The sequence below is a fragment of the Stenotrophomonas sp. NPDC077420 genome, from assembly GCF_044543385.1.
In the GTDB taxonomy this organism is placed as follows: Bacteria; Pseudomonadota; Gammaproteobacteria; order Xanthomonadales; family Xanthomonadaceae; genus Stenotrophomonas.
This window is the reverse complement of the sequence record NZ_JBITVZ010000002.1, coordinates 283,594-341,264: the sequence shown is the minus strand read 5'-3', so window position 1 is coordinate 341,264 and position 57,671 is coordinate 283,594. Positions and strand designations below refer to the sequence as shown.

Here is a 57,671-nt window from a genome sequence, read left to right as displayed (position 1 = left end):
CGTGGCCACCCGCGATGCCGAGATCCAGGAGCTGCGCAACCGCGTGGCCGAACTGGAAAAGCTCAAGCAGCAGCAGGCGTCGTTGATTGCGATGAAGGACACCGACCTGGCGGCTGCCCAGCAGCGCCTGGCCGACGCACCGGCCGCACGCGAAAGCGGTGGCGGCGGTTGGGCCTGGTTGGGAGGCGCGGTGCTGCTGCTGGTAGTGGCTGGCTGGGCCGTCTCGCGCCGCCGCAAGCCGTCGCCGCTGCCACCGCTGCGCCGCGAGGGCCTGGATGCGGCCAGCCTGGCCGCGGCGGTTCCGACCGCCGATTACGTGGACGAACTGGCCGCACAGCGCGACCTCGACGCCGACGCGGTGGATCTGCGCGATGCGCCGGATTACGTGCTGGCCGGCGATGTCGAGGTCGAGCCGGTACGCCGCGAGCCGGTGTTCAGCCTGGAGCCCGAGCCGGGCCGTGCGGCCGTTGACGACACCGCCGGGCCGCTTGCCGGCGTACCCGCTGCCGAGCCCGTGGACGAGGACCCGCTGCCGCCGCACGCACGCGAAGCGGCCGCGCAACCGTCCTACCGGGGGGTGTTCGAGTTCCCGGACGAGGCCATTGCGGCCGATGCCGTGGAACCGGTGCCGGCCGCTGAAGCGGGTGCTGCACCGGTCGGTGCACCCGGCCGCGAGCGCCTGGAACTGGCCATCGCCTACCTGGACCTGGGCGACGCCGACACCGCGCGCACCCTGCTGCTGGAAGTGGCCCAGGGCGGCGACATGCACAGCCAGCTGCAGGCCCGCGAACTGCTGGCGCGGCTCAGCTGAGCATGCGCTACGCACTGGGCATCGAGTACGACGGCAGCGAATACAAGGGCTGGCAGCAGCTCGGCGAGAGTGGCTGTCCCAGCGTGCAGGCCAGCCTGCAGGACGCGTTGTCGTCGGTGGCCGACGCGCCGATCCAGGTGGTCTGCGCCGGGCGGACCGACGCCGGCGTGCACGGCGAATGCCAGGTGGTGCACTTCGACACCGACGTGGTGCGCGATCCGCGCAGCTGGACCCTGGGCACCACCACCCGGGCGCCGCGGTCGATCGCGGTGCGCTGGTGCGTGCCCGTGGCCGACGACTTCCACGCGCGGTTCTCCGCGCGTGCGCGCCGCTACCGCTACCGCCTGCTCAACCGCGCCATCCGCCCGGCGCTGTACCGGCAGAGCCTGAGCTGGGAGCGGCGCCCGCTGGATGCCGCGCGGATGCACGAAGCAGGGCAGGCCCTGCTGGGCGAGAACGACTTCAGTGCCTTCCGCAGCGTGCAGTGCGAGGCCCTGCATGCCCGCCGCGAGTTGCAGGCGATCAGCGTGACCCGCCAGGGTGAGGTGATCGAGGTCTGTGTTCAGGCCAATGCATTCCTTCATCACATGGTGCGCAATATCGTCGGTTCATTGATCCTGATCGGCAGTGGGGAAAAGCCGGTGTCGTGGATGGCCGAACTGCTGGCCGGCCAAGACCGCACCGTGGCCGGGCCCACCGCGCCGCCGCAGGGATTGGTATTTGTTGGCCCGTTGTATCCCGACAACTGGCACCTTCCTGCCGAGGTCACCCTATGAGCCGCTCTTTCTACCGCACCCGCATCAAGTTCTGCGGCATGACCCGCGCGGGCGACGTGCGCCTGGCCGGCGAACTGGGCGTGGATGCGGTGGGCTTCATCTTCGCCAGGGAAAGCAGGCGCCGCGTGGCCCCGGCCGAAGCCCGCGCCATGCGCCAGGCGATCGCGCCGATGGTGGACGTGGTGGCGCTGTTCCGCGACAACAGCAAGGAAGAGGTGCGCGAGGTGCTGCGCACCGTGCGCCCGACCCTGTTGCAGTTCCACGGCGACGAAGACGAATCCTTCTGCCGCAGTTTCAACATGCCGTACCTGAAGGCGGTGGCGATGGGCGGCCGTGAAGAGGTCAACGCCCGCCAGCTGCAGCTGCGCTACCCCAGCGCGGCCGGCTTCCTGTTCGACAGCCACGCCCCGGGCGGCGGTGGCGGTACCGGCGTGGCCTTCGACTGGACCCGCCTGCCGACCGGCCTGCACCGCCCGTTCCTGCTGGCCGGTGGCATCACCCCGGACAATGTGTTCGACGCCATCGTCGCCACCCTGCCGTGGGGCGTGGACGTGTCCAGCGGGATCGAATCCGAACCGGGCATCAAGGACGGCTACAAAATGCGCAAATTCGTCGAAGAAGTCCGCCGCGCCGACTGCCACGAAGCCGATTGAGCCCAACAATCTCGATCGGCGGTAGCTCCCGAGCGTTGGTCGGGAGACACATTTACCGCAGCGTTTCCGCCAACCAATCCCCCAGGGCCTGCACCCGCGCATCCGGCGCGTCCTCTGGCGTGGCCAGCACCCAGAATCCCCCTGTCGCCCCAAACCCCCATGGCGCCAGCAGCCGGCCTGCGGCCAGCTCGTCGGCCACCAGCGGCTCCGGTGCGATCGCCACGCCCAGCCCGGCGACTGCCGCTTCCAGCAGGTAATACAGGTGCTCGAATCCCGTGCCCAGCACCAGCAGGGCAGGGTCCAGGCCGTGTGCCTGGGCCCACTCCGGCCACGCCTGCGGGCGCGAGGTGGTGTGCAGCAACGGTTCGCCCAGCAGTGCCGACGGTGGCTGGCGGCGCAGGCGCGCCGCCGCCGGGTGGTGGGGGCTGACCACCACCCCGACCCGTTCCGGTGCCAGTTCCCGCACCTGCCAACCGCGCGGCCACGGCGGCTGCGCCAGCAGCAGCAGCGCGTCCAGTGCCCGCTGTTGGTCGGTGAAGCTGCCGTCCTGCGCCGACCAGTGCAGGGCCAGGTGTGGAAGATCGGCCTGCAGCGCAGGCAGGCGTGGAATCATCCAGCGCGCCAGGATGCTGCCACTGCAGCCCAGCACCAGCGCTTCGGGCCGCTGCCGGCGCTGCAGCGTGGCGACCGCTTCGCGGATCTGGCCGAAGGCCCCGGCGCAGGCTGCCTGCAGCGCCTTGCCGGCGGCGGTCAGGCGCAGGCCGCGGCCAGCGCGTTCGAACAGTGTCACGCCCAGGTGGTCTTCGAGCAGCCGCAATTGGCGACTGATCGCGCCGTGGGTCACATGGAGCTCCCCGGCGGCACGGCCCACGCCGCCCAGCCGGGCGGTGGCCTCGAAACTGCGCAGGGCGTTCAGGGGCGGCAGGTGGGGGTCGCTCATGTGAGTTTTCCTGACGGGTCAGGGCAGATAATATCGATATTCGGTTCCGGACATGTGCGGTAAATTGTCAGCCTGTCTCCCCCTGGCTGTCGCGTCATGTCCGCATCCCCGATCACCGATTTCCACGCCTATCCCGACGCCAACGGTCATTTCGGTCGCTACGGCGGCAGTTTCGTCGCCGAAACGCTGATCGGGCCGCTGCAGGAACTGGCTGCCGCCTATGACCAGGCGCGCCGCGATCCAGCTTTCATTGCCGCCTACGACAAGGACCTGACCCACTATGTCGGTCGGCCCAGTCCGATCTATCACGCCGAACGGCTCAGCCAGCAGGTCGGCGGCGCGCAGATCCTGCTCAAGCGCGAAGACCTGAACCACACCGGCGCGCACAAGATCAACAACACCATCGGCCAGGCCCTGCTGGCGGCGCGGATGGGCAAGAAGCGCATCATCGCCGAGACCGGCGCCGGCCAGCATGGCGTGGCCAGTGCCACCGTCGCCGCGCGGCTGGGCCTGGAGTGCGTGGTGTACATGGGCGCCACCGACATCGAGCGCCAGAAGATCAACGTCTACCGCATGAAGCTGCTGGGCGCCACGGTGGTGCCGGTAACCTCCGGGTCGGCCACGCTCAAGGACGCGCTCAATGAAGCCATGCGCGACTGGGTCACCAACGTGCGCGATACCTTCTACATCATCGGTACCGTGGCCGGTCCGGACCCGTACCCGCGCATGGTGCGCGATTTCAATGCGATCGTCGGGCGCGAAGCGCGCGCGCAGATGCTTACCGACTACGGTCGCCTGCCCGATGCGATCACCGCCTGCGTGGGGGGCGGCAGCAATGCGATCGGCCTGTTCCATGCCTTCCTCAACGACCGCGACGTCCGCATCGTGGGCGCCGAAGCCGCTGGCGATGGCATTGAAACCGGCCGCCATGCCGCCTCCATTGCCGCGGGTCGGCCGGGCGTGCTGCATGGCAACCGCACCTACGTGATCTGCGACGACGATGGCCAGATCATCGAAACGCACTCGGTATCGGCGGGCCTGGATTACCCCGGCGTAGGCCCCGAACACGCGTTCCTGGCCGATAGTGGCCGCGCCGAATACGTGGGCATCACCGACGAGGAAGCGTTGGCTGCCTTCCACCAGCTTGCGCACAGCGAAGGCATCCTGGCAGCGCTGGAATCCAGCCATGCGGTGGCCCAGGCGATCAAGCTCGCGCGCGATCTGCCGCGCGACAAGCTGGTGCTGTGCAACCTGTCCGGTCGCGGCGACAAGGACGTGCACACCATCGCGGCGCGCGAGGGTCTGGTCCTGTGAATTCCGCGCTGCGCCAGGGAAGTGCGCTGCTGATGATGGTCGGGATGGCCGCCTGCACGCCGCCGGACCCGCCCGTGCTGCCGCCTGCGGCGGGGCCGGCAGCGGTCGCGCCGGCCCGGGAGGCGGCCGACCGTGACGACGCCCATGCGCAGCGGCCGCTCGAGGCGGACGCCGCCGGGGAAGAGGCGCCTGCGGTGGTGTCGGTCGCGCTCGATCACGCCGGCGACGTGCTGGTGGGGCAGCGCTTCAGCGCAGCCGATGTCACCGAGGCCTGGCATTCAGCCGGGCTGGCCGATGGCCTGGGCAGCGGCGCCTGCGACTATTACGAGCGCGGCAGCCTGCCCGAAGGCGTGTCGATGATGGTCGAGGACGACCACGTGCAGCGTTTCGACCTGGACCCGATTGACGGCTCGTACGACGCCATCGCCCAGCCGGGCCCGTTCGGGATCCGCCTGGGCATGTCCCGTGCGCAGGCGCTGGCCCTGTTGCCGCCGGGCAGCACGAGCAGGCCGCACGCCTACGACCCGGAGGTCGGCGAGTACGTGACCTGGCAGGATCCCGGCTCGGATCTGGCGATCCGGCTGGAGATCTTTGGCGGCGAGATAACGAAGCTTTACTGGGGCGCCAGCGGCGCCGTCGAACTGATTGAAGGATGTGCCTGAGATGCCTGTTGCCCGTATTGATGCCTGTTTCGCCCGCCTGCGCGCCAGCCGCCGCAAGGCACTGATTCCCTTCATCACTGCCGGTGACCCGGGCCTGGACGCCACCGTGCCGGTCATGCATGCGCTGGCCGCCGCCGGCGCGGACGTGATCGAACTGGGCGTTCCGTTCTCCGACCCGATGGCCGATGGCCCGACCATCCAGCGCAGCTCCGAGCGTGCGCTGGCCAGGGGCGCCGGCCTGCGCTACGTGCTGGACACGGTCACCGCCTTCCGCACCCGTGATACCACCACCCCGGTGGTGCTGATGGGCTACCTGAATCCGGTGGAGATCCATGGCACCGCGCGGTTCGCCGACGCCGCCATTGCCGCCGGCGTGGACGGCGTGCTGCTGGTCGACCTGCCGCCGGAAGAGGCCGGGGAGACCCTGGCGATCTTCAACGCGGCCGGGCTGGCACTGATCCTGCTGGCCTCGCCGACCACGGCCGACACGCGGCTGGACCTGCTGGCGTCGATGGCGCGCGGGTACCTGTATTACGTGAGCTTCGCCGGTGTCACCGGCGCCTCCGAGCGCCTGGACAGCGGCGCCGCCAGCGCGCGCCTGCGCGACCTGCGCGGCCGTTCGCAGGTACCGGTGGTGGCCGGGTTCGGCATCAAGGACGCGCAGAGCGCCGCGGCGATGGCCCAGGAAGCCGACGGCGTGGTGGTGGGCAGCGCCCTGGTGGCGGCGTTGGGGGACGCGGCCGACGCCGCCGACGCTGTGCGGGTTGCGGGGCGCTTCCTGCAGCCGCTGCGCGAGGCGTTGGATCGCGGCTGACGGCGTGTGCCGACCAACGGTCGGCACCTACCGGTGTGGTGCGCCGACCAACGGTCGGCACCTACCGGTGTGATGTGCCGACCCACGGTCGGCACCTACCGGTGTGATGTGCCACCCACGGTTGGCACATACCGGTGTGATGTGCCGACCAACGGTCGGCACCTACCGGTGTGATGGGCCGACCAACGGTCGGCACCTACCGGTGTGATGTGTTGACCCACGGTTGGCACATACCGGTGTGATGTGCCACCCACGGTTGGCACGTACCGGTGTGATGTGCCGACCAACGGTCGGCACCTACCGGTGTGATGGGCTGGTCCACGGTTGGCGCTGACCGGGTCGCGGCCGCGTTCCGGTAGCGCCCGACCGTTGGTCGGGCGGCGGCGCACCGCGCCGGCCGTTCGCGGAACCGCCGAACGTACGGGACAGCATGGTTTTCACGCCGCGTTTACCGCAGCAGCAGGGGGTCCCGACCACCGAACCGGTGAGCTAGACTGTCGTCCCTTGCGGCCTACGGGCCGCCCTGAACGGAAGTGTCATCCCGCATGAGTTGGCTCACCAAGTTGATGCCGTCGGGCATCCGCACCGACAACGTCCCCAGCAAGAAGCGCAGCGTCCCCGAGGGCCTGTGGGAAAAGTGCAGCAGCTGCGGCAGCGCGCTTTACGGTCCTGAGCTGGAAGAGAATCTGGAAGTCTGCCCCAAGTGTGGCCACCACATGGCCATCCGCGCTCGCGCGCGCCTGGCGTCGCTGTTCGACCTCGACAGCACCACCGAGATCGCCGCACGCCTGGGTCCGACCGACCTGCTCAAGTTCAAGGACCAGAAGAAGTACAGCGAACGCATCAAGGCCTCGCAGAAGAACACCGGCGAGTACGACGCGCTGATTGCGATGCAGGGCCTGCTCAAGGGTCGGCCGCTGGTCGCCTCGGCGTTCGATTTCGCCTTCATGGGCGGGTCGATGGGCTCGGTGGTGGGCGAACGCTTCTCGCTGGCCGCCGAAAAGGCGCTGGAGATCGGTGCCCCCTACGTGTGCTTCTCCGCCAGCGGCGGTGCACGCATGCAGGAAGGCCTGTTCTCGTTGATGCAGATGGCCAAGACCTCGGCCGCACTCGGTCGCCTGCGCGACGCCGGGCTGCCCTACATCTCGGTGCTGACCCATCCGACCACCGGCGGCGTATCGGCCTCGTTCGCGATGCTGGGCGACATCAACATCGCCGAACCGCAGGCGCTGATCGGCTTTGCCGGCCCGCGCGTGATCGAACAGACCGTGCGCGAGAAGCTGCCGGAAGGCTTCCAGCGCTCGGAGTTCCTGCTTGAGCACGGTGCCATCGACCAGATCTGCGACCGCCGCGAGCTGCGCGATCGCCTGGCCGAGCTGCTGGCCCTGCTGGGCCGCCAGGCCGCCCCGGACGCCGCTGCCTGATGGCCGCGCGCAGGTATTTCGGCACCGACGGCATCCGCGGTCGGGTCGGGCAGGGCGTGATTTCGGCCGATTTCGTGCTGCGCCTGGGCAATGCGCTGGGGCGCGTGCTGACCGAGCGCGGCAACCACGCCCCGGGCCAGCGCCCGGTCGTGGTGATCGGCAAGGACACGCGGATCTCCGGCTACATGTTCGAAGCGGCGCTGGAGGCCGGGCTGGTGGCGGCCGGTGCCGACGTGCAACTGCTCGGGCCGATGCCCACGCCGGCGGTGGCGTTCCTGACCCGCACGCTCGGCGCCGACGCCGGCATCGTGATCAGTGCCTCGCACAACCCGCACTACGACAACGGCATCAAGTTCTTCTCCGCCGACGGCGAGAAGCTCGACGATGCAACCGAACTGGCGCTGGAAGCGGCGCTGGACACCGACTTCACCACGGTCGATTCCGATCGCCTGGGCAAGGCGGCGCGTGCGCGCGATGCGGTGGGCCGCTACATCGAGTTCTGCAAGGCCAGCGTGCCGCGCGGATTCGACCTGCGCGGGCTGAAGATCGTGCTCGATTGCGCGCATGGCGCCACCTACCACATCGCGCCACTGCTGTTCCGCGAGCTGGGTGCGGATGTGGTGGCCATTGGTGCCGAGCCCAATGGCGTGAACATCAATGACGGTGTCGGTTCGATGCACATCGACAATCTCGCTGCGAAGGTGGGCGAGGTGAAGGCGGACCTGGGCATTGCCTTCGACGGCGATGGCGACCGCGTGCTGATGGCCGACGACCAGGGCAATCCGGTCGACGGCGACGACCTGCTGTATGTGCTGGCGGCGGCGTGGCAGACGTCCGGCCGCCTGCGTGGACCGGTGGTCGGCACGCTGATGACCAATTTCGGGCTGGAACAGGCACTGGAGCGCCTTGGCCTGCCGTTCGTGCGCAGCAACGTCGGCGACCGCTATGTCCACCAGGCCCTGGTGGAGGGCGGCGGCGTGCTCGGTGGCGAGGCCTCGGGCCATCTGCTGTGCCTGGACCGGGCAACCACGGGCGATGCCATCGTCAGTGCGCTGCAGGTACTGGAAGTGCTGCGGCGCGATGGCGTGTCGCTGCGCACGGCGCTTGCCGACGTGACCAAGGTGCCGCAGAAAACCGTCAACGTGCGCCTGGGCGACGCGTCTGCCAAGGCCATCGTCCAGTCCGCGGGCGTGCAGGCGGCACTGGCCGATGCGCAGCAGGCGGTGAAGGGGCGCGGCCGCGCGTTCCTGCGCCCCTCCGGCACCGAGCCGGTGGTACGCGTCACGGTCGAAGCCGATACCGCCGAGCTGATGCAGGGCACCCTGGACAGCCTGTCCGCCGCGGTGAAGGCGGCCGCAGCGGCCTGATGAAGAGGAACCCGGCGTCGGCCGGGTTTTCTTTTTACGGCCCCGGCACCATGTTTTTCTGCCGGGCCTTGAAGCGGTTGAAGACCGGCGCGATCAACGGGTGGTAGCTCCAGGCGATGCGCTTGCGCAGCCAGCTGGCGGGGCGGTTGCGGATCGCGAAACGATAGATGTGCTCCGGATCGCCCCCCACCACGTTGCGCCCGAACGGATGCGTGGTGTGCAGGTAGCGGAATCCGTGCGCGCGCGCGATCGGCAGGTAATCTTCGTCGAAATCGCCATACGGCCAGCACAGCGTGTCCGACACCTCGCCGAGTTGTTCCTGCAGCACGCGGCGTGCGGTCTCCAGGTCGCCGTCGATGCCTGCGCATTTCTGCTCACGGCTGATGTCCTGCTTCATCCAGCGCGTGTGGGTATGGGTGTGGCAGTGCACCTCGAACGTGCCGGCGGCGATCATCGCGCGCGCTTCGCTCCAGCGCATCATCACCTCGTCGTGGCGGTTTTCGCGCAGGATCGCCGCTTCGCAGCCGCGATGATCCGGCGTCGCCGGAAGTGCCGCGCCGGGCTGGCCGGCGTGCGGGCGCAGCGGGCCGTCCCCCATCCAGCCGGTAACCACGAAGACCACCGCATGCATGCCGTACTTCTGCAGGATCGGGTGCGCGTACACCCAGTTGTCCAGGTAGCCGTCATCGAAGGTGATCACGATGGACTTGCGCGGCACCGGCTTGCCGGCCAGGAAATCGGCGTACTGCGCCAGCGTCAGCGACGTCCAGCCGTTGCGCGCCAGCCAGGCGATCTGGCTCTCGAAGTTTTCCGGCGACACCGTGATCATCCCCGGCGAGGGCGACACGTGGTGGTGCATCAGCACCGGCACGGTTCTAGCGTTGGCCATGGCCCAGTTCCTTCAACCACTGGTGGTAATAATACTCGGTGGCCTCGGTGTGGCCGGCCGGGGCGAAACGGTGCGCGGTGCGCATCCAGTCCCACCCGGCCTGGCCCATCTGCCGACGGCGCTCGGGCTGTTCGATCAGCGTCTGCAGCGCGCCGGTCAGGGCAGCCTGGTCGCCCAGCGGAGCCAGCAGCGCATTGCTACCCTCGACCAGCATCTCCGGCACGCCACCGACGCGGGTGGCCACGATCGGCACGCCCACGTAGGCCGCTTCCAGGAACACCGTGCCGGCGGCTTCCTTGTGGCTGGCCAGTGCGAAGATGTCGAACGCCGTCATCAGTCGGCAGGCGCCCAGCCGGTAGCCGAGCAGGTGGACCTGCGCTGCAATGCCGAGTTCCTCGCGCAGCGCGGTCAGGCGCTCCATCACCGGCTTGCCGTCGCCGACGATCACCAGCTGCAGGTTCGGATGCTGGCGGCAGAGCGGCGCGATGGCCCGCAGCAGGTCGGCATGGCCCTTGGCTTCGCGCAGCACCGCCACGCAGCCGACCAGGATATGGTCCTCGCCGAAGCCCAGCTCGCGGCGTACCTCGGCGCGGGTGTCCTGCAGGCACTGCCAGGCATCGTCGTCGGTCGCCTGCGTCCACTGCGGCGGCACCGCGATTGGCGGCACGATGCCGATGTGGGCGTCGGCGATGCCGCGATGGACCAGCAACTGCTTGACGAAGCTGCTGACGGTGAGCACGCGGTGTGGCAGGCCGGTGTAGGTGAGCAGGGAATTGACCGGGCTCATCAGGTGGCGGGAGCGCACCACCAGCGGCGCGCCCCCCAGCCGCGCGCCCGCGGCGGCGATCAGGGCATCGCGTCGGCTGGTGGTGTTGACCACGTCGTAGGTATGCCGCCGGACCAGGCGCGAAACCGACCAGATCCCGCGCAGCAGCCGCAGCAGCCCGCCCATCTTCAACGCGTGCACGGTGAACCCGGCCTCGCGGGCGATCTCGCCCAGCCGCGCGCCGGGCTGGCACAGCAGCGACACGTCGTGTCCGCGCTCGCGCATGGCCAGCATGTGGCGGTAGATATAGATCTCCTGCCCACCAAATCCCTTGGCGGCTTCGGTATGCAGGATCTTGAGGGGCTTGTTCATCGTGAACGTTCCGGGGGTCTCAGACAGTCAACGTCATGGCTTGCGGAAGTGGGTCAATGCGTTCCATGCGGTGCGCACCGCGGCCGGGTCCGGCGACTGCCCGGCCACGGGCAGGTAGTGCGCGTCCAGCGTGGTGGCGTTGCCGAACTTGTCGAACACGAACGTGCGGTCGCCCTGGCGGATGCCGCGCTGCGACCAGCTCTCCACCAGCAGGGGTCGGGCGGGGCGGGCGTCGTCGAACAGGTCCTGGCCGGTGCTGAAATCGCTCAGCGGGTTCTCGCAGCCCAGGCCATGCCGCATCAGGGTCGGTACCCAGTCTTCATGGCTGCTGGCGCTGGCATGCGCGGTCGGCGCCCGGCCCGACCACTGCAGTACGAACGGCACCTGCAGCTGGTAGTCGGAGAAGTTGCCGTTGTGTCCCCAGTAATTCAGGCCCAGGTCGTTGAATTCCTCGGCGTGGTCACCGGTCACCAGCACGATGGTGTTGTCGGCCTGGCCGCTGTCGCGCAGGGTCGCCAGCAGCTGGCCCACCAGCGAGTCGGCGTAGTGCACGGCGGTGCGGTAGCGGTTGCGCTCCGGCGTTGCGTCGTGGTCCTCGTCAAAGGCCAGGAAATTCACGTTGTCGGCCATCGGCGTGGCCAGCGCCGGGTAATCCTGCGGCAGGTGGTAGGGCGCATGCGTGCTGTCCAGGAATGCCATCCCGAACCAGGGGCGGTCGGCGGTGGCGCGGATGTCCGCACCCAGCGCCTCGACGATGTGGCGGTCGCGCGCGGCGACCGGCAGCTCCGACGGTGCGGTGTGCAGTTGCGCGCGGACCTGGGCGAACACGGTGCGGTCGAACTCCGGGCTGTACAGCGGGGCGCTGCCGTACAGATGCAGGTCGTAGCCCTGCCGCTGCAGCACCTCGAACAGGACCGACCCGCGCTGTTCGGCGAGCATGCTTGACCAGTAACCGCCGGGCAGGCCATACAGCAGGCCGAACACCCCATAGCGGGTGGCGTTGCCGCTGCTGTAATGACGCTCGAAGCGCTCGGACTGCTGGGCCATGCGCCAGGTGTTGGGCATGGTGGTCGCATCCAGTGCGTCATGCCGGAGCGATTCCAGCACCACCACCAATACGTTGGGGCGGGTATGGCTCTGGCAGCGCAGCGGTCGCAGCGGGTACTGCAGCTGGCTGTGGCGGGGGTCGGGCAGGTTGGCCTGGGGCAGGCTGCGCACGCCCAGGCGATGCATGTGTCGCTTGGCGGTGATCGGCTGCGCCCAGGGCAGATAGGCCCACTGGCCGGTGACGGCGCGCTCGCCCAGGGCGTCGTAGTACGCGGTCGCGGCCTGGCCGGTTGCCATCAGCAGCAGTCCGGCGCTCCAGGCCAGCAGCACGGGCCGGCGCCGGGCGCGCTCGGGCAGCAGCTTCCAGCATGCCCACGCCAGCAGGCCCTGCGCGGCCGCGACTGCGGCCAGGATGCCGAGCGACTGCAGCCAGCTCTGCCACGACAGCGCCACCTGGTCCTGCAGGGCGCCCCCGAACACCATGTTCACCACCATGGCATTGAGGTGGAAGCGGTACAGGGCGAACACCTTGGCATCCACCAACAGCAGGCACAGCCACAGGCCCTGCAGCACTACCGCGCTTACCACCAGCGGGCGCGGCGAGCGCGGCCACAGGCCCAGGGCAAGCGGCAGCAGCGATACCAGCGCACCGAAGGCAAGGAAATGGCCCGGCAGCGCGATGGCCAGGTAGCCCAGTCCCAGCGCACCGCCGGGGTTGTCCTGCATGGGGGTGTTGCCCAGCGCGATGGCGACGGCAACGCAGGCGTTGACGGCGGTGAACAGGCTGAGCCAGGCCAGTCGCGTCCAGCGCGTCGGCACCGACAGCGGGGTAGGGGAGTGCGTTACGTCCATGCAGGGTCAGGCGCGAAAAGGGTGAATCGGAAGACGGGCGGCGGCGGCGTCCTATGCCTCCCCGTCGCGATCTGGCGGCGGGATGCGCGCATTGTATCGAGATGTATCAATGTATCGGCGGCGCGTATTGCCCGATCTGGCACAATGTTCAGCCGGGCCACAGCCAATGGACCCGCATCCCCACCTTGAACACGCCAGGAACCGCAGTGAGCCAGATCCCCACCCTCGACATCACCCGCTTTGACAGTGACCGCGATGCCTTCGTCGCCGAGCTGGGGGCGGCCTACCGCGAATGGGGTTTCGCGGGCATCCGCAACCACGGCATTCCGCAGGCGGACATCGACGGGGCTTACGAGGTCTTCAAGGCCTTCTTCGCGCTGCCGGAGCAGACCAAGCTGCAGTACCACCTGCCGGGCACCGGCGGTGCGCGCGGCTATACCCCGTTCGGGGTGGAAACGGCGAAGGGGTCCAAGCACTTCGACCTGAAGGAGTTCTGGCACATCGGCCGTGAGATCCCGGACGACTCGACGTACCGTGACGTGATGGCCCCCAACCTGTGGCCGACCGAGGTTCCGGGTTTCAAGGAGAAGGGCTACGGCCTGTACCAGGCGCTGGACACGCTGGGCTCGCGCGTGCTGTCGGCCCTGGCGCTGCACATCGGCCTGCCGATCGACTTCTTCGCCGACAAGACCAACAACGGCAACTCGATCCTGCGCCCGATCCACTACCCGCCGATCACCGCTGACGACATCCCGAACGTGCGCGCGGGCGCCCACGGCGACATCAACTTCATCACGCTGCTGGTCGGCGCGAGCGCGGCCGGGCTGGAGGTGCAGTCGCACGAGGGCAAGTGGGTGCCGTTCACCTCGGACGCGGACACCATCGTGGTCAACATCGGCGACATGCTGCAGCGCCTGACCAACCACGTGTACCCGTCGACCATCCACCGCGTGGTCAACCCCCCGGGCGAGCAGGCGCGCCAGCCGCGCTACTCGGTGCCGTTCTTCCTGCACCCGAACCCGGACTTCCTGATCGACGTGCTGCCGACCTGCATCACCCCGGAAAACCCGAGCCGCTACCCGGAGCCGATCACCGCGCATGGCTTCCTGGAAGAGCGACTGCGCGAGATCAAGCTGAAGTGATTGTTGAAGGCCACCGCGAGGTGGCCTTTTTTATTGGTGCCCTCGCCCCCGAAGGTGGGTCGATGCCGGACGGAAACAGCGCCACGACCAACGGTCGTGGCCTACCAATGGGTGATCGATCATTCCGGTAGGTGCCGACCGTTGGTCGGTACGCCTTACCGCTCCAATGCGTGCGCCCCGGCCCCGCAACCCATACGAGCCGGTAACCTTGATCTGCTCTGGCTCTGGCTCTGGCTCTGGCTCTGGCTCTGGCTCTCGCAATATCCAATTGAAATGTAAGCGTTTTCGGGAAACGCGGATTCGTTACATCCGGTATCATTGCCGGCTGATACCCAAAGGAGCCCGCCCATGCGCCGCAAGATCGTCGCCGGTAACTGGAAGCTGCACGGCAGCCGCCAATTCGCGACCGACCTGGTCAGCGACATCGTCGCCAGCCTGCCGAAGGAGGGGGTGGAGGTCGTCATCCTGCCGCCGCTGCCGTACCTGGGCGAGCTGGTCGACGCCTTTGAAGGTCGTGCTGTCGCTTTTGGCTCGCAGGACGTCAGCTCCAATGAAAAGGGCGCCTATACCGGCGAAGTCTGCGCCGCAATGCTGGCCGACGTCGGCGCACGCTATGGCCTGGTCGGCCACTCCGAGCGCCGCCAGTACCACAATGAAAGCAGCGAACTGGTCGCCCGCAAGTTCGCCGCCGCCGTGCACGCCGGCCTGGTCCCGGTGCTGTGCGTCGGTGAAACCCTCGAGCAGCGCGAAGCCGGCCAGACCGAGGACGTCATTGCCGGGCAGCTGGCCCCCGTGCTGGAACTGGTCGGCGCGGCCGGCTTCCAGCATGCCGTGGTTGCCTACGAGCCGGTCTGGGCCATCGGCACCGGCCGGACCGCCAGCAAGGAACAGGCCCAGCAGGTCCATGCCTTCATCCGTGGCGAAGTGGCCAAGCGGGATGCTAGAATCGCCGATTCGTTGCCGATCCTGTACGGCGGCAGCGTGAAGCCCGACAATGCCGGGGAGCTGTTCGCGCAGCCCGATGTCGATGGTGGGCTGGTGGGCGGCGCCTCGCTGGTGGCCGCGGATTTCCTGGCCATCGCCCATGCGGCGGTCGGGCACTAACAAGAATGGTTGCCGGCCCCGGGTCGGCACGCAATGTCCGAGGACGGATTCGAAATGCTGATGTTGATCCTCAATGTGGTCTATGTGCTGGTGGCGGTTGCCATGATCGCGCTCATCCTGATGCAGCGTGGTTCCGGCGCGGCCGCAGGCTCGGGCTTCGGCGCTGGCGCCTCGGGCACGGTGTTCGGCGCGCGTGGTGCGTCCAACTTCCTGTCCAAGTCGACCAAGTGGCTGGCCGTGGTGTTCTTCGGCATCAGTCTGTTCATGGCCTGGTATGCCACCCATGGCGCACGCCCGATGGCCCAGCAGGATCTCGGTGTGATGTCGGCCCCGGCGGCGGCCACCGCCCCGGCCGTCCCCGCCGGCGAGCTTCCGGCCGTGCCGAAGGCCCCGGAAGCCGCTGCGCCGCAGCCGGTTCCGCCGGCGGCTGTGCCGGCTCAGGCGGAAACGCCGAAATCGGGTGAAGAAAAGCCTTCGGAAGGCTCCCAGACTCGCTGAAGACGGTTACAATATGCGGCGCGTTGGGGGAATCCGGTAGGAACTCCCCTCGGCGCGATACGTAAGCCCAGGTGGCGGAATTGGTAGACGCACTACCTTGAGGTGGTAGCGACTTAGGTCGTAGGGGTTCGAGTCCCCTCTTGGGCACCATTTTGTTTGTAAGCGGGTTCGTCTGGCGCGCAAAGCGCCAGTAACGTTTTCCGTCCACTCCCCCATGCCAAGACGCCTGCAGGCGTGGCGGCAGAGGCAAGAGAGAATCGCTGTGCTGGCCGAATATTTGCCGTCCCTGCTGTTTCTGATGGTTGCCACCGGTATCGGCGTTGCGCTGATGGCGATTGGCCGATTCCTCGCTCCCCGACGACCAGACCTTAAAAAGCTCTCGCCGTACGAATGCGGCTTCGAGGCTTTCGAAGATGCGCGCATGAAGTTCGACGTGCGCTACTACCTGATCGCCATCCAGTTCATCGTATTTGACTTGGAAATCATCTTCATCGTGCCGTGGACCCAGGTCTTCATGGAGCTGGGCGCACGTTCGCTGGTCACGATGGGCCTGTTCGTGGGCATGCTTTTCCTCGGTTTCATTTACGTCTGGAAGAAGGGAGCGCTGGAATGGGAGTAATTCAGACTCTCGATGGCCTGATGAACAACCCGGTCCCGGAAGGGCGGGTCGACGACATCCTGCGCCCCGAAGGCGACAACCCGCTGCTCGAGAAGGGCTACGTGACCACCAGCGTCGACGCGCTGTTGAACTGGGCACGGACCGGCTCGATGTGGCCGATGACCTTCGGCCTGGCCTGCTGCGCGGTCGAAATGATGCATGCCGGCGCCGCGCGCCTGGACCTTGACCGCTACGGCGTGGTGTTCCGCCCGTCGCCGCGTCAGTCCGACGTGATGATCGTGGCCGGCACCCTGGTCAACAAGATGGCCCCGGCCCTGCGCAAGGTCTACGACCAGATGCCGGACCCGAAGTGGGTCATCTCCATGGGCAGCTGCGCCAACGGTGGCGGCTACTACCACTACTCCTATGCAGTGGTGCGTGGCTGCGACCGCGTGGTCCCGGTGGACGTGTACGTCCCCGGTTGTCCGCCTACCGCCGAAGCGTTGGTGTACGGGATCCTGCAGCTGCAGAAGAAGATCTGGCGTACGCAGACCATCGCCCGCTGACCTCCATCCTGACAAGAGCGCGCCAAGCCCCCATGGCAGAGCAAGCATCCTTCATCGACCGACTCTCCGCACGTTTCGCTGGTGCGCAGGTCTTCGTGGTCGAACCCCGCGGCGAAGTGACGCTGGAAGTGCCCGCTGCCGACTGGCATGCCACTGCGCTGGCGCTGCGCGACGAACTCGGTTTCGAGCAGGCGGTCGACCTGTGCGGCCTGGACTACCTCGGCTACGGCAGTGATGAGTGGGACACCGCCGATGTCTCCTCGCACGGCTTCAGCCGTGGCGTCGAAGGCACGTCGGTCGGCCGTTTCGCCTGGGGCGAGTTCCCCACCCGCGAAACCCCCGAAGGCACCCAGCCGCAGCCGGTGCCGCTGCAGCGTTTCGCCGTGGTCGCCCAGCTGCGTTCCTACCAGCACAACCTCACCATGCGCATCCGCTGCTTCGCGCCGAACGAGGAACTGCCGGTGGTCGCCTCGCTGACCAGCGTGTGGCCGGGCCTGAACTGGTTCGAACGCGAAGCGTTCGACCTGTTCGGCGTGATCTTCGAAGGTCACCCGGACCTGCGCCGCATCCTGACCGACTACGGCTTCGTGGGGCATCCGTTCCGCAAGGACTTCCCGCTGATCGGCAACGTCGAAGTGCGCTACGACGAAGAAAAGAAGCGCGTGATCTATGAACCGGTGACCTCGGTGGAACCCCGCGTCGGCGTGCCGCGCGTGATCCGCGACGATGCCCGTTTCCAGACCGCTGCCGGTGAAACCGCGCAGTCGGAGGCAAGCAAGTGAGTGAGTTCAACCAGGCCCACCAGGCATTTGCGAGCAACCCGGCCGAACTGCGCCAGGAAATCCGCAACTACACCATGAACTTCGGTCCCCAGCATCCGGCCGCGCACGGTGTGCTGCGCCTGATCCTGGAAATGGACGGCGAAACCATCATGCGCGCCGACCCGCACGTCGGCCTGCTGCATCGTGGCACCGAAAAGCTGGCCGAATCCAAGCCGTTCAACCAGTCCATCGGGTACATGGACCGCCTGGATTACGTGTCCATGATGTGCAACGAGCACGCCTATGTGCGCGCCATCGAAACCCTGATGGGAATCGAAGCGCCCGAGCGTGCCCAGTACATCCGCACCATGTTCGACGAAATCACCCGCATCCTGAACCACCTGATGTGGCTGGGGTCCAACGCGCTCGACCTGGGCGCGATGGCGGTGATGCTGTACGCCTTCCGCGAGCGCGAAGAGCTGATGGACTGCTACGAAGCGGTCAGCGGTGCGCGCATGCACGCGGCGTACTACCGTCCGGGCGGCGTCTACCGCGACCTGCCGGACCAGATGCCGAAGTACAAGGAATCGCGCTGGCACAAGGGCAAGGCCCTCAAGAACCTCAACGCCTCGCGCGAAGGGTCGCTGCTGGACTTCCTGGAAAACTTCACCGTCGAGTTCCCCAAGCGCGTCGACGAATACGAAACCCTGCTCACCGACAACCGTATCTGGAAGCAGCGTACGGTCGGCATCGGCGTGGTCAGCCCGGAACTGGCACATGCCTGGGGCATGACCGGCGTGATGCTGCGCGGCTCGGGCATTGCCTGGGACCTGCGCAAGAAGCAGCCGTACGCGAAGTACGACGCCGTTGATTTCGACATCCCGCTGGGCAAGGAAGGCGACTGCTACGACCGTTACCTGGTCCGCGTGGCCGAGATGCGCGAATCCAACCGCATCATCAAGCAGTGCGTGGACTGGCTGCGTGCCAACCCCGGCCCGGTGATGGTCAAGAACTTCAAGGTCGCGCCGCCCAGCCGCGAGGACATGAAGGACGACATGGAAGCGCTGATCCATCACTTCAAGCTGTTCAGTGAAGGCTACTGCGTCCCGGCCGGCGAAACCTATGCCGCGGTCGAAGCGCCCAAGGGCGAGTTCGGCTGCTACCTGATGTCCGATGGGGCCAACAAGCCGTTCCGCGTGCACCTGCGCGCGCCGGGCTTCGCCCATCTGTCCTCGATCGACTCGGTCGTACGCGGGCACATGCTCGCCGACGTGGTGGCCATGATCGGCACCTACGACCTCGTGTTCGGTGAGGTGGACCGGTAATGGCCCGCGCATGCACGATGCCAGACACCTGCCGGCTGCTGCCGGCGCTGCAGGTTCTGGTTCCCCACGATTTGGTATCTGCTGAGGTCGGCCGATGAAGGCGACAGGTAATTTCGAGGCGGCGCGCGACGTCGACCCGATGGTGGTGTTGAGCGACAAGACGCGCGCGCACATCGAACACTGGCTGTCCAAGTTCCCGCCGGACCGCAAGCGTTCGGCGGTGCTGCAGGGCCTGCATGCCGCCCAGGAACAGAACGGTGGCTGGCTGACCGACGAACTGATCGCCGGCGTGGCCAAGTACCTCGACCTGCCGCCGGTGTGGGCCTACGAAGTGGCCAGTTTCTACTCGATGTTCGAGCTGGAAAAGGTCGGCCGCCACAACGTCGCCTTCTGCACCAACATCAGCTGCTGGTTGAACGGCGCCGAAGACCTGGTCGCGCATGCCGAGAAGAAGCTCGGCTGCAGGACCGGCCAGTCCACCGCCGATGGCCGCATCTACCTCAAGCGTGAAGAAGAATGCCTGGCCGGTTGCGCCGGTGCGCCGATGATGGTCATCAACGGCCATTACCACGAGCGCCTGACCGTCGAGAAAGTCGACGAGCTGCTGGACGGGTTGGAGTAAGACATGGCACATCATCACGCACCCCAGGGCCCGGTCGGTCCCGCACCGCTGCCGCACCAGGTGGTCTACACCACCTTGCACTACGACACCCCGTGGTCGTACGAGAACTACCTCAAGACCGGTGGCTATGCCGCCCTGCGCAAGATCCTCGAAGAGAAGATCTCGCCGGAGCAGGTCATCGAGATGGTCAAGCAGTCGAACCTGCGTGGCCGCGGTGGCGCCGGCTTCCCGACCGGCCTGAAGTGGTCCTTCATGCCCAAGGGCACCATGCAGAAGTACATCCTGTGCAACTCGGACGAATCCGAGCCGGGTACCTGCAAGGACCGCGACATCCTGCGCTACAACCCGCATTCGGTGGTGGAAGGCATGGCGATCGCCTGCTACGCCACTGGCAGCACCGTGGGCTACAACTACCTGCGCGGTGAGTTCCACCACGAGCCGTTCGAGAACTTCGAGCAGGCCCTGGCCGACGCATATGCGAACGGCTGGCTGGGCAAGGACATCCTCGGCAGCGGCGTGGACATCGACATCTACGGGGCGCTGGGCGCCGGCGCCTACATCTGCGGCGAAGAAACCGCGCTGATGGAATCGCTGGAAGGCAAGAAAGGCCAGCCGCGCTACAAGCCGCCGTTCCCGGCCAACTTCGGCCTGTATGGCAAGCCGTCGACGATCAACAACACCGAGACCTATGCCTCGGTGCCGGCGATCATCCGCAACGGCCCGGAATGGTTCCAGTCCCTGAGCCTGACCAAGAACGGCGGCCCGAAGATCTTCTCGGTCTCCGGCTGCGTGCAGAAGGGCGGCAACTTCGAAGTGCCGCTGGGCACCACCTTCGACGAACTGCTGGAAATGGCCGGTGGCCTCAAGCCGGGCCGCACCCTCAAGGGCGCGGTGCCGGGCGGCGTCTCGATGCCGGTGCTCAAGGCCGACGAGCTCAAGGGCCTGCAGATGGACTACGACACCCTGCGTGCCCTGGGCACCGGCCTGGGGTCGGGTGCCATCGTGGTGCTGGACGACAGCGTCTGCTGCGTCAAGTTCGCCTGCCGCATCAGCCAGTTCTTCCACAAGGAATCCTGTGGCCAGTGCACCCCGTGCCGTGAAGGCACCGGCTGGATGCACCGCGTGCTCGAGCGCATCGTCGCCGGCAAGGCGACCATGGAAGACCTGCACCAGTTGAAGGCCGTGGCTGGCCAGATCGAAGGCCACACCATCTGTGCGTTCGGTGAAGCGGCGGCATGGCCCATCCAGGGCTTCCTGCGCCAGTTCTGGGACGAATTCGAGTACTACATCGTCAACGGTCATTCGATGGTTGACGGCAAGAAGGTGGAGGCAGCCGCCGCATGAGCGCGCAACCCAACAATCCTGGTGGCACCCCGGCGATCGTGCCGGAAGGGCATGTGACCGTCGAGATCGACGGCCAGTCCCTGGTCGTGCCCAAGGGCTCGATGATCATCCAGGCCGCCGACAAGGCCGGCATCCCGATCCCGCGCTTCTGCTACCACGAGAAGCTGCCGATCGCGGCCAACTGCCGCATGTGCCTGGTTGACGTCGAAAAGTCGCCGAAGCCGGCGCCGGCCTGCGCCACCCCGGTGATGGATGGCATGAAGGTCGCCACCCGCAGCGAAAAGGCGCTCAAGTTCCAGCGTTCGGTGATGGAGTTCCTGCTCATCAACCACCCGCTGGACTGCCCGATCTGCGACCAGGGCGGCGAGTGCGAACTGCAGGACGTCTCGCTCGGCTACGGCCGCTCGGTGAGCCGTTTCAACGAGCGCAAGCGCGTGGTGCCCGACGAGGACATCGGTCCGCTGGTCGCCACCGAAATGACCCGCTGCATCCAGTGCACCCGCTGCGTCCGCTTCACTGCCGACGTTGCCGGTACCTACGAACTGGGTGGCATGTACCGTGGTGAGAACCTGCAGATCGGCACCTACGACGGCAAGCCGCTGACCACCGAACTGTCCGGCAACGTCGTCGACGTCTGCCCGGTCGGCGCGCTGACCAACAAGGTGTTCCAGTTCCGCGCCCGTCCGTGGGAACTGACCGCGCGCGAGTCGCTGGGTTACCACGACGCCATGGGCTCGAACCTGTTCCTGCACGTGCGCCGCGGCGAAGTGCTGCGTTCGGTGCCGCGCGACAACGAACTGGTCAACGAATGCTGGCTGTCCGACCGCGACCGTTATTCGCACCAGGGCCTGTACAGCGCCGACCGCGCGGTCAAGCCGCTGCGCAAGGTCAATGGCGAATGGCAGGAAGTGAGCTGGGCTGAAGGCCTGGCCGCTGCCCGCGAGATCCTGTCGGCCAACAAGGGCGACGACCTCGGCGTGCTGGTGCACCCGTCGGCCTCGAACGAGGAGGGCGCGCTGCTGGCCCGTCTCGCCAGCGGCCTGGGTACCGGCAACATCGACCACCGCATCCACAACCGCGACTTCTCCGACGCCGCCACTGCCGAGATCTTCGGCCTGTCGCTGGCCGAGATCGAAGGCGCCGACAGCATCGTCGTGCTCGGCAGCAACATCCGCCACGAGCTGCCGCTGCTGCACGCCCGCCTGCGCAAGGCGCAGACCACGCGCAACGCGAAGATCCACGCGATCAACCCGGTCGACTTCGATTTCGCCTTCAAGCTGGCCGGCAAGCAGATCGTGGCCCCGTCGAAGTTCGTCGAGGCCCTGGGCAACGCCGACCTGCGCCAGGCCGTGACCGGCAGCGCTGTGCTCATCGTCGGTGGCATCGCCGAAAACCACCCGCAGGCTGCCGCGATCCGCGCTGCCGCGCGTGACTTCGCCGCCGCCACCGGCGCCAGGCTGTGCCGCATTCCGCAGGGCGCCAATGCCGTGGGCCTGTCCCGCGCCGGCGTGCTGCCGGCCGGCAAGGACGTCAACGCCATGCTGGCCCAGCCGCGCAAGGCTTATGCCCTGTACGGCATCGAGCCGGGCCTGGATTTCGCCGATACCGCCGCCGCCCGCAAGGCGTTGGCCGGTGCGCAGGTCGTGGCGTTCAGCCAGTTCGCCTGCGCCTCGACCCGCGATGTGGCCGATGTGATCCTGCCGATTGGCGCGCTGCCGGAAATCGACGCCACCCTGACCAACCTCGATGGTCGCGAGCAGTCGGCGCGTGCCGGCGGCAAGCTGCCGGGCGAAGCCCGTGAAGGCTGGCGCGTGCTGCGTGCGCTGGGTGGCGAGCTGGCATTGGCCGGGTTCGACTTCACCGACCTGGCCGGCCTGCGCGCCAGCCTGGCCCCGGTGACCGTCACCGTGTCCGCCTCGGCGGCAGCGCCGGTGGCGGGCGACGGCCTGGAAGTGGCGTCCACCGCTGCGATCTACCGCACCGACGCGGTGGTCCGTCGCGCCCAGGCGCTGCAGTCGCACCCGCTCAACACCGCGCCGCGCATCGTGCTCAATGCCGATGACGCCGCCCGCATGCAGTTGGTCGAAGGGCAGATGGCCAAGGTCGGCACCGATGCCGGTCGCGCCACGCTGCCGGTGGTGGTCGACGCCCGCGTCGCCGCGGGCTCGGTCTGGATTGAATCGGGCCACGGTGCAACCGCACCGCTGGGTGCCGCACGCGTAACGGTGGTGGCTGCATGAACGAATTGCTGTTGAACGCGGTCGACCCGCTCCACCAATGGCTCCTGGGCCTGGGTGAGATCGGCGCGCTGCTGTGGATCGTGCTGAAGATCCTGGTGATCGCCATGCCGGTGATCATCGCGGTGGCGTTCTTCGTGGTCTGGGAACGCAAGCTGATCGGCTGGATGCACGTCCGCCACGGCCCGATGTACGTGGGCATGGGCATCTTCCAGGCCTTCGCCGACGTCTTCAAGCTGCTGTTCAAGGAGATCATCCAGCCGGCGAGCTCGCACAAGGCGATGTTCGTGCTGGCGCCGCTGATCACCCTGGCACCGGCCTTCGCGGCCTGGTCGGTGGTGCCCTTCGACGCGCAGGTGGTGCTGTCCAACGCCAACGCGGGCCTGCTGTACCTGCTGGCGATGACCTCGCTGGGCGTGTACGGCATCATCCTGGCCGGTTGGGCGTCCAACTCCAAGTACGCCTTCCTGGGGGCGATGCGCGCCTCGGCACAGATGATCAGCTACGAAATCGCGATGGGCTTTGCCCTGGTCGGCGTGATGATCGCCGCCGGCAGCCTGAACCTGAGCAGCATCGTGATGGCGCAGGCCGGCAACTCCGGCTTCTTCGACTGGTTCCTGATCCCGCTGTTCCCACTGTTCATCGTGTACTGGGTGTCCGGCGTGGCCGAAACCAACCGCGCGCCGTTCGACGTGGTGGAAGGCGAATCGGAAATCGTCGCCGGCCACATGGTCGAGTACTCCGGTGGTGCGTTCGCGCTGTTCTTCCTGGCCGAATACGCCAACATGATCCTGATCAGCTTCCTGATCTCGATCTTCTTCCTCGGCGGCTGGCTGAGCCCGTTCCAGGGCTGGATCACGGCGGACATCTCGCCGTGGATCGACTGGATCTGGAAGGGGGGTGCCCCGTGGCTGCTGCTGAAGGTGTTCTTCTTCGCCAGCGCCTACATCTGGTTCCGTGCCAGCTTCCCGCGCTTCCGTTACGACCAGATCATGCGTCTGGGCTGGAAGGTCTTCATCCCGCTCACCATCGCGTGGATTGCTGTGACGGCGTTGATGGTGTTCTACGGCGTGATCCAGAAGGGCGTCTAAGTGATGAATCGAATTACCCATTACTTCAAAAGCCTGCTGCTGCTCGAGCTGCTCGGGGGGCTGTGGCTGACCCTGAAGTACACGTTCAAGCCGAAGTACACGCTGATGTACCCGATGGAGAAGTTCCCGCAGTCGCCGCGTTTCCGCGGCCTGCACGCGCTGCGCCGTTATCCCAACGGCGAAGAACGCTGCATCGCCTGCAAGCTGTGCGAAGCGGTGTGCCCGGCGCTGGCGATCACCATCGATTCGGCCAAGCGTGAAGACGGCACCCGCCGTACCACCCGCTACGACATCGACCTGTTCAAGTGCATCTTCTGCGGCTTCTGCGAGGAAAGCTGCCCGGTGGACTCGATCGTCGAAACCCACATCCTCGAGTACCACTTCGAGAACCGTGGCGAGAACATCGTTACCAAGCCGCAGCTGCTGGCCCTCGGTGATCGGCTTGAAGCCGAGATCGCCGAGCGTCGCGCCGCCGACGCCGCTTTCCGCTGAGGTCCATGATGGATTGGGTAAATATCTTCTTCTGGGTCTTCTCCATCGTGGCGGGCATTTCCGCTGCGGCGGTGATCAGCGTGCGCAATCCGGTCTACGCCGTGCTGTGCCTGATCCTGACCTTCTTCTCCGTGGCCTGCATCTGGATCCTGGTCGGGGCTGAGTTCCTCGGCGTGGCGCTGGTGCTGGTCTACGTCGGCGCGGTGATGGTGCTGTTCCTGTTCGTGGTGATGATGCTGGACATCGACGCCACCAACCTGCGCGAAGGCTGGGTGCGTTACCTGCCGCTGGGCCTGGTGGTCGCGGTCACCATGCTGGTGCAGATGCTGATCCTGATCGGCGTGAAGGGCAGGGCGGTCAACCCGCTGCCGGCCGACAACGCCGCCGCGCTGGCTGCCGACAGCTCCAACATCACCTGGCTTGCGCGCAGCCTGTTCACCGAATACCTGCTGCCGTTCGAATTCGCCGCCGTCATCCTGACCGTGGCCGTGGTGGCCGCGGTGATGCTGACCCTGCGCCGTCGCACCGGCCTGAAGACCCAGAACCCGTCCGAGCAGACCATGGTCAAGGGCCATGACCGCCTGCGCGTGGTCAAGATGGATGCCGAGAAGCCGGTGATCCATACCCGTACCCCGCCGTCCAGCAACGAGGAGGCCGCCCCGTGATCACCCTTGGTCATATCCTGGCCCTTGGCGCGCTGCTGTTCTGCATCAGCCTCGCCGGCATCTTCCTCAACCGCAAGAACATCATCGTGCTGTTGATGTCCATCGAACTGATGCTGTTGTCGGTGAACATCAATTTCGTCGGGTTCTCGCGTGAGATGGGCGACACGGCCGGCCAGCTGTTCGTGTTCTTCATCCTGACCGTGGCCGCGGCCGAGGCCGCGATCGGCCTCGCGATCCTGGTAACCCTGTTCCGTACCCGCCGCACCATCAATGTCGGCGAAGTCGATTCGCTGAAGGGCTGATCCGTAGATGGAAATTACTCTCTCCAAGAGTCTGTTGATCGCCGTGGTGCTTGCGCCACTGCTCGGCAGCATCATCGCCGGCCTGTTCGGTCGCCAGGTCGGGCGCCTCGGCGCCCAGACCGTCACCATCCTCGGCGTCGCCGTCAGCTGCGTGCTGTCCAGCTATGTGTTCTACCAGCTGCTGTGGGGCGGTGCGCAGCCGTTCAACGAAAACGTCTACACCTTCTTCGAAGTGGGCCGCTACGCGGCGCACGTCGGCTTCATGATCGACAAGCTCACCGCCATGATGATGGTGGTGGTGACCTTCGTGTCGTTCCTGGTCCACGTGTACACCATCGGCTACATGCAGGATGACCCGGGCTACCAGCGGTTCTTCAGCTACATCTCGCTGTTCACCTTCTCGATGCTCACCCTGGTGATGAGCAACAACTTCCTGCAGCTGTTCTTCGGCTGGGAAGCGGTGGGCCTGGTGTCGTACCTGCTGATCGGTTTCTGGTTCAAGCGCCCGACCGCGATCTTCGCCAACATGAAGGCGTTCCTGGTCAACCGTGTCGGTGACTTCGGCTTCATCCTGGGCATCGCCGGCGTGCTGTGGGTGTTCGGCACCCTGGACTACGCCACGGTCTTCGCCAACGCCACCATCCTGGCCCATCCGGAAGCGCAGCTGCAGGTGTGGTCGGGATCGATCAGCCTGTTCGGCCAGAGCTTCCAGCTGCTGAGCGAGCCGGTGATCTGGTCGATCGCCACCATCATCTGCATCTGCCTGTTCATCGGCGCGATGGGCAAGTCGGCCCAGGTGCCGCTGCACGTGTGGCTGCCGGACTCGATGGAAGGCCCGACCCCGATCTCGGCGCTGATCCATGCCGCGACCATGGTCACCGCGGGCATCTTCATGGTCACGCGCATGTCGCCGCTGTTCGAGCTGTCGCAGACCGCGCTGAATTTCGTGCTGTTCATCGGTGCCACCACCGCGTTCTTCACCGGCCTGATCGGCATCGTGCAGAACGACATCAAGCGCGTAGTGGCGTACTCCACGCTGTCGCAGCTGGGTTACATGACCGTGGCGCTGGGCGTGTCGGCCTATTCGGCGGCCGTGTTCCACCTGATGACCCACGCCTTCTTCAAGGCGCTGCTGTTCCTCGGCGCGGGCTCGGTGATCATCGCCATGCACCACGAGCAGGACATGCGCAGGATGGGCGGCCTGCGCAAGTACATGCCGATCACCTTCATCACCATGTGGATCGGTACCCTGGCCCTGGTCGGTACGCCGTTCTTCTCCGGCTTCTACTCCAAGGACACCATCATCGAGGCGGCGCAGCACCATGCGCACGTGTCCTCGAGCTGGGTGGCGACCTATGGCTACTGGGCCGTGCTGGGTGGCGTGATCGTCACCAGTTTCTACAGCTTCCGCCTGCTGTTCCTGACCTTCCATGGCAAGGAACGTTTCCGCGACGCGCACCACGATGACGCCCATGGCCACGGCCACGACGACCATCACGGCGACGCGCACGCGGCCGACGCCCACCACGGTGAGGCGCACCATGATGACCACGGCCATGGCCACGGTCCGCATGAGCCGCACGAAACCCCGTGGGTGGTGACCCTGCCGCTGATCCTGCTGGCGATCCCGTCGATCGTGATCGGTTTCTTCAGCATCGGTCCGATGCTGTACGGCACCGACTGGGCCGGTCACCATGCCGAGCACGGCATCCCGGGCCAGGTGCATTCGTTCTTCACCGGCGTGGTGGATTTCTACGACCCGGCGCGCGACACCCTCGGTGCCCTGGCCGAAGAATTCCACGGTCCGGTGGCGTTCGCGCTGCACGGCATGATGGCCCCGGCCTTCTTCCTGACCGTGGCCGGCTTCCTGCTGGCGGTGCTGTTCTACCTGTGGAAGCCGGAACTGGCGACCCGCGCGCGCAAGACCTTTGCGCCGCTGGTGTCGGTGCTGGAGAACAAGTACGGCTTCGACAAGCTGTGGATCGGCGGCTTCGCCGGTGGCGGCGTCAAGCTGGGCAAGGTTTCGCGCGCGATCGACACGAACATCGTCGATGGTGTGGTGGTCAACGGTTCGGCACGCCTGATCGATCTGGCCGCCAACCTGCTGCGTCGCACCCAATCCGGTTTCCTCTATCACTACGCCTTCGCGATGATCATCGGCCTGATTGCCCTCCTGGGCGTCCTGATGCATTACCTGCGTTGATGACCTGTACGGAATAAGAAGACGTGTCGAACTGGCCTCTACTCAGTGTTCTCATCTGGCTGCCGATCCTCGGCGGTGCCTTGATCCTTGCCATCCGTGATGCGCAGACCGCCCGCTGGGCGTCGCTGGGCGTGGCGGTGCTCACCTTCGTGGCGAGCCTGTCGCTGCTCAGCGGCTACGACGTGGCCAACGACGCGCTGCAGTTCGTCGAAACCCGCGCCTGGATCCCGGCCTACGACATCGGCTACAACCTCGGCGTGGACGGCATCGCCATCGCGCTGATCCTGCTGACCACCCTGGTCTCGGTGCTGGCGCTGATCGGTGCCTGGAGCGCCATCGACAAGCGGGTCAACCAGTACGTGGCCGCCTTCCTGATCCTGGAAGGCGTCACCGTGGGCATCTTCGCTGCGACCGACGCGATGCTGTTCTACGTGTTCTTCGAAGCGATGCTGATCCCGATGTTCCTGATCATCGGTGTCTGGGGCGGTCCGCGTCGCATCTACGCCGCGCTGAAGTTCTTCCTGTACACCTTCCTCGGCTCGGTGCTGATGCTGGTGGCGCTGATCTACCTGTACCTGAAGGGCGGCAGCTTCCAGCTGGCCGACCTGTACCAGCTGCAGCTGACCGCGCAGGAGCAGACCTGGATCTTCTTCGCGTTCCTGATCGCGTTCGCGGTCAAGGTGCCGATGTTCCCGGTCCACACCTGGCTGCCGGACGCGCACGTGGAAGCGCCGACCGCCGGTTCGGTGATCCTGGCCGCCATCGCGCTGAAGATCGGTGGTTACGGATTCCTGCGCTTCAACCTGCCGATCGTCCCGGATGCCTCGCAGGAATGGGCCTGGCTGGTGATCGCGCTGTCGCTGATCGCGGTGATCTACGTCGGCCTGGTCGCCCTGGTCCAGGACGACATGAAGAAGCTGATCGCCTATTCGTCGATCGCGCACATGGGGTTTGTCACCCTGGGCACCTTCATTGCCCTGTGGCTGGTGCGTGATGCCGGCAATGCCGATGCCGCCCGCCTGGGCCTGCAGGGCGCGATGGTGCAGATGGTGTCGCACGGCTTCGTGTCCGGCGCGATGTTCTCCTGCGTGGGCGTGCTGTACGACCGCATGCACAGCCGCCGCATCGCCGATTACGGCGGCGTGGTCAACGTGATGCCGTGGTTCGCCACCTTCGCCATGCTGTTCTTCATGGCCAACGCGGGCCTGCCGGGCACCAGCGGTTTCGTGGGCGAGTTCATGGTCATCATGGCCAGCTTCCAGCGTAATCCGTGGCTGGCCCTGGCGGCCGCGACCACCCTGGTGATCACCGCGGCCTACACGCTGTGGCTGTACAAGCGCGTGTTCTTCGGCGAAGTGGCCAATGCCCACGTGGCCGAACTGAAGGACATCAACGGCCGTGAGTGGCTGGTGCTGGGCGTGTTTGCCATCGGTACGCTGGCGCTGGGTCTGTATCCCAAGCCGCTGACCGACCTGATGGAGCCCTCGATCGCAAAGCTGGCGATGCAGATCGCATCCAGCAAGCTGCTGTAATTCCAGGATTTGATGATGACCACCTCGCCGCTGTTGCCATTGACTGCCGCTGACCTGCCGCCGCTCGCTCCGGAGCTGGTGCTGATCGGCAGTGCGTTCGCCCTGATGATCCTGGACCTGTTCATCAGCAAGCAGAACAAGATCTGGACCCACCTGTTCTCGGTTGCCGCGCTGGCAGTCGTGCTGTTCATGCTCGCCACCGGCGTGGGCGGGCAGGGTGAGGTCTTCCACGGCATGTTCGTCCGCGACACCGCCGCCGACGTGATGAAGGTCGTGGTCGTGCTGTGCAGCGGCCTGACCCTGGTCTACGGCTGGAGTTACCTGCGCGAACGCGACCTGTTCCAGGGCGAGATCCCGGTGCTGGTGATGTTCGCCACCGCCGGCATGATGATCCTGGTCTCGGCCGGCAGCCTGCTGATGGTGTACCTGGGCCTGGAACTGCTGGCGCTGTGCTCCTACGCACTGGTGGCCAGCAACCGTGACAATGGCCTGGCGACCGAAGCGGCGATGAAGTACATCGTGCTGGGTTCGCTGGCCTCGGGCCTGCTGCTGTACGGCATGTCGCTGATCTACGGTGCCACCGGTTCGCTGCACCTGGACGCGATCAATGCGGCCATTCCGCAGTCCGACGAGAAGATGCTGCTGCTGACCGGCGCGGTGTTCATGATCGCCGGCGTCGCCTTCAAGCTCGGCGCCGCGCCGTTCCACATGTGGCTGCCCGACGTCTACCAGGGCGCCCCGGCGCCGGTGGCGCTGTTCATCAGCTCGGCGCCGAAGCTGGCTGCGTTCGGCATGGCGTACCGCCTGCTGGAAATGGGCATCGGGCCGCTCTCGGACGAATGGAAGTACCTGATCGGTGGCTTGGCCGCGCTGTCGCTGGTGGTCGGCAACCTGATGGCGATCGCGCAGAGCAACCTCAAGCGCATGCTGGCCTATTCGACCGTCTCCCACATCGGCTTCCTGCTGCTGGGCATTGCCGGCGGCGGTGAGCGCGGTTACGCGGCGGCGCTGTTCTACGCCGTGAGCTACGCAATCATGTCCACCGCCGGCTTCGGCGCGATCATCGCGCTGTCGCGCAATGGGTTCGAGGCCGAGAAGATCGACGACCTGAAGGGCCTGAATGCCCGCAACCCGTGGATGGCAGGGCTGGTGCTGTGCATCATGGCGTCCATGGCCGGCATCCCGCCGTTCCTGGGCTTCTGGACCAAGCTGGCGGTGCTGGGCGCAGCCATCAATGGCGGCATGCTGTGGCTGGCGATCCTGGGTGTGATCTGTGCGGTGATTGGTTGCTTCTACTACCTGCGCGTCATCAAGGTCATGTACTTCGACGAGCCGGTGGGCGAGCCGCTGCCGGCCAATAACGACCGCGTGCTGGGCGTGGTGCTGGGCGTGAACGCGCTGGCGTTGCTGGCGCTGGGTCTGGCCTGGAACCCGATCATGGTCTGGTGCCAGCAGGCGTTTGCGCATCTTGCTTGAAAATCGACACAAAGCTGCGCAATTAGTGTAATATTCGTTTCCTGAGTTGTTGATGCAGCGGTTTCGCCAGAACATCGTTGCGGTATTGAATCGACTCAACCACTTCTGCTGCGGGGTGGAGCAGTCTGGCAGCTCGTCGGGCTCATAACCCGAAGGTCGCAGGTTCAAATCCTGCCCCCGCTACCAAATAGCCCCGGTGCATGCCGGCGGCAGTGGACGAAAAAGCGATTCCGGCAACGGGGTCGCTTTTTTGTTTGGGTGGTGCAGAGCAGGGGCAGCGGGGCAGGGACCCGCTCTACACGCCCTTTTAATTGCGGTGGGCGTATTTCGTGGGCTTGTCGGGGGACACACGCATGAGTCGGCCAGTCGGCCAGGGGTAATCGTGTCCTCATCTACTTCCGTGCTGGGCTATAACGGGGTGTTGCATGAGCCCGCAGGGTCCTGGCAGATCCTTGGCAACGGGTACCGCGTCTACAACCCGGTGCTGATGCGCTTCCACAGCCCCGACGACATGAGCCCATTCGGAAAGGGTGGCCTCAACGCTTACGGCTATTGCCAGCTCGATCCGATCAACCAGGTGGACCCCAGTGGCCATTGGTCGCTCAACGTGTTCACCGCCAATCTTCTTGGCTTCAGGTTGAGGACACCGCTGGTCGCCCTGGTAGTCGCCGCAACAGCGGGGTCGCTTTCTGCTATCGGCCTTGCAGCGGCGTCAAAGAACGATACCCAGCGGGCACTGACGATTGCCGCAGCGGTCATGTTCGCTGGAATGAGCCTCAAGCTGGGTCATCACGCCTGGGTCAAGCGAAAGCCTGCTGCGGCGACCCGGATCGGGTCACCGGTGTCCGCACCGGCGGCCACACCCCTTACGACGTCGGCGCCCCCCATCACGCCGCCGACCCCGGCGGCCCCGGTCGTGAACAGACGGCTCTCGGCGCCGGCGCGGTTGGGCTCGCCAGCGGTGTCGAGCCCGGTGGCACCGTCGAGCCCGCCGCCGAAGGTCGCGATCCAGCGCGCGCAGCCTCGACGTCGTGCGTTCGTTTCGTCGGACCTGCCTCCACCACCGCCGCCGCCGTCGCCATCTGCCCTGCGCGCTGCACGCGATCCGCAACGGGTGCCGCTGCCGGTGCGCCATGCGCTCATCCGGGATGGGTCGGAACGGTGGGTAGAAGCCAAGCCGATTTACCCGGTATGACGGTGCCGTGTGCCATTCGCGTTGCAGGGAACAGCCATCGTCAGGCCAGTCATGCGCTGCCGGCAGTGCACGTGCGACTGGGCTACAACGGCCAGTTGCATGAGCCGGGCCGGTGCTGGCAGTTCCTGGGCAACGGTTACCGCGTGTAAAACCCGCGGCTGAGACGCTTCCACATCCCCGATCAGAGCAGCCCGTTCGGCCGAGGTGGCATGAACGCGTACTGCTACTGCGGTGACGACCCGATCAATCATGCCGATCCCAGTGGACATTTCCTGATGCCGATCGCAGCGATTTTCGGCGGTGGCGCGGTGGCCTTGTTCGGCGCGGCCGGCGCAGTGGCCCTCACCGGCGACAGCAGGAGTGCGAAGTTCCTGGCCATGCTGGGGGGCGCTGTCCTTGCGGTGGCCCTGCTGGCGGCCGCGGCGCGTGGGGTGGTCCGCAGGCAATCGAGCTCGCGCCTGGGAGAGGTGCGCATCCACCGCGGACAGAACAAGGACTGGCTCGACGTGCACGGAAGTTCCAATGGATCCCTGGTCGGCAACACGCCCCTGGACGGTACCGAGATGACTGCGTTTCTCAGGTCGAAGGGGCTGGGCGACAAACCGCTGGTCTATCTGTCGTGCAATTCGGGAACCGGGCCGGCGCCGCAGGCGCAGGTGGTGGCCGATGGCCTGCGGCAGCCGGTGATCGGCTTCGTGGGTCCGGTCGCAGGCAACGCGTTCACCCACAGACCCATGGGCGTGTACCAGGCCAGGGTGTTCCACCCCCAGACCGGGCTTGCCCGGGTCAGCACGGCGATACGCAATACCGCGCTGAACCGCAGAACCCGGGCGGGCGTGATGCAGCGCCTGTCGGGCGTGCGCTGAGGCATGCGGGCATGTCGCTGGGCTTCCACGGTGAACTGCATGTCGCGGGTACGCAGTGGCAGATCCTGGGGAACGGGTATCGCGTCTACAGCCCTGCATTGAGGCGGTTCCATCGCCCGGACAGCCTCAGTCCGTTTGCAGAAGGAGGCCTCAATGCCTACGCCGCGTTCCAGGGCGATCCTATCAACCTGGCCGATCCCAGCGGTCATTTCGCAAAGTTTGTGTTGGGCGCAGCCGTGTTGGCGGGCACTGGGGCCTTGGTCGGCTCGGCCGTGGCCGGGACAGAGGGGGAGGGCACCACGGCCGGCATCCTGGCCGCCGTTGCGCTGGGCGTGGGCGTGGCGGCGGCAGGGGGAATGCACCTGCTGCGGGCGTCCTCGCGCGTGAACGCCGTCGGCGTGCCACCCGCCACGCCCCCGGTGCCGACCGTGCAGCCCGGCCGGACCGTGCGCATCGGCGAGTTGCGCTTTGCCTCCGGAGCGCACGGCGATGAGCTGGTCGCCCATGGGCTTCCCTTCGCCACCGGTTCCACGGGTGCGGTGAGCGGGCACGCGCTGGCCCGGCAGGTGAGCACGGCGGTGGGACCGGGCTATCGCTTCAAACCGATCAACATGCTGTCCTGTTACTCCGCCGTCGGCGGGCGCCATGCGTCGCAGGCGCAGCGGCTGGCCAACACACTCAAGGTACCGGTCAGGGGATACAGGGGCCGCACCCACGGAATGCAGGCGCGGAACTCCAATGCGGGTCCCGACGACCACATATCCACCGTGTTCCGTCCGCAGACCGGCGTGGCCAGACGGGTCACCTCGGTGCTCAATACCGCGCTGCATCCGGTCGGCCGGGGCATGCGCGTGGTTGCCCGTGCCGCGCACGCAGTGCGGTCGCGCTGAGGGTGCAAGCGTCGCGGCGCGCCTTCATCACCGTTCTTTAATTGTGCCGGGCCAATGATCGGCGCGTCGGGGGACACATGCCTGGCGCGGACCGCGCGCCGAAGGGGGTTCCATGCCGTCACTTGCCGGAACAGGGCCACGCGTCCGCCTTCACGCCGAGACCCGCGGCTGGCTGGGCTACAACGGCCAGCTGCATGAGCCGGGCGGAGCCTGGCAGTTCCTGGGCAACGGGTATCGCATCTACAACCCGGTGCTGATGCGGTTCCACAGTCCTGACACCCAGAGCCCTTTCGGAAAGGGCGGCATCAATCCTTACGCCTACGTGATGGGTGATCCGGTCAACAACGCAGATCCCAGTGGCCACTTTCTATTGCCGGTTGCGGGCTTGCTGGGGATGGGAGCGATGGCGATGGTCGGGACCGCGTTGGTCGCGGGGCTCAAGGGGCAGAAGCAGAGTGCGTTGCTTCTGGGCATGCTTGCAGGGGCTCTCGCGATCGGCACCGCAGGAGCTCTGGGCGCGCATGCCGTGCGCAGTGCGCGTCTGGCACGCGCTGCACGCGTGAAGGTGCCTTACAAAACGCTTGGGCCGGAGGAAGCGATGGTCTGGCGGGGGCCGAAGTTCGACATCGTGCGCGCGCACGGTGATCCTGCTACGACGTATTGGGGAGAGAGAACCCTGGACGGTGTGGAGCTGGCGCGTATGGCGAAGGCTGCAGGAACCGGCCGCTTGAGGCAGAAGGACATCCAGTTGCAGTCCTGTTACGGCGCCGTGGGCGGTAACGCCTCGCAAGGGCAGGTGCTTGCCGATACGCTGGGCGTGGAGGTCACTGCATACCTGGGAGGGGTTGCCAGCAAGCCGGGCGAACGCATGTTGACTGTGGCAAGTGAGGCGGTGCTGTTCAAGCCGCAGACCGGCGCTGCCCGGCGGGCCTCGGCCATCCGGAACCGGGAACTGAACCAAGTGGTCGCAGACTGGTACCGGCAGCGCGAACCGTGACGCAGTGGTTGCACGGATTCAGAACAGCCATTACAATTCCGCTTCTGCTGCGGGGTGGAGCAGTCTGGCAGCTCGTCGGGCTCATAACCCGAAGGTCGCAGGTTCAAATCCTGCCCCCGCTACCACAGAAAATCTGCAGTGCAGATGCAGTAGACGAAAAGGCGATCCTGGCAACGGGGTCGCTTTTTTCGTTGGCGTCGCCAGGGCATGAACGAAGCTGAATGCAGGGGCGGATTAGCCTGCCCAAGGCCCGCGCCCGTTGCACCAGCGCGGTGCAACCGCTATCATCCACGGCTTAGCGGACTACCTGACTGGACCCATTCCCCGGAATGTGGACCGTCCCGCGACCGGCTTCCGGGCCGTGCGACTTCCCCTCAGGTAGTCGTGACCCCCCGGAAGGCTGGGCTCGCAGCATCATGCACCGCGCGTGATCTGCAACCGGAATCCAGCATGACCGGAGTCGTACCGGACAAGGGGCCCAGCGGGCCCTTTGTTGTTTCCGGGCCCCAGGCCGTGCGCCGGGGCAGCACCTCTTTCAACGAACCAAGGCAGACTGTGAGCGACAAGGCAACCGAAATCGCGAATCTGCTCGCCCCCACCGTTCAGTCGCTGGGTCTCGAGCTGCTGGGTGTGGAGTACCTGACCGCCCCGGGCGGCGCCACGCTGCGCCTGTACATCGACGTGCCGCTGGCGGAGCAGCCCGACCGTGTCGTCAATATCGACGACTGCGAGCGCGTAAGCCGCGAGGTCTCGGCCCAGCTGGACGTGGAAGACCCGATCAGCGCCAACTACACGCTGGAAGTGTCGTCGCCGGGCGTGGACCGTCCGCTGTTCACCCGCGAGCAGTTCGAGCGCGCCATTGGCGAATCGGCCAAGGTCGTGCTGAAGCTGCCGCAGGACGGTCGCCGCCGCCTGCAGGGCGAAATCCTCGGCGTCGACGCCGAGCAGAATACCGTCACCTTCAAGGTCGACAATTCCCCGTTTACCGCCGATGTCGAGAACATCGACAAGGCACGCATCATGCCGGACTGGGCCGCCCTCGGCCTGGCTCCGACCAAACCGACTGGCCCGGCACCCAAGCAGGGTGGCAAGGCGAACAAGAAACCATCCAACGAGCCGGCGGCCAAGAAGCCGCGCGCGGAGTGAGCCAACAATGAGCAAGGAACTTTTGCTGGTAGTGGATGCGGTCGCCAATGAAAAGGGCGTCCCGCGTGAAGTGATCTTCGATGCCATCGAGGCCGCCCTGGCTTCGGCAGCGAAGAAGCGCTACCCCGATGAGGAAGTGCTGGCCCGTGTGTCGATCGACCACAAGGACGGCACCTACGAAACCTTCCGCCGCTGGGAAGTGGTGGCCGATGACGTGGTCATGGAATCGCCGGATCGCCAGGTGCGCCTGATGGACGCCCTGGACGAAGCCGATGGCGTGGAAGTGGGCGACTACATCGAAGAACAGATCGAAAACCCGGACTTCGGCCGCATCGCGGCGCAGGCCGCCAAGCAGGTGATCGTCCAGCGCGTGCGCGAAGCCGAACGCCAGCAGGTCGTGGATGCGTGGAAGGACCGCGTGGGCGAATTGGTCACCGGCGTGGTCAAGCGCGCCGAGCGCGGCAACATCTACGTGGACCTGGGCGGCAACGCCGAAGCGTTCATTCCGAAGGACAAGGGCATTCCGCGCGACGTGCTGCGCGCCGGCGACCGCGTGCGCGGTTACCTGGCCGAAGTGCGTTCGGAACCGCGCGGCCCGCAGCTGTTCATCAGCCGCGCTGCCCCGGAATTCATGATCGAGCTGTTCAAGCTGGAAGTGCCGGAAGTGGGCCAGGGCCTGGTCGAGATCAAGGCCTGTGCCCGCGATCCGGGCGACCGCGCAAAGATTGCCGTGCTCGCCCACGATGCGCGCACCGATCCGATCGGCGCCTGCATCGGCATGCGCGGTTCGCGCGTGCAGGCGGTGTCCAACGAGCTCAATGGCGAGCGCGTGGATATCGTGCTGTGGAACGACAACCCCGCCAACTTCGTCATCAATGCGATGGCGCCGGCGGAAGTGCAGTCCATCATCGTTGATGAAGACAAGCACTCGATGGACCTGGCCGTCGCTGAAGAGCGCCTGGCGCAGGCAATCGGCAAGGGCGGCCAGAACGTGCGCCTGGCCAGCCGCCTGACCGGTTGGCAGCTCAATGTGATGACCCAGGACCAGGTGACCGCCAAGTCCGAGGCCGAGCAGGGCGTTGCCCGTCAGCTGTTCATGGACAAGCTGGAAGTGGATGAAGAAATCGCCGCCATCCTGGTGACCGAAGGCTTCAACACCGTGGAAGAAATCGCCTACGTCCCGGTCGGCGAACTGCTGGCCGTGGAAGGCTTCGACGAAGACATCGTCGAAGAGCTGCGTGCCCGTGCCCGCGATGCGCTGCTCAACGAAGCGCTGGCGGTGGAAGAGGGTCTGGAAGATGGTTCGCCGTCCGAAGACCTGCTCGCCCTGGAAGGCATGGACGAGGCAACCGCCTACGCCCTGGCCGGCCATGGCGTGCGTACGAGTGAGGACCTGTCGGACCTGGCCGCCGATGAGATCCTCGAGTTCGGCATCGAGGACATGGACCAGGAGCGCGCCGCCGCCCTGATCCTTGCCGCCCGAGCCGAGGAGATCGCCCGCCTGGAGCGCGGCGAATGAGCCAGCGATGAACAGTGCCCTGACCCGATCAGGGCTTAGACTCCGCGCTGCCTTCGCCCGTTTCGGAGGAGCGCCAACCAGATCATAGGATCCGAATGTCGCAGCAAACCACCATCCGCAAGCTTGCCGAACTGGTCAATACGCCGGTCGAAAAACTGCTTGAACAGCTTGCCGAGGCCGGCATGAAGTTCAGCGGTCCCGACCAGGTCGTGACCAGCACCGAGAAGGTGAAGCTCCTGGGCTTCCTTCGTCGTTCGCATGGCAAGACCGAACAGCCCGTCGAAAGCGCCGACGACGCTGCCAAGAAGATCACCCTGAACCGTCGCAAGTTGCAGGAAGTGACCGTCAGCGCCGGCCGCAGCAAGACCACCGTCAACGTGGAAGTGCGCCAGAAGCGCACCTACACCAAGGACGCCAGTGGCAAGGCGATGACGCCGGATGAGGAGCGCGCCGACATCCTGCGCAAGCTGGAGGAATCCCGCCAGCGCAATCTGGACGAGCAGCGCGCACTGGCCGAGAAGGACCGTGCGCGCGACGAGGAAATCGCACGCAAGCGCCAGGAAGAGATCGACGCCAAGGAACGCGCCGAAGCCGAGCGCAAGGCCGCTGAAGCGGCTGCCGAAGCGGCAAAGAATGCGCCGCCGGCCCCGGTTGCCGCTGCGCGCCCGGCGCCCAGCGAAGCGCCGGCACGTGCTGCCGCGCGTCCGTCCGCTCCGGCCCCGGCCCGTCCGGCCGCGCGTGGCGACGACCGCAACTCGAACAACAACCGTCCGGGCGCCAAGCGCGACGACGACGGTGGCAACCGCTTTGCCGGCCAGCTGCACCTGTCGGCCGCCGACCGTGCGCGCCGTGGCAACAACAGCAACTCGCGTGGTCGTCCGGGTGGGCGTGCCCAGCCGGGTCGCCGCGACAGCAACCAGTCGCGCAGCGGCGGTGGGGCCCATGGGTTCGAACGTCCGGTCGCCCCGATCGTGCGTGACGTGACCATCGGCGACACCATCACCGTGGCCGACCTGGCCCAGAAGCTGGCCCTGAAGGGCGGCGACGTGGTCAAGGCGCTGTTCAAGATGGGCGTGATGGCCACCATCACCCAGACCATCGACCACGACACCGCCGCGCTGGTGACCGAAGAACTCGGCCACAACGTGACCCGTGCCAACACCAACGACGCCGAGGACGCGCTGCTGGCGCTGAACGAAGGCGAGCAGGGCGAAGCCGTTGCGCGTCCGCCGGTGGTGACCATCATGGGCCACGTCGACCACGGCAAGACCTCGCTGCTGGATTACATCCGCCGCACCAAGGTGGCCACCGGCGAAGCCGGCGGCATTACCCAGCACATCGGTGCGTACCACGTTGAAACGCCCAAGGGCGTGATCAGCTTCCTGGATACCCCGGGCCACGCCGCGTTTACCTCGATGCGTGCCCGCGGTGCCAAGCTGACCGACATCGTGGTGCTGGTGGTGGCGGCCGACGACGGCGTCATGCCGCAGACCAAGGAAGCCATCCAGCACGCCCGTTCCGCCGGTGTGCCGCTGATCGTGGCGATCAACAAGATGGACAAGTCCGGCGCCGACCCGATGCGGGTCAAGAACGAACTGCTCACCGAGCAGGTCGTGGCTGAAGACTTCGGTGGTGACATCCAGATGGTGGAGATCTCGGCCAAGGCCGGGATGGGCATCGACGAGCTGCTGGACGCGATTTCGATCCAGGCCGAACTGCTGGAGCTGAAGGCCGTGGCCGACGGCCGCGCCAGTGGCGTGGTCATCGAATCCTCGCTGGACAAGGGCCGTGGCCCGATCGCCACCGTGCTGGTCCAGCAGGGTCAGCTGAAGAAGGGCGACTACCTGGTCTGCGGTATCCAGTACGGCCGCGTGCGCGCGCTGTTCGACGAAACCGGCAAGCAGCCCGACCACGCCGGCCCGTCGATTCCGGTGCAGGTGCTGGGTCTGTCCGGCGTGCCGGATGCGGGCGACGACTTCGTCGTGGTCGAGGACGAGCGCCTGGCCAAGGACGTCGCGCAGCAGCGCGAAACCAAGCGCCGTGAATCGCGCATGGTGCAGTCCGCCGGCAGCCGCATGGAAGACATCATGGCGACCCTGGGCAAGGGCAATGGCCAGCAGGTGCTGAACCTGGTGATCAAGGCCGACGTGCAGGGTTCGGTGCAGGCGCTGAGCCAGGCACTGGTGGGGCTGTCCAACGACGACATCCGCATCAACGTGATCCACTCCGGCGTGGGCGGCATCACCGAATCGGACGCCAACTCGGCCGTGGCGTCCAAGGCCACCGTGATCGGCTTCAACGTGCGTGCGGACGCTTCGGCGCGTCGCATCATTGAATCCAATGGCGTGGACCTGCGTTACTTCTCGATCATCTATGACGTGATCGATCAGGTGAAGCAGGTGGCCTCCGGTCTGCTCGGCGTGGAAATCCGCGAAGAGATCATCGGTATCGCCCAGGTCCGCGACGTGTTCCGCAGTTCCAAGTTCGGTGCGGTGGCCGGCTGTATGGTCATCGAAGGCACGGTCAAGCGCAGCAAGCCGATCCGCGTCCTGCGCGACAGCGTGGTGGTGTTCGAAGGCGAGCTGGAATCGCTGCGTCGCTTCAAGGAAAACGTCGACGAAGTGCGCAACGGTACCGAGTGCGGTATCGGCGTGAAGGCCTACAACGACGTCAAGGCCGGCGACCAGATCGAATGCTTCGAGCGTATCGAAGTGCCGCGTACCCTGTAATGTGGAAGCGGCCCGACCAACGGTCGGGCCCTACCCGGTTTCGGGGCCCGACCTCTGGTCCGGGTCCCACCCGATTTCGGGGCCCGACCTCTGGTCCGGGTCCCACGCGATTTCGGGGCCCGACCCTCTGGTCCGGGTCCCACCGTGTTTCCGGGGCCCGACCGCCTGGTCCGGGTCCCACCGTGTTTCCGGGGCCCGACCGCCTGGTCCGGGTCCCACCGTGTTTCCGGGGTCCGACCGCCTGGTCCGGGTCCCACCGTGTTTCCGGGGCCCGACCGCCTGGTCCGGGTCTTACCGCGTTTCCGGGGCCCGACCGCCTGGGTCCGGGCTTCACCCGGTAGGTCACGACCGTTGGTCGTGACCCGCCCATCCGAATACTGAAGAGCGCCCCGTGCCAAAAACCTTCCATCGAACCGACCGTGTTTCCGCCCAGATCCGCCGTGAACTGGGTACGCTCGTGCACAACGCGGTGCGTGAACACGGGCTGCCGTCGGTGAGTGTGTCCGACGTGGAAATCACCCGCGACATGGCCCACGCCAAGATCTTCGTCACCGCCCTGATGCCGGAACGCTCGGAAGAAGCGATGAAGGGCTTGAAGGAAATCGCCTGGGGCCTGCGCATGGAACTGGCCAAGGCCATGAAGCTGCGCCACGTCCCGGAACTGCATTTCCACTACGACGACTCGGTCGACCGTGGCGAGCGCATCGACAACCTCCTGCGTGAGCTGCCCGACACCCTGGCGGCCGAAAAGGACCGCGACGCCGAAAACGGCGACGACAGCGACAGCAAACCCGAATGAAAACCGGTAGAGCCAGGCCCTGCCTGGCTGCGCGGTAACCACCGGCGAAACCGAATGACCCGAATCACGTTCCGTCGCCTGGACGGCATCCTCCTGCTCGACAAACCCGCCGGCATGAGCTCCAACGCCGCGCTGCAGGTGGCCCGCCGCCTGTTCCGGGCCGAGAAGGGCGGCCACACCGGCAGCCTCGATCCGCTGGCCACCGGCCTGCTGCCGTTGTGCTTCGGTGAGGCCACCAAGATTGCGGGCCTGTTGCTGGGCTCGGCCAAGGCGTACGACGCCGAGGTCGTGCTGGGCCAGACCACCGATACTGACGACGCCGACGGCAGCGTGCTGCTGGAACGCCCGGTACCGGCGGTCAGCCGCGAGCAGCTGCAGGCGGCGCTGGCGCCGCTCACCGGCCAGATACGACAGCGCGCCCCGATCTATTCCGCGCTCAAGCAGGGCGGCGAGCCGCTGTACCTGAAAGCACGCCGCGGCGAAACCATCGACGCGCCCGAGCGCGATGTCCAGGTGCATGCCATCGAGATCCTGGACCAGCAGCCGACCCGGCTGTCGCTGCGGGTGACCTGCGGTTCAGGCACCTACATCCGCAGCCTGGCCCGGGACCTGGGCGAAACCCTGGGTTGCGGCGCCCACATTGCCGGCCTGCGCAGGCTGTGGGTGGATCCGTTCCGCGATGCCCCGATGGTGACCCTGGACGCCCTGCGCGACCTGGCAGGGCAGGGCGACGAGGCAGGGCTGGACGCCCTGCTGCTGCCGCTGTCGGCCGGGCTGGTGGACTATCCACGAATCGACCTGGATGCTGAACAGGCGCGCCGCTTCTGCCTGGGCCAGCGTCTGCGCGATCCGGCCTGGAGCGCGGGAACCGTGGCGGTATATGGTCCCGATGCCCTGATCCAGGGCCTTGGGCAGGTCGACGCGGCCGGGCTGCTGGCCCCGCAGCGCCGCTTCAACCTCTGACCCGGGCGTACCCGCCGCTTGTTCCGGAAGGCCGCGACCGTTACAATTTCGCGGCCTTTTCAGGCTTGCCCGCATCTGCGGGTTCATCATTTCGTTAACGGCGAGTCGCGCGGTACGTCAATGGGACGTTTCTGCGGGCCACGCATCCAGAGAGAAGAAAGCAATGTCGATCGACACCCAGAAGGTCATTGAAGACAACAAGCGCAGCGCCACCGATACCGGTTCCCCGGAAGTGCAGGTCGCCCTGCTGACCGCCCGCATCGAGCTGCTGACCGGCCACTTCAAGGCCCACAAGAAGGATCACCACAGCCGTCGCGGCCTGCTGCAGATGGTCAACCGCCGCCGCAGCCTGCTGGACTATCTGAAGAAGAAGGACGGCGCGCGTTACAAGGCCCTGATCGAAAAGCTTGGCCTGCGTCGCTAAGCAGGAATCCCGACCGCGGCGCAGGAATGCGCCGCGGTTTTGTTTTGGCAGTACCGCATTACATCGCCTGGACCGGACTTCCGGTCACCCGTCGGCGGCAAGGGTCGCCCGCGGTCCATTCGAAGACAGCATCTCCCCAAGGAATCCCCCGTGGCAAAAATCACCAAAACCTTCCAGTACGGCAAGCACACCGTCACGCTTGAAACCGGCGAAATCGCCCGTCAGGCCGGTGGCGCCGTCATCGTCAAGTTCGACGACACCGTGCTGCTGGTCTCCGCCGTGGCTGCCAAGAGCGCGCGTGAGGGCCAGGACTTCTTCCCGCTGACCTGTGATTACCAGGAGAAGTTCTACGCCGGTGGCCGTATCCCCGGTGGCTTCTTCAAGCGCGAAGGCCGCGCGACCGAAAAGGAGACGCTGATCTCGCGCCTGATCGATCGCCCGATCCGTCCGCTGTTCCCGGAAGACTACAAGAACGAAGTGCAGATCATCGCCACGGTGATGTCGCTGAATCCGGACATCGACGGTGACATCCCGGCCCTGATCGGCGCCTCGGCTGCACTGTCGCTGGCCGGTACCCCGTTCAAGGGTCCGATCGCCGCGGCCAAGGTGGGTTACAAGAACGGTGAGTACATCCTCAACCCGACCGTGACCGAACTGAAGGATTCGGAGCTGGAACTGGTTGTGGCCGGTACCGCCAACGCCGTGCTGATGGTTGAATCCGAAGCCGCGCTGCTGTCCGAAGACGTGATGCTGGGCGCCGTGACCTTCGGTCACCGCGAAATGCAGAAGGTCATCAACGCCATCAACGAGCTGACCGTGGAAGCCGGCACCAAGCCGTCGACCTGGGTCGCCCCGGCCAAGAACGACGCGCTGATCAGCGCCCTGCAGGAAGCCATCGGCCCGCGCCTGGGCGAAGCCTTCCAGGTGCGCGACAAGCTGCAGCGCCGCGACGCCATTGCCGCGATCAAGAAGGACGTCACCGAGTCGCTGGCCGGCCGCGTCTCCGCCGACGGCTGGAACCCGGCCGAGCTGTCGAAGGAATTCGGCGAGCTGGAATACAGCACCATGCGCAACTCGGTGCTGGACACCAAGGTCCGCATCGACGGCCGCGCGCTGGACACCGTTCGTCCGATCGCCGTGCAGACCGGCATCCTGCCGCGCGTGCACGGTTCCTCGCTGTTCACCCGCGGTGAGACGCAGGCCATCGTCACCATCACCCTGGGCACCGCACGCGACGGCCAGGTGATCGACGCCGTCTCGGGCGAGTACAAGGACAACTTCCTGTTCCATTACAACTTCCCCCCGTACTCGGTGGGTGAGACCGGCCGCATGATGGGCCCGAAGCGTCGCGAAATCGGCCACGGCCGCCTCGCCAAGCGCGGCGTGCTGGCAGTGATGCCGTCGCTGGAAGCCTTCCCGTACACCATCCGCGTGGTCTCGGAAATCACCGAGTCGAACGGTTCCTCGTCGATGGCCTCGGTCTGCGGTTCCTCGCTGGCCCTGATGGACGCCGGCGTGCCGGTGAAGTCGCCGGTTGCCGGTATCGCCATGGGCCTGGTCAAGGAAGGCGAGCGTTTCGTCGTCCTGTCCGACATCCTGGGTGACGAAGATCACCTGGGCGACATGGACTTCAAGGTGGCCGGTACCGCTGAGGGCATCTCTGCCCTGCAGATGGACATCAAGATCGAAGGCATCACCGAAGAAATCATGAAGCAGGCACTGCAGCAGGCCAAGGCCGGCCGTCTGCACATCCTGGGTGAAATGGCCCACGGCCTGACCGCTCCGCGCCAGGAGCTGTCGGACTACGCGCCGCGCCTGCTGACCATCAAGATCCACCCGGACAAGATCCGCGAAGTGATCGGCAAGGGCGGTTCCACCATCCAGGCCATCACCAAGGAAACCGGCACCCAGATCGACATCCAGGACGATGGCACCATCGTCATCGCCTCGGTCAATGCCATCGCCGCGCAGGCTGCCAAGGCCCGCATCGAGCAGATCACCTCGGACGTCGAGCCGGGTCGCATCTACGAAGGCAAGGTCGCCAAGATCATGGACTTCGGTGCGTTCGTCACCATCCTGCCGGGCAAGGACGGCCTGGTCCACGTCTCGCAGATTTCCAGCGAGCGCGTTGAAAAGGTCGGCGACAAGCTGAAGGAAGGCGACGTGGTCAAGGTCAAGGTGCTGGAAGTCGACAAGCAGGGCCGCATCCGCCTGTCGATGAAGGCCGTCGAGGAAGGCGAAGGCGCCTCGGCCGAATAATCGACCGCAACACGAGGGTAGGTGACGACCGTTGGTCGTCACCCCCTGAAAAAAAACGGGCCTTCGGGCCCGTTTTTTTTGGGGCGCACCATCTTCGATCAGGGGCGTCGCGAGCGTCCAGCGCCCCGCCGCGGCCGGTAGGCCCCTGTGCAGATGTCCCCCGGCCGACGCCTGGCGGCGACGGCCTCCTCCTTTACGTTGCCAGGGACCTACCGGCCGCGACGGGGCATGGCTTGCGGCCCGTCGCTTGCCCCACCGGCAGCGGCGTCTGCTTTGCCGCGAGGGCCCTTGTGCAGTCATTGCGTTTCCCGTCCACGGCAACAGGACGTGTCCGCCGGACAGATTCGCAGGACATCCGGCCATGACGGCCTTCGCCTTGTTAACGTTGGCCCATTCCTCTCCACGGAGTCGCCATGTACCGCCTGTCTGCTTCCCTGCTGGCTACCGCCCTCGCGGTCGCGCTTCCGCTCGCGAGCCTTGCCGCACCGGCCTCGAAAGCGGTGATCGGGGCCTACTATCCGGGCGGTTCGGCCGAGCGCTATCCCGTGGCGTCGATTCCCGCCGATACGCTGACCCATCTGTTCTACGCGTTCGCGCGCATCGACGACGGCAGGTGCGTGGTGGACGACGGCGCTGCCGTGCACTTCAAGGCGCTGGCCGCGCTCAAACGCGAACACCCGCAGCTGCACACCATGATCTCCATCGGCGGCTGGAACGCCGGCGGCTTCTCCGATGCCGCGCTGACGGCGCAGAGCCGCGAACGTTTCGTGCGCTCGTGCGTGGCGATGTTCTTCGAGCAGCATCGCGGCAGCTTCGACGGTGTGGATATCGATTGGGAATTCCCGGTCTCCGGCGGCCCACTCGAGATCACTGATCGCCCGCAGGACCGCCGCAACATGACGCTGCTGGTGCAGGAGTTCCGCCGCCAGCTCGATGCGCTGGACGACGGCAAGGGCCCGCATCGGCTGCTGACCGCCGCGCTGCCGGCCGGCCGCGTGCAGACCGACGGTCCGTACGACCCGGCGCTCAGCTACGAGCTGAAGGAACTGGGCCAGGCGCTCGATTTCATCAACCTGATGAGCTACGACATGGGCACCGGCTTCTCCAAGGTGTCCACCTTCAACGCGCCGCTGCGCGAGGTGCCGCAGGACCCGCTCGCACCGGAACAGCGCCGCTGGAACAGCGTGGAAGGCGCGGTGAATTACTACCGCCAGCATGGCGTGCCCAACGACAAGCTGGTGCTGGGCGTGCCGTTCTACGGGCGCGGCTTCAAAGTCACCACCGGATCTGCCGATGGCCTGTACCAGCCCTACAGCGCTCCGTTCGATGCCGGCGACTGGCGCCGCATCAAGCAGGAATTCCTCGACAAGCCCGGCTGGCAGCGGCACTGGCACCCGGTGGCGCAGACGCCGTGGTTGTACAACGCGGCCGACAAGGTCTTCATCAGCTACGAAGACCCGACCTCGATTGCGTTACGCGCCGACTATGCAAGGGACCAGACGCTGCGCGGCGTGTTTACCTGGGAACTGACCGGCGATGACGACCAGGCCAGCCTGCTCAAGGCCATGGCCGCGCCGTTCCGACCGTAATCCGGCGCCCCGGCCGGGCGGGCCTGCACTATGCTTGCCGCCATGACGAGCGTTCAGCTGCTGGACCTGCATATCGACCGCGCCGCGCAGCAGGTGCGGCGCGGTGATGTGGCGCTGCCGGTCAGTGGGCTGAGCTGGCGTCTGCTGGACTGCCTGCTGGAGCACGGTACCGATGTGGTCGACTTCGATACGCTGGCACGGCAGGTCTGGGCGCCGGCCGTGGTGGGCGAGGACGCGATCAGCCAGCGGGTGAAACTGCTGCGCCAGGCATTGGGCGATGACAGCCGCCAGCCGCGCTACGTGCGCTCCGTGCGGGGGCGCGGTTACCAGTTGTGCGCGCCGCTGCAGGCGTGGGCACCGGAAACGCCAACAGCGACGACCACCGAAGGATGGCAACGAAGCCCGCACCGGCGTTGGGCTTGGCTGGCGGCGGGCGTGGGTGTTGCCGGCGCCGCCATCGCCATCATCGTCGCGTGGCCGGGAAGTGCACCGCGCTCACCGGCCGATCCGGTACTGCAACGCGCCGCGTATTACGCCGGTATCGGGCAGGCCAGCAACAACGAGCGTGCGATTACCCTGTACCGCCAGGCGCTGCAGATCGACCCGGATTCCAGCGCTGCACGGCGTGGCCTGGCGCGTGCATTGGCCGCCGATGCCTGCCTGTTCAATGGCAAGCCGGGGAACGCGCAGGAGGCACTGCAGCTGGCCGGGCAGGTGTTGCAGGCGGCCCCTGACGACGCAGCAGCGCATGCGCTGCGCGGGTACGCCCATGATTGCCTTGGTGCGATGCCGCAGGCGATGGCCGATTACGAGCAGGCGCTGCTGCGCGATCCCGACGATGAGCGCACCCGCGCCTCGCTGGCCTACCTGCAGCAGGAGCAGGGTCACCTGGCGCAGGCGCTGAAGGCCAACCTCAGCCTGCGCGCGCCGGAGCGGATCCGCTTCCGCGACGTGCAGGTCGCCCGCGAACTGGAGCTGCTTGGCTTCACCCACGCCGCCGCACGCCGCCATGCGCGCAACTTCCAGCTGTACCCGGACAATGTCTTCAGCAACATTGCGTGGCCGCGTGCGCTGATGAACATGGGCGAGCAGGTGAGGGCGCGGCAGGCGCTGGACCAGGCGCTCGCGCGCGGCACCCCACATCCACAGCTGCTGCGCCTGCACGGCGAACTGCTGTTGATGGGTGGCGACCCGCGAGGCGCGGCGGAAGCCTTCGAACAGGGCCGCCTGCTGCGCCCGTCGCAGTCGTTGGGAAAGACCCTGGCCGGCCTGCAGCCGCCAGACGGCACGCCCTCCCTGGAATGGATTACCGCGCGGCTGGATGATGTTTCCGCGCAGGCGGACGATGGCTGGTCGGATGCCGGCGTGGAACGGGCCCTGCTGCACCAGGCCGGGGGCAACACCACGGCGGCCATCGCCGACCTGCACCGCGCGGTGGATGCCGGCTTCCGCGACGCCGCGTGGCTGCGCGTCACCCCGCTGTTCGCCCCGCTGCGGCAGGCGCCCGGGTGGGAGCGCCTGCTGGCCCGGATCGAGGCGGATGTAAGCGCGCAGCGGGCGCAGGTACTGGCCGCGTCCTGGCGCCCGGATGACCTGAAAGGCCTCAGCGCAACGCCGGCAACAGGAACCCGGTAAGCACGCGGCGCGACTGCGGATGGGCGTAGCTGCGGTTGTAGGCCTTGCTGGTGACCACCGCGACCAGCTTCTTCTCCGGCATCACGAACACATAGTTGCCGCCGTTGCCCGACATCGCCCATACCGTGGTGTCCTTCCCCTCCACCGGCAGTTTCAGGCCCCACCACTGGTAGCCGTAGTCGCTGCCGTCGTCGGTCTGCGCCTGCGGGCGGATCATCGCCGCGACGTAGTCGGCAGGCACCAGCTGTCTGCCCTGCCAGCGTCCCCCGGCCAGCACCAGCTCGCCCAGCCGGGCCAGGTCACGGGTGCGGTAGCGGGTGCCGCCGCCGCCCATGCCGATGCCTTCGGGGGACCGGTTCCAGTGGCTGCGGGTGATGCCCAGCGGCCGCTCCAGGGCCTGCGCGGCGTAGTCGGCCAGCGGCAGCGTCGTGGCCCGTTCCAGTACCGCGCCCAGCACGAACGAATCGGCCGTGCAGTAGGCGTGCGCGCGGCCGTGCGGGCTGTCTTCGGGGCGGGTCATCCACGGTGCGAACCCCTTCACCGGCAGCGACAGCGCGAAGTCCAGCCAGCGCTCGGTCACGTACATGCGCTCTTCGTTGCCGGCGGAAAATTGATTCTGGTCATCGCATTCCCACAAGCTGCTCATGGTGAGCAGGTCTTCGACCGTGGTGCCCCGCAGGCGCGGGTCCACCGCGTGGCCGGCGGTAAATTCGGGAAAGTAGTCATACACGCGGGCCTGCACCCCGGGCAGGTGACCGTCGCCGATGGCCGCGCCCACCAGCAGGGCGGTCACGCTTTTGCTGGCCGAGCGTACGTCGTTGAGCGTTTCGGCGTCGGCGCCATTGAAGTAGTGCTCGTAGGCCACCTTGCCGTCCACCAGCAGCAGCACGCTGGTGACCTGCTTGATGTCGTCGCGGGCGATGGCCGCTTCCAGCGCGGCCAGAGGGGCCGGGTCCAGCGTCGGCGGGGCGGCCGGGGCCGCGAGGGGCAGGCAGGCGGCGAGCGCCAGCAACCGGGCGGGAAGGGTTCGATGCATGGGTGGAGCTCCTTGGGGTGAGGAACCCACTACGCCAGCGCCCCGTCTGAAGTGCTGGAATATCGCCTGAAGAATTCTGAAATCCAGCGTAGGGCCACGCAGGGCGTGGCGCGACGCGTATCAGGCGTTAGTTGCAGGATGCGCCCACACGCTGTTCGGGTCGCCGTGCAGGGCCCGGCGCTGCGTGGCCCGCGCCATCGCCGCAAAGCCCAGCGCCATCGCCAGGGCCACGCCGTCCACCCAGAACAGCGGCCAGTAGCCGTGCGTGGCGCTGGTCCACAACCACCAGCCGCTCATCGCACCGTGCACCAGCGGAATCAACGCGGTGACGACCGCCGCTGCCCACAGCAGCTCCACGGCCGCCTTCGACGGCGCCCGCAGTGCCGCCCACAGCGCGCAGCCGCCCCAGGCCAGGAAGCAGGTCCAGCGCATGCCGGCATCGGCGTGCGCCGGCGCCAGGTGTTCGAGCAGCTGGACGCTGACGAACGCTGCCGACACCGCCACGCACAGCCCGATGCACACCCCCACCGTGGCCCGCGCCATGTTCACCTGCGCGCGCCCCTGCGTGGCCTGCCGGCGCTTGCGCCGCGATTCGATCCACAGCAGGTTGCCCGAATAGAACAGGAACGCCCCGCCCAGGCCGAGCGCGAAATACAGCCACGGCACCCAGCCATTGCCGAACTCGCCGAAGTGCAGCGCGTAGGCGGCCGCCAGCGTGGCATGGTTGGCATCGCGCTGGCCGGGCAGCTGGGTATGCAGCACCTCGCCAGTGTTGGCATCCAGCGCGACCGCGCCGAGCGGTCCCAGTGACACGCCGCCGTCGCCGGTGATCTCGATGGTGGCGTTCGCATCGCCGGCATTGGCCAGCTTCAGATAGGCCGGCTCGAAGTGCTTCTGGCCCAGCTCGTTGGCCACCGCGATCGAGCGTGCGTGCAGCATCGCCAGGCTGCCTGCGCGTACCGGCTGGTTGGCCGGCGCACGGATCGGCGCGGTATCGGTGGCGCCAGGGATCGCGGCCAGCAGCTTGCCGTCGTAGATCAGCGGATTCAGCGCCGCCATCTGCAGGAACATCAGGCACAGCAGCGCGCCGGTCACCGCGAACAGCAGGTGGAAGGGCAGGCTGAGCACGCCGATCACGTTGTGCGCGTCCTGCCACATCTGCTTGAGGTTGCGGCCCGGGCGCAGCGCGAACAGGTCGCCCGCCAGCTTGGGCAGGTGGATGACCAGCCCCGACAGCAGCGCCAGTCCGTACAGCAGGCTGACCACGCCCATCAGGTAGATGCCGGCCACCGGCAGGCCCAGTGTGTAATGCAGCTCATTGACCAGCTCGGCCAGCCCGGCCTGCGGCTGGGTAGGGCTGCCGTCGACATGGTCGGCCCAGGCGAACAGCCAGGTGCCCTTGGCGTCCTGCCAGTACGCGATGGACTGTGGCGTTTCCGCGCCGGGGAAGGTCATGCCCACGTGCCTTCGCGCATCCGGGTGTCTGGCCAGCACGCCATCGAGCAGCCGCTGCGCATCGTCCAGCGTCTGCGCCGGGTGGTCCATGCCCTGTGGCGACTGCCACAGCGGCAGGTCGTGGTGGAACACGGTGATGGCGCCGGCATAGAACGCCACGAACAGCGCGAAGCCGGCCACCAAGCCGACCCAGGTGTGCACGGTAGTGAAGGTGCGCAGGGTGAGCGAACTGAATTTCATCGGACAGGCCTCACTGCACCCAATCGACGTGGCGCAGCAGCCACAGCAGGCCGAAGCCGGACACAGCGGTGGTACTCAGCCACCCCCATGCACGCAGCCCGGTACGGAACGCGAATGCCCACAGCGCGGCCAGCATCCACAGCGGGATGAAGGCGACCATGCTGGGCACGATCACGGCCTGCCACGGACCGGGCGGCACCCAGGTGATCAGGCCGGCAGCCGCGGCCGCCACGAAGAAGCCTGCCAGCAGGCCGGCCAGCGCACGTGCCCACATCAGCGCCGCGCCTCCGCGTCCGGCCGCGTCCAGGCGGCAAGATAGGGCAGCACCATCGCGGTCAGCATCCAGCCGCCCAGGGTGACGCAGAAGCCGGTGGCAAAGCCGAGCTGCCCCATCCACAGCCAGAGCGAGGTGGCGGCCGCCACCAGCCCCAGCTGGCGGCCGAGCCGCCCGGCGCGGCGCAGGCGCGGCCAGCCGCAGTGCGGCGATGCGGCGTAGAAGGCCAGCGCCGAAAAAGCCGACGCAGCGCCGGCCAGCGCGCAGTACAGCAGCGCCAGGGCGTCGGCGGTCAGCATGGACACGCCGCGCAGGGCAGGAGCGTGCGGGCCATGGGGGCGGCGCAGGGCATTGAAATCCTCGGGGCAGGCAGGCGGGCCGGGCGCTCCGGCAATGCGCGCATGGTAATCATTGCCGTTTGCGCGCGCCAGAGCGGGCGGTTCATCCCGACCCGGCACCAGGGGGAATCCGGTAGCGCCGACCGTGGGTCGGCCCTCGCGGTGTCGACCCCCCATTGGGCAACCCCCGGCATTTGGTTTAAGATCGCTGCATCCACCTCGAGGCAACAAGGTGACCCGCGCCACGCGCCGGTCCAGCGTGCGACATGAGCACTACCACCGCCCAGCGCTGAAGCTCCCGACGGCCCCCTGACAGGCGCCTTCGTGGCGCTTTTCTTTTATCCGGCCGCGCCCGGGCCCCTCGACTCCCGTTTCCCCGGCCTGCACCCAGGCCCCCCAAGCACAAAGCCAGAGCCATGATTGCGATCACGCTTCCCGACGGCAGCCGCCGTGAGTTCGAAAACCCCGTCAGTGTCATGGAGGTCGCCCAGTCGATCGGCGCCGGCCTGGCCAAGGCCACCATCGCCGGTGCGGTGGATGGCGTGCTGGTCGACGCCAGTGACGTGATCGACCACGACGCGAGCCTGCGCATCATCACCGCCAAGGACGAGGAGGGTGTGGAGATCATCCGCCACTCCGCCGCCCACCTGGTGGGTCATGCGGTCAAGCAGCTGTACCCGGACGTGAAGATGGTGATCGGCCCGGTCATCGCCGAAGGCTTCTATTACGACATCCACTCCGAGCGCCCGTTCACCCCGGACGACATGGCCGCCATTGAAAAGCGCATGGGCGAGCTGATCGCGCAGGACTACGACGTGGTCAAGAAGATGACCCCGCGCGCTGAAGTGATCGAGATCTTCAAGGCCCGTGGCGAGGACTACAAGCTGCGCCTGATCGAGGACATGTCCCCGGACATCCAGGCCATGGGCATGTACTACCACCAGGAATACGTGGACATGTGCCGCGGCCCGCACGTGCCGAACACGCGCTTCCTGAAGGCCTTCAAGCTGACCCGCATTTCCGGTGCCTACTGGCGCGGCGACGCGCAGAACGAGCAGCTGCAGCGCATCTACGGCACCGCCTGGGCCGACAAGAAGCAGCTTGAGGCCTACATCAAGCGCATCGAAGAAGCCGAGATGCGCGACCACCGCCGCATCGGCAAGCAGCAGGACCTGTTCCACCTGCAGGAAGAGGCCCCGGGCCTGGTGTTCTGGCACCCCAAGGGCTGGGCGCTGTGGCAGGTGGTCGAGCAGTACATGCGCAAGGTCTATCGCAGGACCGGCTACGGCGAAGTGCGCTGCCCGCAGATCCTGGACGTGAGCCTGTGGAAGCAGTCCGGCCACTGGGACAACTACCAGGACGCGATGTTCTTCACCGAATCGGAAAAGCGTACCTATGCGCTGAAGCCGATGAACTGCCCGGGCCACGTCCAGGTATTCAACCAGGGCCTGCACAGCTATCGCGACCTGCCGATCCGCTACGGTGAGTTCGGCGCCTGCCACCGCAACGAGCCCTCCGGCGCGCTGCATGGCATCCTGCGCGTGCGCGGTTTCACCCAGGACGACGGCCACGTGTTCTGCACCGAAGACCAGGTGGAGGCGGAAGTGACCGCCTTCCACCAGCAGGCGCTGGCGGTGTACCAGCACTTCGGCTTCGACGAGATCCAGGTCAAGATCGCGCTGCGTCCGGAATCGCGCCTGGGCGATGATGCCACCTGGGACAAGGCCGAATCGGCGCTGCGCTCGGCGCTGGCCAGCTGCGGCGTGGAATGGCAGGAGCTGCCGGGCGAGGGCGCCTTCTACGGCCCGAAGATCGAGTACCACCTGAAGGACGCCATCGGCCGGACCTGGCAGCTGGGCACCATGCAGGTCGACTTCATGATGCCGGGCCGCCTGGGCGCCGAGTACGTGGACGAAAACAGCCAGAAGAAGCACCCGGTCATGCTGCACCGGGCCATCGTGGGCTCGATGGAGCGGTTCATCGGCATCCTGATCGAACACCACGCCGGCCATTTCCCGGCCTGGCTGGCGCCGACCCAGGTGGTGGTGGCCAATATCACCGACGCCCAGGCTGAATACGTAAGTGAAGTAACGAAAACCCTTGCAGATCAAGGCTTCCGGGTAAACGCCGATTTGCGTAACGAGAAGATCGGTTATAAGATTCGCGAGCATACGCTGCAGCGGGTCCCGTACCTGCTGGTGGTGGGCGACCGGGAGAAGGAAAACGGCGCCGTGGCCGTGCGTACGCGATCGGGCGAGGATCTGGGCAGCATGTCCGTCCAGGCCTTCATCGATCGGTTGCAGGCAGAACAGTCTGTGTAAGAAAGTCCCGGCCCTGCGGCTGATCCGCGAGGGCCGGTTTGATTCCTCTGGGAGATTGCAATATCAGTACCCCTGACAACAAACAGAACCGCAAGAATCAGGAAATCCGGGTGCCGCGCGTACGCGTGATCGGCAGCGACGGTGAAATGATTGGCGTGTTGACGCGTGACGAAGCGCTGTCGATGGCCGAAGACGAAGGTCTGGACCTGGTCGAGATTCAGCCGCAGGCTGATCCGCCGGTGTGCAAGATCATGGACTTCGGCAAGTTCAAGTTCGAAGCGCAGAAAAAGGCCAACGAGGCCAAGAAGAAGACCAAGCAGGTCGAGATCAAGGAAGTCAAATTCCGTCCGGTCACCGACGAAGGCGACTACCAGATCAAGCTGCGCAAGATGCGCGGTTTCCTGGAAGAAGGCGACAAGATCAAGGTCAACATCCGCTTCCGTGGCCGCGAGATGAGCCATCAGGAACTGGGTCGCGAGATGGCCAACCGGATCGAAGCCGATCTGGGCGAAGACATCGTGATCGAGTCCCGTCCGCGCCTGGAAGGCCGGCAGATGGTCATGATGATCGCCCCGAAGAAGAAGTAATCGCGCTCAGGCGCGACGCGCGCCACGTCGACCGTGGCCGCGGATCCCCCGGTTCGTCGGCTCCTGGGCAGGCGACGGCGAGGTGGCGACGGAAGTACGACGGGGCACGACGGGGTGCGACGGGGTGCGACGGGGTACGACGGGGGTAGAGCCGACTGTTAGTCGGCTGCTTTCCCGCCATGCCGCCAAGGGCAGCCGACTAACAGTCGGCTCTACCCCGCCGGCAACACCCAGTCGGCGACACCCAATCGGCGACACCCCGCCGGCAACAACCAGTCGGCGACACCCAATCGGCGACACCCCGCCGGCCACACCCAGCCGGCCACACCCAGTCGCTGTGACGGCAATGCCTTCCGTTTCGTTCAGGTTCCAGGCCCAAGACCCGGCAAACCCCGCCTGATCAACAGCTTGCACCCGTTCCCCAACCCATGCATAATGGGCGACCCCGTTTTTGCGGGGCTGCTGTTTTGAACGGTTTCACGCTTTTCAACGGCAACAGGACCGGCCTGGTTCCCAATGGGGATCCCGGGCTTACAAGCAGGCAAGGGCACGGACGGAAAGTGTGGCATCGCCACCGCCCTGGTCAGTGACAAAACACCATCAAGGACATTGCAATGCCCAAGATCAAGACCAACCGGGCGGCGGCCAAGCGTTTCCGCAAGACCGCCTCCGGCAAGTTCAAGGCTGGCCACGCCAACCGTAGCCACATCCTCACCAAGAAGTCGACCAAGCGGAAGCGCAATCTGCGTCAGACGAACCATGTTCGTGCAGAAGACGCAGGCCGTTTGACTCGTATGCTTCCCTACCTCTGAGGACTGACCCATGGCTCGAGTAAAGCGTGGTGTACAGGCGCGTCGCCGCCACAAGAAAATCCTGACCCTTGCCAAGGGTTACTACAACGCACGCCGCAAGGTCTTCCGCGTTGCCAAGCAGGCCGTCATCAAGGCACAGCAGTACGCCTACATCGGCCGTAAGCAGAAGAAGCGTAATTTCCGTTCGCTGTGGATCACCCGCATCAACGCGGCTGCCCGCATCAACGGCCTGAGCTACAGCCGTTTCATGAACGGCCTGCTCAAGGCGAACATCACCCTGGACCGCAAGGTGCTGGCTGACATCGCCGTGCACGACGCAGCGGGTTTTGCTGCACTGGCCGAAAAGGCCAAGGGCGCACTGGCGGCATAAGTCCATTCCCCGCCGTTGCCGTGCAAACGCAATGGCGGCGGGTAAGGCAATGCATGGGGAAGGGCGCAAGTCCTTCCCCATTCTTTTTTGTGGCGGTGGCGACGGGTGTCGGCCCGGCGTGCATCGCGAAGGCAGACCGACGCGAGGCCCCGGCTATCCATGAGTGACATCCAATCCCTGACCACCCAGGCCCTGGCCGACGTGGCCGCCGCGCAGAGCCCCGAAGCGCTCGAAGCCCTGCGCGTGGCGCTGCTCGGCAAGAGCGGCAGCATCACCGCCCAGCTCAAGCAGCTCGGCACGCTGCCCGCCGACGAACGCAAGGCTGCCGGCGAAGCCATCAACCAGGCCCGCGACGCGCTGACCACCGCGCTGGGCGAACGCAAGGCCGTGCTGGAAGACGCCGCGCTCGACGCGCGCCTCGCCGCCGAAGCGATCGACATCACCCTGCCGGGCCGCGGCGCCGAACGCGGTGGCCTGCACCCGGTAACCCGCACCCTGGAACGCATCACCGAGATCTTCGGCCGCTTGGGTTACGAACTGTCCGAAGGCCCGGAAATCGAAGACGACTGGCACAACTTCGAAGCGCTGAACTTCCCGCCGCACCATCCGGCGCGTGCCATGCACGACACCTTCTACTTCGGCGACGGCCGCCTGCTGCGCACGCATACCTCCGGTGTGCAGGTGCGCTACATGGGCGAGCACGCGCCGCCGCTGCGCATGATCGCCGCCGGCAAGGTGTACCGCAGCGACAGCGACCAGACCCACTCGCCGATGTTCCATCAGGTCGAAGGCCTGCTGGTGGACGAGCATTCGACCTTCGCCGACCTCAAGGGCACGCTCTCCGAGTTCGTGCGCGCGTTCTTCGAGCGCGATTTCGACATGCGCTTCCGCCCCAGCTACTTCCCGTTCGTCGAACCCGGCGCGGAAGTGGACATCGCCTGGCAGCAGCCCGACGGCAGCACCCGCTGGCTGGAAGTACTCGGCTGCGGCATGGTCCACCCCAACGTGCTGCGCAACGTGGGCATCGACCCGGAGCGCTACACCGGCTTCGCGTTCGGCCTGGGCGTGGAGCGCTTCGCCATGCTGCGTTACGGCGTGAACGACCTGCGCGCGTTCTTCGAAAACGACGTGCGCTTCCTCAAACAATTCGCGTAAGCACCTCCGCGTAGAGCCGTGCCATGCCCGGCTGGAATGCATCCAAGACCGTCAAAGCCAGGCGCATGCGCCGGCCCACCAGGGTGACACCATGAAATTCTCTGAAAACTGGCTGCGCAGCCACGTTCCCACCACTGCCTCGCGCGACGAGCTGAGCGCGGTGCTGACCGCCATCGGACTGGAAGTGGAAGAGGTCACCGACCTCGGTGCCAGCCTCGACCACGTGGTGGTGGCACGCATCGTCACTGCCGAGCGCCACCCCGAAGCCGACCGCCTGCAGATCTGCCAGGTCGACGCCGGGCAGGGCGAGCACCTGCAGATCGTGTGTGGTGCGCCCAACGCGCGCCCCGGCCTGGTCGCCCCGCTTGCGATGATCGGCGCGAAGATCGGCGACTTCAACATCAAGGCGGCCAAGCTGCGCGGCGTGGATTCCAACGGCATGCTGTGCTCGGCCAAGGAGCTGGGCCTGGACAGCGATGCCTCCGGCCTGCTGGAACTGCCCGCGGATGCCCCGGTCGGCCAGAGCCTGGTGGATTACCTCGGTCTGCCCGATGCCAGCATCGAGATCAAGCTCACCCCCAACCGCGCCGACTGCTTCAGCGTGCGCGGCATCGCCTTCGACGTGGCTGCCGCCTGCGCCAGCGAAGTGGTGCCGTTCAACGCCGCGCCGGTGCCGGCGGTAGGCAGCCGCGAACTGGCCATCAGCCTGGACGCCGGCGCCGACGCGCCGCGTTACCTGGGTCGCGTGATCGAAGGCGTGAACCCGCGCGCCGCCACCCCGCTGTGGATGGCCGAGCGCCTGCGCCGCAGCGGCGTGCGCCCGGTGTCGCTGCTGGTCGACATCACCCAGTACGTGATGCTGGAACTGGGCCAGCCCATGCATGCCTACGACCTGGGCACCCTGCAGGGCAGCATCGGCGTGCGCCGTTCGCGCACCGGTGAATCCCTCAAACTGCTGGACGGCCGCGACGCCGCGCTGGATGACGGCTTCCTGGTGATCACCGATGCCGACCGCCCGGTGGGCCTGGCCGGCATCATGGGCGGTTACGACACCCGCGTCACCGACGACACCAGCGCGGTGTTCCTGGAGGCCGCGCACTTCGCGCCGGCCGCCATCATGGGTCGTGGCCGCAAGCTGGGCCTGCACACCGACGCCGGCCACCGCTTCGAGCGTGGCGTGGACCCGGCGCTGCCGCGCACCGCGATCGAATACGCCACCCGCCTGGTGCTGGACCTGGCCGGCGGCACCCCGGCTCCGGTGACCGAAGCGGTGCGCGAAAGCGACCTGCCCGCCACCGCCACCATCGGCCTGCGCCGTGCGCGCATCGCCCGCGTGCTGGGCATCCAGATTGCCGACGCCGACGTGGAGCGCATCCTGCGCGCGCTGGGCATGGACGTGGCCGCCACCGCCGACGGCTGGCAGGTCA

General features: G+C 66.6%; 52 protein-coding genes and 3 tRNA genes (2 of these 55 only partly in view). 47 read left to right on the top strand and 8 right to left on the bottom strand.

Annotated elements, in window-relative coordinates:
* The 3 genes in view from ACIGII_RS03615 to ACIGII_RS03605 are tightly spaced (at most 2 nt apart) and all read left to right on the top strand, a layout consistent with a single transcriptional unit that may run on beyond the window.
* A protein-coding gene (locus tag ACIGII_RS03615; RefSeq protein WP_399640341.1) for a FimV family protein crosses the window boundary here: on the top strand, positions 1-811 show its final stretch. It extends 1,085 nt beyond the left edge of the window; the window shows 811 of its 1,896 coding nt (coding positions 1,086-1,896); its start codon lies beyond the left edge, outside the window; the stop codon is at positions 809-811.
* A gap of 2 nt (positions 812-813) precedes the next feature.
* Complete coding sequence (gene truA / locus ACIGII_RS03610) at positions 814-1,587, top strand: tRNA pseudouridine(38-40) synthase TruA (RefSeq protein WP_399640338.1); 774 nt, start codon at positions 814-816, stop codon at positions 1,585-1,587.
* Positions 1,584-2,240 carry a phosphoribosylanthranilate isomerase gene (locus ACIGII_RS03605; protein WP_102944514.1) on the top strand — a complete coding sequence of 219 codons (657 nt, stop codon included), beginning with the start codon at positions 1,584-1,586 and terminating at the stop codon, positions 2,238-2,240. The genes truA and ACIGII_RS03605 overlap by 4 nt, the downstream gene beginning before the upstream one ends.
* Before the next feature lie 52 nt (positions 2,241-2,292).
* Here ACIGII_RS03605 and ACIGII_RS03600 read toward each other — a convergent pair whose 3' ends face one another.
* Positions 2,293-3,180 carry a LysR family transcriptional regulator gene (locus tag ACIGII_RS03600; protein ID WP_399640335.1) on the bottom strand — a complete coding sequence of 296 codons (888 nt, stop codon included), beginning with the start codon at positions 3,178-3,180 and terminating at the stop codon, positions 2,293-2,295.
* Between the two features lie 96 nt (positions 3,181-3,276).
* Between ACIGII_RS03600 and trpB the strand changes: the two genes are divergently transcribed.
* From trpB to glmM, 5 genes are all read left to right on the top strand, one after another.
* On the top strand, positions 3,277-4,494 hold the full coding sequence (gene trpB / locus ACIGII_RS03595) for a tryptophan synthase subunit beta (protein ID WP_399640332.1): 1,218 nt from the start codon (positions 3,277-3,279) through the stop codon (positions 4,492-4,494).
* Entirely contained in the window at positions 4,491-5,156 is a 666-nt protein-coding gene (locus ACIGII_RS03590; RefSeq protein ID WP_399640330.1) for a hypothetical protein, read from the top strand. The genes trpB and ACIGII_RS03590 overlap by 4 nt, the downstream gene beginning before the upstream one ends.
* 1 nt (position 5,157) lies before the next feature.
* Complete coding sequence (trpA, locus tag ACIGII_RS03585; RefSeq protein WP_399640327.1) at positions 5,158-5,970, top strand: tryptophan synthase subunit alpha; 813 nt, start codon at positions 5,158-5,160, stop codon at positions 5,968-5,970.
* Positions 5,971-6,515: 545 nt separating this feature from the next.
* On the top strand, positions 6,516-7,394 hold the full coding sequence (gene accD / locus ACIGII_RS03580; protein WP_399640324.1) for an acetyl-CoA carboxylase, carboxyltransferase subunit beta: 879 nt from the start codon (positions 6,516-6,518) through the stop codon (positions 7,392-7,394).
* Entirely contained in the window at positions 7,394-8,761 is a 1,368-nt protein-coding gene (gene glmM / locus ACIGII_RS03575; protein WP_399640322.1) for a phosphoglucosamine mutase, read from the top strand. The genes accD and glmM overlap by 1 nt, the downstream gene beginning before the upstream one ends.
* Before the next feature lie 34 nt (positions 8,762-8,795).
* Here glmM and ACIGII_RS03570 read toward each other — a convergent pair whose 3' ends face one another.
* Genes ACIGII_RS03570 through ACIGII_RS03560 form a run of 3 tightly spaced genes read right to left on the bottom strand, consistent with a single transcriptional unit; the run spans position 8,796 to position 12,687 of the window.
* On the bottom strand, positions 8,796-9,650 hold the full coding sequence (locus tag ACIGII_RS03570; protein WP_399640320.1) for a polysaccharide deacetylase family protein: 855 nt from the start codon (positions 9,648-9,650) through the stop codon (positions 8,796-8,798).
* Complete coding sequence (locus ACIGII_RS03565; protein ID WP_399640318.1) at positions 9,637-10,788, bottom strand: glycosyltransferase family 4 protein; 1,152 nt, start codon at positions 10,786-10,788, stop codon at positions 9,637-9,639. The genes ACIGII_RS03570 and ACIGII_RS03565 overlap by 14 nt, the downstream gene beginning before the upstream one ends.
* 33 nt (positions 10,789-10,821) lie before the next feature.
* Entirely contained in the window at positions 10,822-12,687 is a 1,866-nt protein-coding gene (locus ACIGII_RS03560) for a DUF3413 domain-containing protein (RefSeq protein ID WP_399640315.1), read from the bottom strand.
* Between the two features lie 206 nt (positions 12,688-12,893).
* Between ACIGII_RS03560 and ACIGII_RS03555 the strand changes: the two genes are divergently transcribed.
* The 33 genes from ACIGII_RS03555 (at position 12,894) to ACIGII_RS03395 (ending at position 47,656) form a co-directional block, all read left to right on the top strand.
* Positions 12,894-13,829, top strand: coding sequence for an isopenicillin N synthase family dioxygenase (locus ACIGII_RS03555; RefSeq protein WP_399640313.1), 936 nt, complete (start codon positions 12,894-12,896; stop codon positions 13,827-13,829).
* 348 nt (positions 13,830-14,177) lie between these two features.
* Positions 14,178-14,933 (top strand): triose-phosphate isomerase, encoded by a 756-nt coding sequence (gene tpiA, locus ACIGII_RS03550; protein ID WP_399640311.1) that lies wholly within the window; start codon positions 14,178-14,180, stop codon positions 14,931-14,933.
* Positions 14,934-14,987: 54 nt separating this feature from the next.
* On the top strand, positions 14,988-15,431 hold the full coding sequence (gene secG, locus ACIGII_RS03545; protein ID WP_399640309.1) for a preprotein translocase subunit SecG: 444 nt from the start codon (positions 14,988-14,990) through the stop codon (positions 15,429-15,431).
* A 65-nt stretch (positions 15,432-15,496) separates the two neighbouring features.
* A tRNA-Leu gene (locus ACIGII_RS03540) sits at positions 15,497-15,581 on the top strand.
* A 112-nt stretch (positions 15,582-15,693) separates the two neighbouring features.
* Positions 15,694-16,050: an NADH-quinone oxidoreductase subunit A gene (locus tag ACIGII_RS03535; protein ID WP_399640306.1), complete on the top strand. Its 357-nt coding sequence runs from the start codon at positions 15,694-15,696 to the stop codon at positions 16,048-16,050.
* Positions 16,041-16,595, top strand: a complete 555-nt coding sequence (locus ACIGII_RS03530) for an NADH-quinone oxidoreductase subunit B family protein (protein ID WP_017354657.1) — start codon at positions 16,041-16,043, stop codon at positions 16,593-16,595. Before ACIGII_RS03535 ends, ACIGII_RS03530 begins: the two co-directional genes overlap by 10 nt.
* Before the next feature lie 32 nt (positions 16,596-16,627).
* Positions 16,628-17,377, top strand: a complete 750-nt coding sequence (locus tag ACIGII_RS03525) for an NADH-quinone oxidoreductase subunit C (RefSeq protein ID WP_399640303.1) — start codon at positions 16,628-16,630, stop codon at positions 17,375-17,377.
* On the top strand, positions 17,374-18,681 hold the full coding sequence (locus ACIGII_RS03520) for an NADH-quinone oxidoreductase subunit D (RefSeq protein ID WP_399640301.1): 1,308 nt from the start codon (positions 17,374-17,376) through the stop codon (positions 18,679-18,681). Before ACIGII_RS03525 ends, ACIGII_RS03520 begins: the two co-directional genes overlap by 4 nt.
* Positions 18,682-18,775: 94 nt before the next feature.
* Complete coding sequence (gene nuoE, locus ACIGII_RS03515) at positions 18,776-19,303, top strand: NADH-quinone oxidoreductase subunit NuoE (RefSeq protein ID WP_145479907.1); 528 nt, start codon at positions 18,776-18,778, stop codon at positions 19,301-19,303.
* Between the two features lie 3 nt (positions 19,304-19,306).
* On the top strand, positions 19,307-20,647 hold the full coding sequence (gene nuoF / locus ACIGII_RS03510) for an NADH-quinone oxidoreductase subunit NuoF (RefSeq protein WP_399640299.1): 1,341 nt from the start codon (positions 19,307-19,309) through the stop codon (positions 20,645-20,647).
* The gene (gene nuoG / locus ACIGII_RS03505) at positions 20,644-22,887 is read left to right on the top strand and encodes an NADH-quinone oxidoreductase subunit NuoG (protein ID WP_399640296.1); all 2,244 of its coding nucleotides are present in this window, start codon (positions 20,644-20,646) and stop codon (positions 22,885-22,887) included. The genes nuoF and nuoG overlap by 4 nt, the downstream gene beginning before the upstream one ends.
* Complete coding sequence (gene nuoH, locus ACIGII_RS03500; protein ID WP_314103702.1) at positions 22,884-23,975, top strand: NADH-quinone oxidoreductase subunit NuoH; 1,092 nt, start codon at positions 22,884-22,886, stop codon at positions 23,973-23,975. The genes nuoG and nuoH overlap by 4 nt, the downstream gene beginning before the upstream one ends.
* Positions 23,976-23,978: 3 nt before the next feature.
* Positions 23,979-24,467: an NADH-quinone oxidoreductase subunit NuoI gene (nuoI, locus tag ACIGII_RS03495; protein ID WP_145479915.1), complete on the top strand. Its 489-nt coding sequence runs from the start codon at positions 23,979-23,981 to the stop codon at positions 24,465-24,467.
* A gap of 5 nt (positions 24,468-24,472) precedes the next feature.
* Positions 24,473-25,132, top strand: coding sequence for an NADH-quinone oxidoreductase subunit J (locus ACIGII_RS03490; RefSeq protein ID WP_399640293.1), 660 nt, complete (start codon positions 24,473-24,475; stop codon positions 25,130-25,132).
* Positions 25,129-25,434, top strand: a complete 306-nt coding sequence (nuoK, locus tag ACIGII_RS03485) for an NADH-quinone oxidoreductase subunit NuoK (protein WP_068853402.1) — start codon at positions 25,129-25,131, stop codon at positions 25,432-25,434. Before ACIGII_RS03490 ends, nuoK begins: the two co-directional genes overlap by 4 nt.
* Before the next feature lie 7 nt (positions 25,435-25,441).
* On the top strand, positions 25,442-27,637 hold the full coding sequence (gene nuoL, locus ACIGII_RS03480) for an NADH-quinone oxidoreductase subunit L (protein ID WP_399640291.1): 2,196 nt from the start codon (positions 25,442-25,444) through the stop codon (positions 27,635-27,637).
* A gap of 23 nt (positions 27,638-27,660) precedes the next feature.
* Positions 27,661-29,169 (top strand): NADH-quinone oxidoreductase subunit M, encoded by a 1,509-nt coding sequence (locus ACIGII_RS03475; protein WP_399640288.1) that lies wholly within the window; start codon positions 27,661-27,663, stop codon positions 29,167-29,169.
* 15 nt (positions 29,170-29,184) lie between these two features.
* Complete coding sequence (nuoN, locus tag ACIGII_RS03470; RefSeq protein WP_399640285.1) at positions 29,185-30,645, top strand: NADH-quinone oxidoreductase subunit NuoN; 1,461 nt, start codon at positions 29,185-29,187, stop codon at positions 30,643-30,645.
* A 109-nt stretch (positions 30,646-30,754) separates the two neighbouring features.
* Positions 30,755-30,831, top strand: a tRNA-Met gene (locus tag ACIGII_RS03465).
* A 196-nt stretch (positions 30,832-31,027) separates the two neighbouring features.
* The gene (locus ACIGII_RS03460; RefSeq protein ID WP_399640283.1) at positions 31,028-31,840 is read left to right on the top strand and encodes an RHS repeat-associated core domain-containing protein; all 813 of its coding nucleotides are present in this window, start codon (positions 31,028-31,030) and stop codon (positions 31,838-31,840) included.
* A 158-nt stretch (positions 31,841-31,998) separates the two neighbouring features.
* A complete protein-coding gene (locus tag ACIGII_RS03455) occupies positions 31,999-32,706 on the top strand; it encodes a hypothetical protein (RefSeq protein ID WP_399640400.1) in 708 nt (235 codons plus the stop codon).
* Positions 32,707-32,723: 17 nt separating this feature from the next.
* Positions 32,724-33,596, top strand: a complete 873-nt coding sequence (locus ACIGII_RS03450) for an RHS repeat-associated core domain-containing protein (RefSeq protein WP_399640397.1) — start codon at positions 32,724-32,726, stop codon at positions 33,594-33,596.
* A 112-nt stretch (positions 33,597-33,708) separates the two neighbouring features.
* Positions 33,709-34,593, top strand: a complete 885-nt coding sequence (locus tag ACIGII_RS03445) for an RHS repeat-associated core domain-containing protein (protein WP_399640281.1) — start codon at positions 33,709-33,711, stop codon at positions 34,591-34,593.
* Positions 34,594-34,641: 48 nt separating this feature from the next.
* Positions 34,642-34,718: transfer RNA gene (locus ACIGII_RS03440), tRNA-Met, on the top strand.
* A gap of 430 nt (positions 34,719-35,148) precedes the next feature.
* On the top strand, positions 35,149-35,739 hold the full coding sequence (gene rimP, locus ACIGII_RS03435) for a ribosome maturation factor RimP (RefSeq protein WP_399640279.1): 591 nt from the start codon (positions 35,149-35,151) through the stop codon (positions 35,737-35,739).
* Between the two features lie 7 nt (positions 35,740-35,746).
* The gene (gene nusA / locus ACIGII_RS03430; protein ID WP_399640277.1) at positions 35,747-37,258 is read left to right on the top strand and encodes a transcription termination factor NusA; all 1,512 of its coding nucleotides are present in this window, start codon (positions 35,747-35,749) and stop codon (positions 37,256-37,258) included.
* Between the two features lie 95 nt (positions 37,259-37,353).
* On the top strand, positions 37,354-39,987 hold the full coding sequence (infB, locus tag ACIGII_RS03425) for a translation initiation factor IF-2 (protein WP_399640275.1): 2,634 nt from the start codon (positions 37,354-37,356) through the stop codon (positions 39,985-39,987).
* Between the two features lie 391 nt (positions 39,988-40,378).
* Entirely contained in the window at positions 40,379-40,786 is a 408-nt protein-coding gene (gene rbfA / locus ACIGII_RS03420) for a 30S ribosome-binding factor RbfA (protein WP_399640272.1), read from the top strand.
* A gap of 54 nt (positions 40,787-40,840) precedes the next feature.
* Positions 40,841-41,749 carry a tRNA pseudouridine(55) synthase TruB gene (gene truB, locus ACIGII_RS03415; protein ID WP_399640269.1) on the top strand — a complete coding sequence of 303 codons (909 nt, stop codon included), beginning with the start codon at positions 40,841-40,843 and terminating at the stop codon, positions 41,747-41,749.
* Positions 41,750-41,912: 163 nt separating this feature from the next.
* On the top strand, positions 41,913-42,173 hold the full coding sequence (rpsO, locus tag ACIGII_RS03410; protein WP_399640266.1) for a 30S ribosomal protein S15: 261 nt from the start codon (positions 41,913-41,915) through the stop codon (positions 42,171-42,173).
* Between the two features lie 150 nt (positions 42,174-42,323).
* The gene (pnp, locus tag ACIGII_RS03405) at positions 42,324-44,432 is read left to right on the top strand and encodes a polyribonucleotide nucleotidyltransferase (protein WP_399657406.1); all 2,109 of its coding nucleotides are present in this window, start codon (positions 42,324-42,326) and stop codon (positions 44,430-44,432) included.
* 413 nt (positions 44,433-44,845) lie between these two features.
* The gene (locus tag ACIGII_RS03400; protein ID WP_399635181.1) at positions 44,846-46,021 is read left to right on the top strand and encodes a glycoside hydrolase family 18 protein; all 1,176 of its coding nucleotides are present in this window, start codon (positions 44,846-44,848) and stop codon (positions 46,019-46,021) included.
* A gap of 42 nt (positions 46,022-46,063) precedes the next feature.
* Positions 46,064-47,656: a winged helix-turn-helix domain-containing protein gene (locus ACIGII_RS03395; protein WP_399635179.1), complete on the top strand. Its 1,593-nt coding sequence runs from the start codon at positions 46,064-46,066 to the stop codon at positions 47,654-47,656.
* Here ACIGII_RS03395 and ACIGII_RS03390 read toward each other — a convergent pair.
* From ACIGII_RS03390 to ACIGII_RS03375, 4 genes are all read right to left on the bottom strand, one after another.
* Entirely contained in the window at positions 47,625-48,692 is a 1,068-nt protein-coding gene (locus ACIGII_RS03390) for a serine hydrolase domain-containing protein (protein ID WP_399635176.1), read from the bottom strand. The two genes, ACIGII_RS03395 and ACIGII_RS03390, sit on opposite strands and share 32 nt — an antisense overlap.
* 120 nt (positions 48,693-48,812) lie before the next feature.
* Positions 48,813-50,387, bottom strand: a complete 1,575-nt coding sequence (locus tag ACIGII_RS03385; RefSeq protein WP_399635173.1) for a PepSY-associated TM helix domain-containing protein — start codon at positions 50,385-50,387, stop codon at positions 48,813-48,815.
* Positions 50,388-50,397: 10 nt separating this feature from the next.
* Positions 50,398-50,661, bottom strand: a complete 264-nt coding sequence (locus tag ACIGII_RS03380; protein WP_399635171.1) for a hypothetical protein — start codon at positions 50,659-50,661, stop codon at positions 50,398-50,400.
* A complete protein-coding gene (locus tag ACIGII_RS03375) occupies positions 50,661-50,960 on the bottom strand; it encodes a hypothetical protein (RefSeq protein ID WP_399635169.1) in 300 nt (99 codons plus the stop codon). Before ACIGII_RS03375 ends, ACIGII_RS03380 begins: the two co-directional genes overlap by 1 nt.
* Before the next feature lie 455 nt (positions 50,961-51,415).
* Here ACIGII_RS03375 and thrS point away from each other — a divergent pair, with 455 nt between their 5' ends.
* The 6 genes from thrS to pheT all read left to right on the top strand — a co-directional run.
* Positions 51,416-53,320 (top strand): threonine--tRNA ligase, encoded by a 1,905-nt coding sequence (thrS, locus tag ACIGII_RS03370; protein ID WP_399635166.1) that lies wholly within the window; start codon positions 51,416-51,418, stop codon positions 53,318-53,320.
* Positions 53,321-53,367: 47 nt separating this feature from the next.
* Complete coding sequence (gene infC / locus ACIGII_RS03365; RefSeq protein ID WP_026070650.1) at positions 53,368-53,907, top strand: translation initiation factor IF-3; 540 nt, start codon at positions 53,368-53,370, stop codon at positions 53,905-53,907.
* Between the two features lie 614 nt (positions 53,908-54,521).
* Entirely contained in the window at positions 54,522-54,719 is a 198-nt protein-coding gene (gene rpmI, locus ACIGII_RS03360) for a 50S ribosomal protein L35 (protein ID WP_102944552.1), read from the top strand.
* 10 nt (positions 54,720-54,729) lie between these two features.
* The gene (rplT, locus tag ACIGII_RS03355) at positions 54,730-55,089 is read left to right on the top strand and encodes a 50S ribosomal protein L20 (protein WP_145479962.1); all 360 of its coding nucleotides are present in this window, start codon (positions 54,730-54,732) and stop codon (positions 55,087-55,089) included.
* Between the two features lie 159 nt (positions 55,090-55,248).
* Positions 55,249-56,244, top strand: coding sequence for a phenylalanine--tRNA ligase subunit alpha (locus ACIGII_RS03350; RefSeq protein ID WP_399635163.1), 996 nt, complete (start codon positions 55,249-55,251; stop codon positions 56,242-56,244).
* Between the two features lie 91 nt (positions 56,245-56,335).
* On the top strand, positions 56,336-57,671 hold the 5' portion of the coding sequence (gene pheT / locus ACIGII_RS03345) for a phenylalanine--tRNA ligase subunit beta (protein ID WP_399635160.1). The gene runs 1,043 nt beyond the window's last position; only the first 1,336 of its 2,379 coding nucleotides appear in the window; its start codon is at positions 56,336-56,338; the stop codon falls past the right edge of the window.

Coding starts and splice junctions, on each gene's coding strand:
- rplT (WP_145479962.1), top strand. CDS start 54,730: ATGGCTCGAGTAAAGCGTGGTGTACAGGCGCGTCGCCGCCACAAGAAA.
- nuoG (WP_399640296.1), top strand. CDS start 20,644: ATGAGCGCGCAACCCAACAATCCTGGTGGCACCCCGGCGATCGTGCCG.
- tpiA (WP_399640311.1), top strand. CDS start 14,178: ATGCGCCGCAAGATCGTCGCCGGTAACTGGAAGCTGCACGGCAGCCGC.
- ACIGII_RS03530 (WP_017354657.1), top strand. CDS start 16,041: ATGGGAGTAATTCAGACTCTCGATGGCCTGATGAACAACCCGGTCCCG.
- ACIGII_RS03525 (WP_399640303.1), top strand. CDS start 16,628: ATGGCAGAGCAAGCATCCTTCATCGACCGACTCTCCGCACGTTTCGCT.
- secG (WP_399640309.1), top strand. CDS start 14,988: ATGCTGATGTTGATCCTCAATGTGGTCTATGTGCTGGTGGCGGTTGCC.
- nuoH (WP_314103702.1), top strand. CDS start 22,884: ATGAACGAATTGCTGTTGAACGCGGTCGACCCGCTCCACCAATGGCTC.
- ACIGII_RS03385 (WP_399635173.1), bottom strand. CDS start 50,387: ATGAAATTCAGTTCGCTCACCCTGCGCACCTTCACTACCGTGCACACC.
- nusA (WP_399640277.1), top strand. CDS start 35,747: ATGAGCAAGGAACTTTTGCTGGTAGTGGATGCGGTCGCCAATGAAAAG.
- ACIGII_RS03400 (WP_399635181.1), top strand. CDS start 44,846: ATGTACCGCCTGTCTGCTTCCCTGCTGGCTACCGCCCTCGCGGTCGCG.
- truB (WP_399640269.1), top strand. CDS start 40,841: ATGACCCGAATCACGTTCCGTCGCCTGGACGGCATCCTCCTGCTCGAC.
- nuoL (WP_399640291.1), top strand. CDS start 25,442: ATGGAAATTACTCTCTCCAAGAGTCTGTTGATCGCCGTGGTGCTTGCG.
- nuoE (WP_145479907.1), top strand. CDS start 18,776: ATGAAGGCGACAGGTAATTTCGAGGCGGCGCGCGACGTCGACCCGATG.
- ACIGII_RS03600 (WP_399640335.1), bottom strand. CDS start 3,180: ATGAGCGACCCCCACCTGCCGCCCCTGAACGCCCTGCGCAGTTTCGAG.
- ACIGII_RS03490 (WP_399640293.1), top strand. CDS start 24,473: ATGATGGATTGGGTAAATATCTTCTTCTGGGTCTTCTCCATCGTGGCG.
- ACIGII_RS03570 (WP_399640320.1), bottom strand. CDS start 9,650: ATGGCCAACGCTAGAACCGTGCCGGTGCTGATGCACCACCACGTGTCG.
- ACIGII_RS03565 (WP_399640318.1), bottom strand. CDS start 10,788: ATGAACAAGCCCCTCAAGATCCTGCATACCGAAGCCGCCAAGGGATTT.
- glmM (WP_399640322.1), top strand. CDS start 7,394: ATGGCCGCGCGCAGGTATTTCGGCACCGACGGCATCCGCGGTCGGGTC.
- ACIGII_RS03605 (WP_102944514.1), top strand. CDS start 1,584: ATGAGCCGCTCTTTCTACCGCACCCGCATCAAGTTCTGCGGCATGACC.
- ACIGII_RS03445 (WP_399640281.1), top strand. CDS start 33,709: ATGCCGTCACTTGCCGGAACAGGGCCACGCGTCCGCCTTCACGCCGAG.
- ACIGII_RS03380 (WP_399635171.1), bottom strand. CDS start 50,661: ATGTGGGCACGTGCGCTGGCCGGCCTGCTGGCAGGCTTCTTCGTGGCG.
- nuoF (WP_399640299.1), top strand. CDS start 19,307: ATGGCACATCATCACGCACCCCAGGGCCCGGTCGGTCCCGCACCGCTG.
- ACIGII_RS03395 (WP_399635179.1), top strand. CDS start 46,064: ATGACGAGCGTTCAGCTGCTGGACCTGCATATCGACCGCGCCGCGCAG.
- rpmI (WP_102944552.1), top strand. CDS start 54,522: ATGCCCAAGATCAAGACCAACCGGGCGGCGGCCAAGCGTTTCCGCAAG.
- rpsO (WP_399640266.1), top strand. CDS start 41,913: ATGTCGATCGACACCCAGAAGGTCATTGAAGACAACAAGCGCAGCGCC.
- accD (WP_399640324.1), top strand. CDS start 6,516: ATGAGTTGGCTCACCAAGTTGATGCCGTCGGGCATCCGCACCGACAAC.
- trpB (WP_399640332.1), top strand. CDS start 3,277: ATGTCCGCATCCCCGATCACCGATTTCCACGCCTATCCCGACGCCAAC.
- truA (WP_399640338.1), top strand. CDS start 814: ATGCGCTACGCACTGGGCATCGAGTACGACGGCAGCGAATACAAGGGC.
- nuoI (WP_145479915.1), top strand. CDS start 23,979: ATGAATCGAATTACCCATTACTTCAAAAGCCTGCTGCTGCTCGAGCTG.
- thrS (WP_399635166.1), top strand. CDS start 51,416: ATGATTGCGATCACGCTTCCCGACGGCAGCCGCCGTGAGTTCGAAAAC.
- ACIGII_RS03560 (WP_399640315.1), bottom strand. CDS start 12,687: ATGGACGTAACGCACTCCCCTACCCCGCTGTCGGTGCCGACGCGCTGG.
- trpA (WP_399640327.1), top strand. CDS start 5,158: ATGCCTGTTGCCCGTATTGATGCCTGTTTCGCCCGCCTGCGCGCCAGC.
- infB (WP_399640275.1), top strand. CDS start 37,354: ATGTCGCAGCAAACCACCATCCGCAAGCTTGCCGAACTGGTCAATACG.
- nuoN (WP_399640285.1), top strand. CDS start 29,185: ATGACCACCTCGCCGCTGTTGCCATTGACTGCCGCTGACCTGCCGCCG.
- ACIGII_RS03375 (WP_399635169.1), bottom strand. CDS start 50,960: ATGCTGACCGCCGACGCCCTGGCGCTGCTGTACTGCGCGCTGGCCGGC.
- ACIGII_RS03390 (WP_399635176.1), bottom strand. CDS start 48,692: ATGCATCGAACCCTTCCCGCCCGGTTGCTGGCGCTCGCCGCCTGCCTG.
- ACIGII_RS03350 (WP_399635163.1), top strand. CDS start 55,249: ATGAGTGACATCCAATCCCTGACCACCCAGGCCCTGGCCGACGTGGCC.